Annotated in this window: 46 protein-coding genes and 1 tRNA gene; 26 read left to right on the top strand and 21 right to left on the bottom strand. The window is 38.8% G+C overall.

Annotated features, from left to right (window positions below; genetic code table 11):
- Positions 1-478 precede the first annotated feature (478 nt).
- The 4 genes from thrS to rplT all read left to right on the top strand — a co-directional run bounded on the left by thrS (position 479) and on the right by rplT (position 3,804).
- Positions 479-2,422, top strand: coding sequence for a threonine--tRNA ligase (gene thrS / locus J4051_RS16520; protein ID WP_208234981.1), 1,944 nt, complete (start codon positions 479-481; stop codon positions 2,420-2,422).
- 32 nt (positions 2,423-2,454) lie between these two features.
- The gene (gene infC, locus J4051_RS16515) at positions 2,455-3,006 is read left to right on the top strand and encodes a translation initiation factor IF-3 (protein WP_208234984.1); all 552 of its coding nucleotides are present in this window, start codon (positions 2,455-2,457) and stop codon (positions 3,004-3,006) included.
- Positions 3,007-3,120: 114 nt separating this feature from the next.
- The gene (rpmI, locus tag J4051_RS16510; RefSeq protein ID WP_208234980.1) at positions 3,121-3,318 is read left to right on the top strand and encodes a 50S ribosomal protein L35; all 198 of its coding nucleotides are present in this window, start codon (positions 3,121-3,123) and stop codon (positions 3,316-3,318) included.
- 138 nt (positions 3,319-3,456) lie between these two features.
- Positions 3,457-3,804: a 50S ribosomal protein L20 gene (gene rplT / locus J4051_RS16505; RefSeq protein WP_208234979.1), complete on the top strand. Its 348-nt coding sequence runs from the start codon at positions 3,457-3,459 to the stop codon at positions 3,802-3,804.
- 383 nt (positions 3,805-4,187) lie between these two features.
- Here rplT and J4051_RS16500 read toward each other — a convergent pair whose 3' ends face one another.
- The 10 genes from J4051_RS16500 to tgt all read right to left on the bottom strand — a co-directional run bounded on the left by J4051_RS16500 (position 4,188) and on the right by tgt (position 14,889).
- Positions 4,188-4,709: a GNAT family N-acetyltransferase gene (locus tag J4051_RS16500; protein WP_208234978.1), complete on the bottom strand. Its 522-nt coding sequence runs from the start codon at positions 4,707-4,709 to the stop codon at positions 4,188-4,190.
- A gap of 33 nt (positions 4,710-4,742) precedes the next feature.
- Positions 4,743-5,819 (bottom strand): adenylate/guanylate cyclase domain-containing protein, encoded by a 1,077-nt coding sequence (locus J4051_RS16495; RefSeq protein WP_208234977.1) that lies wholly within the window; start codon positions 5,817-5,819, stop codon positions 4,743-4,745.
- 18 nt (positions 5,820-5,837) lie between these two features.
- Positions 5,838-6,107, bottom strand: coding sequence for an EF-hand domain-containing protein (locus J4051_RS16490; RefSeq protein WP_208234976.1), 270 nt, complete (start codon positions 6,105-6,107; stop codon positions 5,838-5,840).
- Positions 6,108-6,346: 239 nt separating this feature from the next.
- Positions 6,347-7,531: an asparagine synthetase B gene (locus J4051_RS16485; protein ID WP_317192734.1), complete on the bottom strand. Its 1,185-nt coding sequence runs from the start codon at positions 7,529-7,531 to the stop codon at positions 6,347-6,349.
- A gap of 224 nt (positions 7,532-7,755) precedes the next feature.
- Positions 7,756-8,784, bottom strand: a complete 1,029-nt coding sequence (locus J4051_RS16480; RefSeq protein ID WP_208234974.1) for an AI-2E family transporter — start codon at positions 8,782-8,784, stop codon at positions 7,756-7,758.
- A gap of 72 nt (positions 8,785-8,856) precedes the next feature.
- Entirely contained in the window at positions 8,857-10,404 is a 1,548-nt protein-coding gene (gene dnaB, locus J4051_RS16475; protein WP_208234973.1) for a replicative DNA helicase, read from the bottom strand.
- Between the two features lie 171 nt (positions 10,405-10,575).
- Positions 10,576-11,526 carry an acetyl-CoA carboxylase carboxyltransferase subunit alpha gene (locus J4051_RS16470; RefSeq protein WP_208234972.1) on the bottom strand — a complete coding sequence of 317 codons (951 nt, stop codon included), beginning with the start codon at positions 11,524-11,526 and terminating at the stop codon, positions 10,576-10,578.
- Positions 11,527-11,664: 138 nt separating this feature from the next.
- Positions 11,665-12,579, bottom strand: coding sequence for a DMT family transporter (locus J4051_RS16465; RefSeq protein ID WP_208234971.1), 915 nt, complete (start codon positions 12,577-12,579; stop codon positions 11,665-11,667).
- Positions 12,566-13,642, bottom strand: coding sequence for an LptF/LptG family permease (locus J4051_RS16460; protein WP_208234970.1), 1,077 nt, complete (start codon positions 13,640-13,642; stop codon positions 12,566-12,568). The genes J4051_RS16465 and J4051_RS16460 overlap by 14 nt, the downstream gene beginning before the upstream one ends.
- Positions 13,643-13,758: 116 nt before the next feature.
- Entirely contained in the window at positions 13,759-14,889 is a 1,131-nt protein-coding gene (gene tgt, locus J4051_RS16455) for a tRNA guanosine(34) transglycosylase Tgt (protein WP_208234983.1), read from the bottom strand.
- Positions 14,890-15,281: 392 nt separating this feature from the next.
- Between tgt and J4051_RS16450 the strand changes: the two genes are divergently transcribed.
- The 3 genes from J4051_RS16450 (at position 15,282) to J4051_RS16440 (ending at position 18,506) form a co-directional block, all read left to right on the top strand.
- Complete coding sequence (locus tag J4051_RS16450) at positions 15,282-16,127, top strand: transketolase (RefSeq protein ID WP_208234969.1); 846 nt, start codon at positions 15,282-15,284, stop codon at positions 16,125-16,127.
- 165 nt (positions 16,128-16,292) lie between these two features.
- Positions 16,293-17,249: a transketolase family protein gene (locus tag J4051_RS16445; protein ID WP_208234968.1), complete on the top strand. Its 957-nt coding sequence runs from the start codon at positions 16,293-16,295 to the stop codon at positions 17,247-17,249.
- A 681-nt stretch (positions 17,250-17,930) separates the two neighbouring features.
- Positions 17,931-18,506, top strand: a complete 576-nt coding sequence (locus J4051_RS16440) for an outer membrane beta-barrel protein (RefSeq protein WP_208234982.1) — start codon at positions 17,931-17,933, stop codon at positions 18,504-18,506.
- A gap of 74 nt (positions 18,507-18,580) precedes the next feature.
- Here J4051_RS16440 and J4051_RS16435 read toward each other — a convergent pair whose 3' ends face one another.
- A complete protein-coding gene (locus J4051_RS16435; RefSeq protein ID WP_208234967.1) occupies positions 18,581-19,627 on the bottom strand; it encodes an FKBP-type peptidyl-prolyl cis-trans isomerase in 1,047 nt (348 codons plus the stop codon).
- A gap of 174 nt (positions 19,628-19,801) precedes the next feature.
- On the opposite strand from J4051_RS16435, the gene J4051_RS16430 reads away from it, so the two are divergent.
- Positions 19,802-20,179 carry an RNA-binding S4 domain-containing protein gene (locus tag J4051_RS16430; RefSeq protein WP_208234966.1) on the top strand — a complete coding sequence of 126 codons (378 nt, stop codon included), beginning with the start codon at positions 19,802-19,804 and terminating at the stop codon, positions 20,177-20,179.
- A 41-nt stretch (positions 20,180-20,220) separates the two neighbouring features.
- Entirely contained in the window at positions 20,221-20,724 is a 504-nt protein-coding gene (locus tag J4051_RS16425) for a phosphoribosyltransferase family protein (protein WP_208234965.1), read from the top strand.
- On the opposite strand, the gene J4051_RS16420 is transcribed toward J4051_RS16425, so the two are convergent.
- Positions 20,716-21,234, bottom strand: coding sequence for a shikimate kinase (locus J4051_RS16420; RefSeq protein WP_208234964.1), 519 nt, complete (start codon positions 21,232-21,234; stop codon positions 20,716-20,718). The genes J4051_RS16425 and J4051_RS16420 overlap by 9 nt on opposite strands.
- 125 nt (positions 21,235-21,359) lie before the next feature.
- Between J4051_RS16420 and J4051_RS16415 the strand changes: the two genes are divergently transcribed.
- From J4051_RS16415 to J4051_RS16405, 3 genes are all read left to right on the top strand, one after another.
- Positions 21,360-21,432: transfer RNA gene (locus J4051_RS16415), tRNA-Lys, on the top strand.
- Positions 21,433-21,725: 293 nt separating this feature from the next.
- Positions 21,726-22,061 (top strand): hypothetical protein, encoded by a 336-nt coding sequence (locus J4051_RS16410; protein ID WP_208234963.1) that lies wholly within the window; start codon positions 21,726-21,728, stop codon positions 22,059-22,061.
- A 20-nt stretch (positions 22,062-22,081) separates the two neighbouring features.
- Positions 22,082-23,575 (top strand): M28 family peptidase, encoded by a 1,494-nt coding sequence (locus tag J4051_RS16405; protein ID WP_208234962.1) that lies wholly within the window; start codon positions 22,082-22,084, stop codon positions 23,573-23,575.
- Positions 23,576-23,746: 171 nt separating this feature from the next.
- Here the strand turns inward: J4051_RS16405 and J4051_RS16400 are convergent, their stop codons facing one another.
- A complete protein-coding gene (locus tag J4051_RS16400; RefSeq protein ID WP_208234961.1) occupies positions 23,747-24,133 on the bottom strand; it encodes an arsenate reductase family protein in 387 nt (128 codons plus the stop codon).
- 466 nt (positions 24,134-24,599) lie between these two features.
- Here J4051_RS16400 and J4051_RS16395 point away from each other — a divergent pair, with 466 nt between their 5' ends.
- From J4051_RS16395 to J4051_RS16355, 9 genes are all read left to right on the top strand, one after another.
- Positions 24,600-26,114, top strand: a complete 1,515-nt coding sequence (locus J4051_RS16395) for a catalase (RefSeq protein WP_208234960.1) — start codon at positions 24,600-24,602, stop codon at positions 26,112-26,114.
- A gap of 144 nt (positions 26,115-26,258) precedes the next feature.
- Positions 26,259-26,732 carry a DIP1984 family protein gene (locus tag J4051_RS16390; protein ID WP_208234959.1) on the top strand — a complete coding sequence of 158 codons (474 nt, stop codon included), beginning with the start codon at positions 26,259-26,261 and terminating at the stop codon, positions 26,730-26,732.
- 363 nt (positions 26,733-27,095) lie between these two features.
- Positions 27,096-29,069, top strand: coding sequence for a monovalent cation:proton antiporter family protein (locus J4051_RS16385; RefSeq protein ID WP_208234958.1), 1,974 nt, complete (start codon positions 27,096-27,098; stop codon positions 29,067-29,069).
- A 92-nt stretch (positions 29,070-29,161) separates the two neighbouring features.
- A complete protein-coding gene (locus tag J4051_RS16380) occupies positions 29,162-29,980 on the top strand; it encodes a universal stress protein (protein ID WP_208234957.1) in 819 nt (272 codons plus the stop codon).
- Between the two features lie 449 nt (positions 29,981-30,429).
- Positions 30,430-30,987, top strand: a complete 558-nt coding sequence (locus tag J4051_RS16375; protein ID WP_208234956.1) for an NADPH-dependent FMN reductase — start codon at positions 30,430-30,432, stop codon at positions 30,985-30,987.
- Between the two features lie 181 nt (positions 30,988-31,168).
- Entirely contained in the window at positions 31,169-31,738 is a 570-nt protein-coding gene (locus tag J4051_RS16370) for a YceI family protein (protein ID WP_208234955.1), read from the top strand.
- A gap of 17 nt (positions 31,739-31,755) precedes the next feature.
- Positions 31,756-32,151: a nuclear transport factor 2 family protein gene (locus J4051_RS16365; protein ID WP_208234954.1), complete on the top strand. Its 396-nt coding sequence runs from the start codon at positions 31,756-31,758 to the stop codon at positions 32,149-32,151.
- Complete coding sequence (locus J4051_RS16360; protein WP_208234953.1) at positions 32,148-32,897, top strand: SDR family NAD(P)-dependent oxidoreductase; 750 nt, start codon at positions 32,148-32,150, stop codon at positions 32,895-32,897. Before J4051_RS16365 ends, J4051_RS16360 begins: the two co-directional genes overlap by 4 nt.
- Positions 32,898-33,078: 181 nt before the next feature.
- Positions 33,079-33,828 carry a hypothetical protein gene (locus J4051_RS16355; RefSeq protein ID WP_208234952.1) on the top strand — a complete coding sequence of 250 codons (750 nt, stop codon included), beginning with the start codon at positions 33,079-33,081 and terminating at the stop codon, positions 33,826-33,828.
- 184 nt (positions 33,829-34,012) lie between these two features.
- On the opposite strand, the gene J4051_RS16350 is transcribed toward J4051_RS16355, so the two are convergent.
- Positions 34,013-34,405 carry a winged helix-turn-helix transcriptional regulator gene (locus J4051_RS16350; RefSeq protein ID WP_208234951.1) on the bottom strand — a complete coding sequence of 131 codons (393 nt, stop codon included), beginning with the start codon at positions 34,403-34,405 and terminating at the stop codon, positions 34,013-34,015.
- A 189-nt stretch (positions 34,406-34,594) separates the two neighbouring features.
- Between J4051_RS16350 and J4051_RS16345 the strand changes: the two genes are divergently transcribed.
- From J4051_RS16345 to J4051_RS16325, 5 genes are all read left to right on the top strand, one after another.
- On the top strand, positions 34,595-35,530 hold the full coding sequence (locus J4051_RS16345) for a DsbA family protein (RefSeq protein WP_208234950.1): 936 nt from the start codon (positions 34,595-34,597) through the stop codon (positions 35,528-35,530).
- Positions 35,531-35,599: 69 nt separating this feature from the next.
- Positions 35,600-36,661 (top strand): 2,3-butanediol dehydrogenase, encoded by a 1,062-nt coding sequence (locus J4051_RS16340; protein WP_208234949.1) that lies wholly within the window; start codon positions 35,600-35,602, stop codon positions 36,659-36,661.
- Between the two features lie 36 nt (positions 36,662-36,697).
- A complete protein-coding gene (locus J4051_RS16335; RefSeq protein ID WP_208234948.1) occupies positions 36,698-37,171 on the top strand; it encodes a Dps family protein in 474 nt (157 codons plus the stop codon).
- Between the two features lie 142 nt (positions 37,172-37,313).
- Positions 37,314-38,060 (top strand): MFS transporter, encoded by a 747-nt coding sequence (locus J4051_RS16330; protein ID WP_236027560.1) that lies wholly within the window; start codon positions 37,314-37,316, stop codon positions 38,058-38,060.
- Between the two features lie 122 nt (positions 38,061-38,182).
- A complete protein-coding gene (locus J4051_RS16325) occupies positions 38,183-38,914 on the top strand; it encodes an MgtC/SapB family protein (protein ID WP_208234947.1) in 732 nt (243 codons plus the stop codon).
- Between the two features lie 94 nt (positions 38,915-39,008).
- Here J4051_RS16325 and J4051_RS16320 read toward each other — a convergent pair whose 3' ends face one another.
- The 7 genes from J4051_RS16320 to J4051_RS16290 all read right to left on the bottom strand — a co-directional run bounded on the left by J4051_RS16320 (position 39,009) and on the right by J4051_RS16290 (position 55,621).
- The gene (locus J4051_RS16320) at positions 39,009-41,348 is read right to left on the bottom strand and encodes a patatin-like phospholipase family protein (protein ID WP_208234946.1); all 2,340 of its coding nucleotides are present in this window, start codon (positions 41,346-41,348) and stop codon (positions 39,009-39,011) included.
- Positions 41,349-41,502: 154 nt separating this feature from the next.
- A complete protein-coding gene (locus J4051_RS16315) occupies positions 41,503-43,725 on the bottom strand; it encodes an FUSC family protein (RefSeq protein ID WP_208234945.1) in 2,223 nt (740 codons plus the stop codon).
- A gap of 449 nt (positions 43,726-44,174) precedes the next feature.
- Positions 44,175-46,115 (bottom strand): OmpA family protein, encoded by a 1,941-nt coding sequence (locus J4051_RS16310; RefSeq protein ID WP_208234944.1) that lies wholly within the window; start codon positions 46,113-46,115, stop codon positions 44,175-44,177.
- 20 nt (positions 46,116-46,135) lie between these two features.
- Complete coding sequence (locus tag J4051_RS16305) at positions 46,136-47,065, bottom strand: PorP/SprF family type IX secretion system membrane protein (protein ID WP_208234943.1); 930 nt, start codon at positions 47,063-47,065, stop codon at positions 46,136-46,138.
- Between the two features lie 16 nt (positions 47,066-47,081).
- Positions 47,082-48,326 (bottom strand): gliding motility-associated C-terminal domain-containing protein, encoded by a 1,245-nt coding sequence (locus J4051_RS16300; RefSeq protein ID WP_208234942.1) that lies wholly within the window; start codon positions 48,324-48,326, stop codon positions 47,082-47,084.
- Positions 48,327-48,328: 2 nt separating this feature from the next.
- Positions 48,329-49,816: a CshA/CshB family fibrillar adhesin-related protein gene (locus tag J4051_RS16295; protein WP_208234941.1), complete on the bottom strand. Its 1,488-nt coding sequence runs from the start codon at positions 49,814-49,816 to the stop codon at positions 48,329-48,331.
- A gap of 6 nt (positions 49,817-49,822) precedes the next feature.
- Positions 49,823-55,621, bottom strand: coding sequence for a hypothetical protein (locus tag J4051_RS16290; protein WP_208234940.1), 5,799 nt, complete (start codon positions 55,619-55,621; stop codon positions 49,823-49,825).
- Positions 55,622-56,709 lie beyond the last annotated feature (1,088 nt).

Below are 56,709 nucleotides of genomic sequence, written 5' to 3'. Positions count from 1 at the left end.
TTTGCGGGGTGCAAATATACAACCCTTTTTCCTTTACCGGCAAAATAAAATAAGACTTTTTTTGAACTATTTTTCTTCCCGCTGGAAATGAACCCCTTAGGCGGCCGAAAACACAGTGGTTTATGGTCAGGGCGGCGTGGACAGGCCCCGCGTTAGCGATGGAGCCCTTGCCCGGACTCTTTTGCGGACGCCACAGCGGCCGGAAAAAGTGAGGGGCGAGAGCGCGGTGGGCTGCCCCTTCGGCAGAACAAACGCCCAAATCGAAACAAATCAGCACTCCTATATATAGGAGAGCATACTTGATATTATAAAATTCCTCAACACACTCCTATATATAATGAGGAAACAAATCAACAATGGCATCAAACACTCCTACTCTACCACCGTTTTATTACCGATATTATTTATACCTATATATATATTGTATGAAAGTATTTAACATGTTATCTTTGTCATCCTAAATTAGTAAGAGAGATATATGATTGATATAACGCTACCAGACGGAACTGTTAAGTCGTTTGAGAATAATGCAACACCAATGGATGTTGCCAAAAGTATAAGTGAAGGGTTCGCAAGAAATGTTATTTCTGCAAGTTTCAATGGGACTACTGTAGAAACACACACCCCATTAACCACAGATGGCGCATTGGTATTGTATACCTGGAATGACAAAGAAGGAAAAAAAGCCTTTTGGCATTCATCCGCCCACATTTTGGCTCAGGCACTTGAAGAGTTATATCCTGGCGTCAAGCTTTCTATTGGTCCAGCTATAGAGAATGGCTTTTACTATGATGTGGATTTAGGAGATCAAACAATTTCTGACAAAGACTTTAAGACTATCGAAGATAAGATGCTGGAAATTGCCAGAGGGAAATACGACTTTAGTCTCCGATCTGTCTCAAAAGCTGATGCCTTATCCTTATATAAGTCTCAAGACAATGAATACAAAGTAGAACTGATTGAAAATCTGGAAGATGGCACAATTACATTTTGCGATCATTCAACCTTTACCGATTTATGTAGAGGTGGACACATTCCGAATACATCCATTATCAAAGCGGTCAAAGTTATGTCAGTGGCTGGTGCTTATTGGAGAGGTGATGAGAAAAACAAGCAATTAACGCGAGTTTACGGGATTTCATTTCCAAAACAAAAGGATCTGACCGAATACCTTCATTTACTTGAGGAAGCAAAAAAACGCGATCACAGAAAATTGGGCAGGGAGCTAGAATTGTTTACCTTCTCAGCTAAAGTGGGCCAAGGTTTACCTTTGTGGTTGCCAAAAGGCGCGGCTTTACGTGAGCGCCTTGAGGATTTTTTAAAGAAAGCACAGAAGAAAGCGGGGTATCAAATGGTGGTCACTCCTCATATTGGACAGAAAGAACTGTATGTCACTTCTGGACATTATGAAAAATATGGCGCTGATAGCTTTCAGCCCATCCTCACCCCCAACGAAGGTGAAGAGTTTTTATTGAAACCAATGAATTGCCCTCACCACTGTGAGATTTATAATGCCAAACCATTTTCGTACAAAGAGCTTCCGATTCGTTATGCGGAGTTCGGAACTGTATATCGTTATGAGCAGAGCGGCGAACTTCACGGTTTGACTCGTGTAAGAGGCTTTACACAAGATGATGCGCATATTTTCTGTACACCTGATCAATTGGATAAAGAGTTTAAGGATGTTATTGACCTGGTGCTTTATGTGTTTGGCTCTTTAGGATTTGAAAATTTTAAGGCGCAAGTATCATTAAGAGACCCTAATACTCCAGAAAAATATATAGGGAGTGACGAAAACTGGGAGAAAGCTGAAGCTGCCATCCTTAACGCTGCCATCGATAAAGGCTTGGACTATGTGGTAGAAACTGGCGAAGCCGCTTTTTACGGTCCTAAGTTAGATTTTATGGTGAAAGATGCTTTGGGAAGAAACTGGCAATTAGGTACGATTCAAGTCGACTATAATTTACCGGAACGATTTGACCTTACTTATAAAGGCAGTGACAATGAGTTGCACAGGCCTGTTATGATCCATCGTGCACCCTTTGGAAGCATGGAGCGTTTTGTAGCCATTTTATTAGAGCACACTGGCGGAAATTTCCCTCTTTGGTTAATGCCAACTCAGGCAATAGTGTTATCAATTAGTGAAAAATATGAAAAATACGCTGAAAAAGTTTTAAATGTGCTAGAAAATAACGAAATTCGCGCCCTCGCAGATAATAGAAACGAGACAATTGGCAAGAAGATCCGTGAAGCGGAAATGGCCAAAATCCCATACATGATTATCGTTGGTGAGCAAGAAGAGAGTAAAAACATGATTTCGGTACGACAACATGGCGGAGAAGATTTAGGCATGATTAGTGCAGTAGACTTCGCGGAGGTTGTTGAAAAAGAAGTAAAAAAGACTTTAAAAACCTTTAAATAGAAAAATTAAGTTTAACTAAAAATATATAAGCCATAGCAATTCGTAGAAACAGAGGTAGCTTCAGAAGAACTGAAAAAGAGGAGCAACATAAAATTAACAGAAGCATTAGAGCCGAAAACGTAAGACTTGTAGGAGATAATGTTGAAACCGGGGTATACACCACTAAACAAGCTTTAGCCATTGCTGAAGAACAGGGTGTAGATTTGGTTGAGATATCGCCAAAAGCTGATCCGCCCGTTTGTAAGGTGATGGATTACAAAAAGTTTCTTTATGAACAAAAGAAACGCGACAAGTCACTGAAGTCAAAAGCGACCAAGGTTATTGTTAAAGAAATCCGTTTTGGTCCTCAAACAGATGATCACGATTACGAATTCAAAAAGAAACACGCAGAAAAATTCCTGAAGGAAGGTGCAAAGCTAAAAGCATTTGTATTTTTTAAAGGACGTTCGATCGTGTTTAAAGAACAGGGACAAATTTTATTATTGAAATTAGCCCAAGATCTTGAAGAATATGGTAAGGTTGAACAAATGCCAAGACTGGAAGGAAAGCGTATGACAATGTTCATCGCACCTAAAAAGAAATAGCTTCGGCGGACTAAGTTACCAAGCTTAGCTACCGAAATATAATTAATAAACACTACGCCTTTAAGAAGGTGTATGAAGATAATAAGCGAATAGTAAATTAAAATTTAGGAGAAAATGCCGAAAATGAAAACAGTATCTAGTGCTAAGAAACGTTTTAAAGTAACGGGCACTGGGAAGATTAAAAGAAAGCACGCTTTTAAGAGTCATATCTTGACAAAAAAATCTAAAAAGCGTAAGAAAGCCTTGACTAAAATGACTTTAGTTCACGAGGCCGATATGAACAATGTTAAAATCATGTTACGTTTAAAGTAATACGATTTTAATCGGTTAACACAAATTATAAACCCTGGAGTTAGGCTCAATGATTAACGATTGCAGATTTTCGATTTGCGAAGTTAACAAGACAAAGTGTCAGTAATAGACCGCCTACTACAAAAAAACAATTAAGAAATGCCAAGATCAGTAAATTCAGTAGCAAAAAGAGCCAGAAGAAAAAAGGTTCTTAAACAAGCAAAAGGATACTTTGGAAGACGTAAAAACGTTTGGACAGTAGCCAAAAATGCGGTTGACAAAGCGATGTTATATTCGTACAGAGACCGTAGGGTAAAGAAAAGAAATTTCCGTTCATTATGGATTACGCGTATTAACGCAGCAGCCAGATTACACGGAATGTCTTATTCAAAATTTATGGGTGCAATCAAAGCTAACAATATCGAATTGAACCGTAAGGTCCTTGCAGATTTAGCGATGAACCATCCAGATGCTTTTGAAGCCATTGCCAAAAAAATCAAAAAATAGGCGTTTCGCCAAAATAACAAACACATTTCGCTTATAAAAAATCCGATTCTTAATTGAATCGGATTTTTTTTTTTGACTTTGCAGAAAATCCGTGCTAGTATGTCTAAAAGGATATCTGTGCAATCATCGATGATATGGGATGACGAAGAGCCAAGACATAAATAAAGTCCTTGTCATGGTTTAGGGGTTCTTCTTCATCGGTATTGTGAATGATCATAAGAGGACAAAGCTAAAAGCTACCGATTATATACATCCAATAACTACTACACTGTTTAAAACGACTAGTTCTATAGCAAATAAAGATTGAAATTGCCATGAGTACACACTCCTTATTTCTTTCTGGATTGTCAATTTGGAACATTACAAACCAAAGATTACCGACTCTATTGTACCCAATCGTTTTTTTCAATGATATATCGTCTCACCTTACAATTACGTTCATGGTTAAAGAACTCCTTCACAGGTTTCATAAACTTTTCCAAGATTTTTGACGAACCAATATTTTCTATATTGACATCGGCTGCGACCTTTTCGGCATTCAACGTATTAAAATAATGATCTATCATTCCTAAAGTCACTTCTGTTCCGTATCCTTTTCCCCAATAATTTGATCTAAAACGATAGCCTAACTCTTTATCATTTTCATCATTGGTTAAAAACAGACAGAGCCCAATCATTTCAGGATTTTCTTTTTCAAAAATCCCACAAGTGTATCGCTCTCTATGCAAATCACTCAGTTTTAAATTCAGATTCTCAGAAAACTTATCTAATATCTGAGTTTCAGAAAATCTTGATTGTGGAATGGGGTCTATGATTTTGGGGTCAGAAAGTAATTCAATAAAGTTCTTTTTGTCTCTACTTTTTAAACTCCTTACCAATAGCCTTTTGGTTTCAAATATTTGCATTTTTCTGATTGTCTTTCTTTAAATTCTCAAAAACTATCGTTTATGGATAGCATAAATCTTAAGTTCTTCTGTTTTACCCTCCAACAATTCATCTCCCATGGATATGGCTTCATACCGATTGGTCAGTTTAAGCTTTTGTAATAAATCATCTGAGATGAGCAAGGATTCATTGTACTCGTTGCATTTTTCCTGTATGCGAGATGTAGAATTAATGACATCACCATGATAGGCCAGTTCCTTTTTCACGGTTCCAACTTCAGCAATAATGATTTTACCTGTATGCAGTCCAGCTTTAAACTCTGGTTGCACCCCATATTTTTTTTGGTAATACTTGGAGTGTCTTTTCAACTTTCTTTCAAAATCAAAAAACAGATTGATACAATTTAATCTTCTAATTCCCCTCTTAGGGATCCAACTCAATACTGCTTCATCACCCACATATTGATAGACATTAGCATCATATTTATTGATTATCTTATTGAGATAAAAGAAACAATCCTGAATAAGTTGGCTGTATTTTAAATGCCCCAACTCCTCGGCGTGGGCTGTGGAAGATTTTAAATCTAAAAACATAAATATCCGGTCCACTTCTCGCGGATTTCTATACCTACCTATTAGCATTTTAAAGATGATGCCCTTTCCAAACTTATCATTGGCCAATCTTATAAATGAAAATAGCAGAGAACAAATGATGAAATAAGCGGTGACCATCCAAAATATTTTATTGGAAATCCACCATCCCCTGTGGTTTGGAAAATTGATATTTAGATAATCTTCTGCTAAAAAGGCCATAATACTCAAAGAGAAGATCAGAAATATCAGATAAATAATCGATTTGATAAGAAGGATCAAGCCAAGATTTAAAGCTTTAGATAGAAATTTATCGAAAACATATTCTACAATCGTATAAACAATGGCCACCATGACACCTAAAACGACCCCAAATAAAAGATATTCAGAAACCGGATATACCTTACTGGCTTGTATAGCATCTACCTGCTCCTGCTCTCTGCCCAAATATCTAATGAGGATAAAAAAACAAAATGCAAATGACCAATATAAAACGGCTGAGAAAAATAGTTTGAAAAATTGTTTAATGTAATATAGCATTCATCGAGGTGTTTATAACTATTCCTTAATTTCATCAATGGCTGCTTTAAATTCTTTCCAATCAACCAATCCATCGCCATCCTTATCATAACCTTCAATAAGTTTGCTGGTCACCAAACCTCTTATCAGTCCACTAATTTCTGCTTTCTTAAGGAGCTCGGCGATTTCCTTTTTAGAGAGTTTACCGTCTTTATCGTTATCAAAAAACGCAAAAGCTTCTTCGGGTGTCTTGAAACTGTTGGAAATGAGGATTTGAATTTTAGTAAGAATAGTCGCTTTAGTGGACATAATTTAAATTTTTATTTAAAAGTAAGAAATATTACGGTTCTATAAGCGCTCATTTGACAACAATAGGCGCTGCAAATGTGAGAATTATTGCAGTGAAATCCATAAGAAATGGTTTTAATCAGACAATATCGAAGTAAAACCGTAAGAAGGTAGGTTTCATTTTACATTTCTGGATACAAAAATAAAAAAACAGGAGCTTTAGATTCATGCCTTCGCAGGAATTTCAGTATTACTTAAGATTAGGTTTTCTGTTTCTTCTTTTTAGCCGCGGGAAACAAGACATTATTTAAAATCAAACGGTATCCTGGAGATGTAGGATGCAGTTCCAGTTCTGTCTTTGGGTCACCAACTTTATGGGTATAATCTTCAGGGTCGTGACCACCATAAAATGTAAAAAAGCCTTTCCCTTTAATGCCATGGATGTATTTTGCTTCGCCATTAGTTTTGTTTTCACCCATAATAAGGACGTTGGATTTGATTTCTTCTCTCGTAAATGATGTGGTCTGCCCCATAAATCCTTTTACCAAAGCTGTATGGTTTTGGCAAAGCATGGTAGGAATAGGATCCCATTTAGCAGAAAAATCCATGAGAGTAAAGTAATCCGTCAACATAGGAATCTGGCGTTTAGAGGTCATATCAATGGACGAAAACTCATAGATATTAGGATTTCTTTCCAAAATAAAATCCTTAAATGCGAAGGTCTTACTATAATCAATTTTACTTTGATAGTTCGGTTCACTAGGATCACCATCAAACATTGGCTCACAAATATCAACACCTTCTGCTGCCAATGCGATGTCAAAACTATCGGTAGCACTACACATGGCGAACATAAATCCACCACCAACTACATAATCGCGGATTTTTAAGGCAACCGCCAATTTTTGTTCGGATACTTTGTCGTATCCCAATTTGGCCGCCAATGCTTCAGCTTGCTTTTTTTCTTCAATATACCAGGCTGCCGATTTATAGGTCCTATAAAACTTGCCGTACTGCCCTGTAAAATCTTCATGGTGGAGATGCAACCAATCGTACAGCACAAGTCCATCGTTTAATACTTCTTCGTCATAAATAGTTTCATAAGGAATTTCAGCATAGGTCAATACCAAAGTGACTGCATCGTCCCATGGCGGATTACCTTTTGGGGAGTAAACGGCAATTTTAGGCGCTTTTTCAAGAACCACAGATTCCATGTTTTGTGAAGGACTACTAATGAACTCCAAGATTTCTTCGGTCTTTGCATCTGACATCACCTCAAAAGAAATGCCTCTAATCTGACATTCTCTTTGAATTTCTGGTATGTCGGGCAACAAAAAAGAACCGCCTCTATAATTGAGCAACCATTTTACCTTCAATTGCTTTTCGAGTGTCCAATAGGTCATTCCGTAAGCTTTAAGATGGTTCTTTTGACCTTCAGCATCCATAGGTATAAGTATATACGACGCAAAAGATTGCACACTTGTAAGAACAAAAAATAGAATAAGAGCTGCTTTTTTCAAAATAACTGTAGGTTACAATTCGATGTGAACTAGTGATTAGTGATGATTTATGTACTTCCATTTAATTGGGAGCAAACTCATCAATGGAAAGATAAACAAAAATTAAGCGTCCCTAAAATGCTTTAAGAAAATATTGGATAATTCCATTCTTATAAATCTTGGTTCTTGCCAGAAAGTAGGCTTGCAACAATTTTCGTGCTCGGGAATTGTTCAAGGATAATTTTTAAGAATACGGTAATTGGGATAGACATAATCATGCCCGCAATCCCCCAGATGTAACCCCAGAACATAAGCATGACCAGGACAGCTATGATGTTTATGGAAAAGGATTTTCCCATAAAAATCGGCTCTAAGATCGATCCAAAAATAACCTGCACCAAAGAGATCGCCAAAATAAAGAAAAACAATGTGCTTGATGGATCCAACTCCACAAAGGCAAAAATAGACAAACTGATCACAGCTATAAACGATCCAATCATCTGTACAAAATTGATCACAAACGCAAAAAGACCCCAGAAAATTGGAAAGCTCACATCAAAATACAAACATGCGAGACCAGTAAAGATTCCCGTTCCTAAACTCACCAAAAATTTCACCTTTATAAACGTGATCAAATCATTTTCAATTTTAAGGAAGGTTTTGACCGCGGTATGTTTGCGTTTCAATAAGGTAACGTGCAACAATTTCTGAACATTGATGGACTCTGCAAGCCAAAGCACCGTAAAGAACGCTGTTGTTAGCGCCATACTAATAAAACTGCCCAAGAAGCCCACAACAGATCCAATATTTTTAGTCTCGGCCAATTGTGCTATAATGCTACCGTTCTTTCCCAATTGGACACCAAAAAACCCTTCCAAAGAGTCTTTTAAGCCTCTAATCTTGATTTCTGCTTCGGCAAAAAAGGTGCTGTCAGAAGACATGATCTGTTTACTGGAGAGATGGATCAGTTCTGCCGTAATTGCCATTCCCGACAAAATAAGGAGGATCACGATGATAATACTGAGAAATTTTGGAACCCCCTTTTTACCCAACCAACGCATCAGGGGCAAAAATAAGAGCGCTATAAACATGGAGAAAACCAATGGAATAAAGATAAACGACAAGATTTTTAACAAGTAAAAAACCAGTGGCACAACAATGACCAGCAATAATAAATTTGTTGTACGTCTTTTATCCATGGGTATACTCTAATTAACAGCTTGCAAAGATAATCTTAAACTGCATAAGAAATTAAAGAAAAAGTTAAGATTTTAGAATGGCACGTCATTATCCTCATCATCGTCGATTGAAGGAGGATCAAAAGCATCCGATGCCGACGGGAAATTACCGGATTTAAACGTATTGTCATTGGCAGCAGCATTCATTTTGGAATGGAATTCGCCAAAAGGTGTATCAAAATCGTCAAGATTGTCGAACTTACCAAGATGTCCAATAAATTTCAATCGGATATTCTCCAAGCCCCCATTTCTATGTTTTGCAACAATAAATTCCGCTTGACCTTCTGTAGGAGAACGCTCTTCATCATCCCACTCGTCAATTTTATAATATTCTGGTCTGTAAATAAACGATACAATATCCGCATCCTGCTCAATCGCACCAGATTCACGCAAATCAGATAAAAGAGGTCTTTTACTGCCACCACGGGTTTCTACCGCACGGGATAATTGCGACAAGGCGATTACGGGAAGGCTCAATTCTTTTGCCAGAGCCTTTAGGTTACGTGAAATAGTAGAAATCTCCTGTTCCCTGTTTCCTCCTTTCTGGCTTCCACCAGCGGTCATCAACTGCAAATAATCGATAATGATCATTTTAATACCGTATTGTGACGCTAGACGACGTGCTTTTGCACGCAAATCAAAAATAGAAAGCGAAGGCGTATCATCAATAAACAAAGGTGCTTTTTCCAAAGCTTTTACCTTGACATTTAATTGTTCCCATTCATGTTTCTCAAGTTTGCCTGTTCTCAGTTTTTCTGAGGACAAACCTGTTTCACTAGAAATCAAACGTGTAATCAACTGTACTGAAGCCATCTCTAAAGAGAAAAATGCTACTGGAATATTATGGTTGACCGCAATATTTCGTGCCATAGACAAGGTCAGGGCGGTTTTACCCATCCCTGGACGTGCTGCCACAATGATCAAATCACTTTCTTGCCATCCTGAGGTCAATTTATCCAACTTATCAAAACCAGAGGGAATTCCACTCAAGCCTTCCTTATTGGAGATATCTTCAATTTTCTTTTTCGCTTGAATAACCAAACTTTGGGCAGTTTCGGTAGATTTCTTGATATTACCTTGGGTCACTTCGTAAAGCTTAGCCTCCGCTTGATCCAACAAATCAAAAACATCCTTAGTTTCATCGTAAGCTTCTTCAATAATTTCATTTGAAATTTTGATCAGACTACGTTGTATAAATTTCTGAAGAATAATACGTGCATGAAACTCAATATGCGCCGAAGAAGACACCCGTTGAGTCAAAGAAATGAGATAAAAATCGCCACCCACCAATTCCAACTTTGCATCCTTCTTGAGTTGGCTAGAAACGGTTAATAAATCGACAGGTTCACTATTTTCAAATAATTTGAAAATGGCCTCAAAGATGTGTTTATGGGCGTCCTTATAGAAGGCATCAGGACTCAGAATATCGATAACTTCATCCACCCCTTTTTTGTCAATCATCATTGCCCCGAGAACAACTTCCTCTAAATCAAGAGCTTGTGGCGGAATCTTTCCTTTTTCTAAGCTAATAATCGTGCTTTTGTCCACTTTATAGCCTTGTATTTGGTTTGGTTGTTTCATGAATGCGAAAGTAAATAAATTGTAAAGAATGAAGCCATTTTATCGCACTTCAATCTTAACAGGTCATCAACAATCTAACTGTTGATAACTTAATAATATTGTTAATAAGGCCAAAAAAAACCGAAGCCATTAACTTCAGTTTTAATTTTTGTTAAGGGTATTAAGGGATGGTTATTTGTACACCCCCATATCAGCATATTTATCCATACGCTTTTGTACCAATTCTTTTGGTGATAAGTTTTTAAGCTCATCAAAAGATTTTTCGATTGCTTTCCTAACTGCTAAAAAAGCTTCTTCGCGGTTGGTATGTGCTCCACCCAATGGTTCTTTGATGATATCATCAACCAATTTCATTTTTTTCATATCAGGAGCGGTAAGTTTTAATGCTTCTGCCGCTTGTTCCTTATATTCCCAACTGCGCCATAATATTGACGAGCAAGATTCTGGAGATATCACGGAATACCAAGTGTTTTCCATCATCAGCACGCGGTCTCCAACACCAATGCCCAAAGCACCACCTGAGGCTCCTTCGCCAATTATCACACAGATAATAGGCACTTTTAAACGGGTCATTTCTAAAATGTTCCTTGCAATAGCTTCTCCCTGTCCTCGTTCTTCAGCTTCCAATCCAGGATATGCACCGGGAGTGTCAATCAAAGTTACTACTGGTAGCTTAAACTTCTCAGCAGATTTCATCAATCGCAAGGCTTTACGATAGCCTTCAGGATTTGACATCCCAAAATTACGATACTGTCTGGTTTTGGTATTGTAACCTTTTTGTTGCCCAATAAACATATAGGACTGATCGCCAATCTTGCCTAAACCGCCAATCATGGCTTTATCATCTTTCACATTTCTATCACCGTGCAACTCCAAAAAAGAATCGCCACACAAGGCTCGGATATGATCTAAGGTATAAGGTCTATTTGGATGGCGCGATAACTGAACACGTTGCCACGCGGTTAGATTTTTATAGATATCTTTCTTTGTAGCGATGAGCTTCTTCTCAATTTGTTCACAAGTTTGAGTCACGTCAACATCGCTCTCTTCACCAATCACTCGGCATTTTGACAACTGATCCTCTAGTTCTTTTATGGGAAGCTCAAATTCTAAATACTCCATAGAAATTTAAGTTTTAATTATTAGTTAGCCTACAAACCTACGTAATTTTTTCCGTTAAGATAAAACTACAATATGAAAAAATAGGTATTTATTTGATGGTCTTGCAAAGGTACGGATAATCAAAGCAACTCTTATAAATTAATCGATTTTGTATTTGCTTCGTTTTTTTGCCCTATGGGATTTTACATTCTTAAGCACGGCATCCATTACGACAGACAGCAACACCAAACCAGCCCCGTAATAAAATTGAGGTCCCATAGTTTCTGTTTCGGGAAATAATATTAAGGCCAAAGCAATACCATATACAGGTTCCAGATTATAAGAAAGCACCACAGTGTATGGACTGATAAATTTCATGACTTTAACCGCCCCAATAAAGGCATAGGCCGTACAAACAGACGCCAAGATGAAAAGGAAAATCCAGTCGGCAGCAGAAAGCGTGAAAAATCTTGCATCAAATCCGCCTTTAAATAGTAGTATAAAAAGTGTTAAGAATACGACACCACTAGCAAACTCATAAAACGAGATGACCGTTGCCGAATGTTTCTGTATAAAGGTACCATTAATGACTGCAAACAGGCTAGACAATAAAGCTGATACAACACCAAGAATGATCCCATTGATATATCTTAATTCGCCGTGAGTGATGAGAAATACGCCAATAACGACAATCACTCCAAAAATAATTTCATACCAAATTATGCGTCTTTTATAAAACAGAGGTTCAATAAAAGAAGCAAAAAAGGCACCTGTAGAAAACATGGCAAGGGTGATGGAAATATTGGATTGCTTAATGGCTTCAAAGAACGTGATCCAATGCAAAGCGACGATGACGCCCGCTGCAAGAAACTTGAGCATCGTGCGCTTATCGATCTTTAATTTCACTTTGGTGAGCTTGATATATAGAAACATAAGCAATCCCGCCATCAACATCCGATACCACACCAGTGGAATAGATCCAATAGTAATCAATTGACCCAAAATAGCAGTAAAGCCAGCAATAAAAACTAAAAAATGAAGATGCAGATAATTTTTGAGCTTAGCGTTTTGCATTATAGAGGAGAAAGATAGCTAAGATACCAAAAACCAAATTGGGAAGCCATGCGGCTATTATTGGCGAAAAATCAGATTGTTCAGCAAGCACACCAAAAACCTTATCAAAAAACACATAAACCATGGCGGTTGTAATACCAAATGCCAAATTGAAACCCATACCTCCTCTTCTCTTAATGGAAGATACGGATACAGCAATAATGGTCAGAATAAAAACGGACACAGGTAAACTCCACTTCTTATATTTCACGATTTCGTAACGTCCAATATTCGAAGAGCCCCGAGCCTTCTCCTTATCAATAAAATCGACCAATTCGGAATAGGGTTTTGTTTCTGCAATGTAATTGACAGGCATTAAATCTTCCAAATCAAAAGGAAGTACTGTATCGAGTCGTCGTTCTGTTTCAATGATATCGCCATTATCCGTTATGGTCCGTTTGAAATAGTTGAACAATTTATACGTGCTATCCACCTCAGAATAGCGAATGGAATTTGCAAAAATCTTATAGGTCAACTCATTATTTTCAATATGCTCCAATGTAAAGTTGTAGCCCGTTTTTTGAACTTTATCAAAACTACTCACATAAATAAACTCTGTATCGTTAATCTGTCTGAAAATATTTTGTCCTGGCTCCTGGTGCCTGGCACTTTTCAGATATTTATAAGAAAATTCGTTAAAACCTTGACTTGCGATAGGTGCTAAATAAAACCCTAAGATCATGGCAAATATAGAAATGATGGTTGCTCCAATAATATAAGGTCTAAGAAAACGCGAAAAAGATACTCCTGAGCTTAAAAAAGCCACAATTTCTGTGTTGTTGGCCAGTTTGGAGGTAAACCAAATAACGGATAGAAATAAAAATATGGGAAATAATAAATTGGCAAAGTAAATCGTAAAATTGAGATAATATAAGGCTACTTCTCCAAACGGTACTTTATTCTCTAAAATCTTACCGATTTTTTCCGCAAGATTCACCGTAATTCCGATAGGAATAAATAGCAGTAACATCATCAAAAATGTGAAGAGATAACGTTTTAATATGTACCAATCAAGGATTTTCAAAGTCTGTTACTATTGGTTATTGTTGTTATTTATTTTTTATTCTTATTCTTTATTCCTAAAGACATTTTTTTATGTGTTAAATTGCTATCCCTGATTTTGAACTCTGAACTCTGAACTTACAACCGTTTATCCATCTGCTTCACCATCATATCCTTCCAGACTCTAAAATCTCCTGCTAAGATATGTTTTCTGGCTTCCCTGACCAACCACATATAAAATCCGAGGTTGTGAATTGTTGCAATCTGCATGGCTAAACGCTCATTGACACTAAATAAATGACGTAAATACGCTTTGGAATATTCTGTATCAACATAGGTCATGGCCATCTCATCCAAAGGAGAAAAATCATCTTCCCATTTTTTATTCTTGATATTAATGGAGCCGTGCGCCGTAAACAGCATGCCGTTTCTGGCATTACGGGTTGGCATGACACAATCAAACATATCAACACCTAACGCAATGTTTTCAAGAATATTGATTGGAGTACCCACGCCCATTAAATAGCGCGGCTTGTCCTCTGGAAGGATCTCGCAAACCACTTCGGTCATCGCATACATTTCATCTGCAGGCTCACCTACTGACAGTCCGCCAATAGCGTTTCCTACCGCTCCGGCATTGGCAATGTATTCGGCAGATTGCTTACGTAAATCTTTATAGGTGCTTCCTTGAACGATAGGAAAAAAACTTTGCTCGTAACCATATTTGAACGGAAGTTTCTCCAAATGGTTGATGCATCGGTCCAACCAACGGTGGGTCATGTGCATGGACCTTTTGGCATAATTATAATCGCAAGGATACGGGGTGCATTCATCAAATGCCATAATAATGTCGGCACCGATAATGCGTTGGATTTCCATCACATTTTCTGGCGTAAACGTATGGTAACTGCCATCTATATGCGATTTAAACTTGACGCCCTCTTCCTTGATTTTTCTATTTGCAGATAAGGAATAGACTTGATAGCCACCGGAATCCGTCAAAATATTACGGTCCCAATTGATGAACTTATGCAAGCCTCCCGCCTGTTCCAAAATTTTCGTTTGGGGGCGTAAATACAAATGATAGGTATTGCCTAAGATGACATCTGCATTGATATCATTTTTAAGTTCTCTTTGGTGAACCCCTTTTACGGAGCCTACCGTACCTACTGGCATAAAAATAGGGGTTTCAATAACCCCGTGGTCTGTAGTAAGTTTTCCTGCCCTCGCCTTACTTTGAGGGTCTTTTCCTTTTAATTCAAATTTCATACGTGGCAAACCTACATCTTTTTTAATTCAAATTGAAAATTTTCAAGTTGAAGGAAGATGTCATTATATTTAAAAATTGTAATCAACAAGCTCGGCCAATCCCGAGATGTAGCATATCTAAGCCCCTTAAAAAGGGGAAATAGTTGGCAAAGATAAACAATGCCGCACTTAAGATACGGACCTCTTAAGAAAACTTTAAAAAATCTGTTGCATATTAATAATTCCCACCGTGTTCATAAATTTTGACTTAAAGGCAAACCAAAAAAGCCCTATTAAAATCAGATGCGTAATTGTTAGCAAAACAGGAACATTCGTTAATAAGTGCGCCAATTTGAACTTTGTTTCGGGGGTTAAAAAGACTACTTTTGCAGCATAAAACTAACTTTTAGAAAATGTCAAACACACAACAATTAGAAGATTTAACAACACAGGTACGTAGAGATATTCTCCGTATGGTACACAAGGTGAATTCTGGACACCCAGGAGGCTCATTAGGTTGCGCAGAGTTTTTTGTAGCGCTTTATAATGAGATCATGGACAGAAAGGACACTTTTGATATGGACGGCATGGGCGAAGACCTGTTCTTTCTTTCAAACGGACACATCTCTCCTGTATTTTACAGCGTATTGGCAAGAGCAGGTTATTTTCCTGTAGAGGAATTAAACACGTTCCGATTGATTGATTCCCGCTTACAAGGACACCCAACCACGCATGAAGGCTTACCTGGTATTCGTGTGGCTTCAGGTTCTTTGGGCCAAGGTATGTCTGTAGCCATCGGTGCTGCACAAGCAAAAAAACTGAACAACGACTCTCATTTGATCTACAGCTTGCATGGTGATGGTGAACTTCAAGAAGGACAAAATTGGGAAGCGATCATGTATGCCGCAGGAAATAAGGTGGATAACCTCATTTCTACGATTGATCTTAACGGACAGCAGATTGATGGATCAACAGATGACGTATTGCCAATGGGCAGTATAAAAGAAAAATTCGAAGCCTTTGGATGGACGGTTGTAGAAATCGAAAAAGGCAACAATATAGAAGCCATCTTAAAAGGAATTGCGATTGCCAAATCAAAAACAGGAAAAGGAAAACCTGTCTGTGTTCTTTTAAAAACGGTTATGGGCAATGGTGTTGATTTTATGATGCATACCCACGCTTGGCATGGAAAAGCACCAAACGATGAGCAATTGGCCATCGGATTGGAGCAGAATGCGGAGACATTGGGGGATTATTAAAGGCCCCACCTAACCTCCCCAAAGAGGGAGGAATTGGTCAGTTAAAAACTTATAAATAATATTAAAACATAAAAATCCCTTTCGATTGTGCTCAGTACAAAACGGGAAGGATTATTAAAAATCAAAGAATTAATTAAACAGATACCCATTTTCGTGGGCATTACTATGAAAACATACACAAATACAGGAAATAAAGACACACGTTCAGGATTTGGAGCTGGATTGACAGAATTGGGACAGACCAACGAAAAAGTTGTTGCGCTTTGTGCCGATTTAATTGGCTCGTTGAAAATGGACGATTTTAAAAAGAACCATCCAGAACGATTCTTTCAAGTAGGCATCGCCGAAGCCAATATGATTGGAATGGCTGCGGGCTTAACCATTGGTGGAAAAATTCCATTTACGGGAACTTTCGCTAACTTTTCAACCGGTCGTGTTTACGATCAAATCAGACAGAGTGTAGCCTATTCTGACAAAAATGTCAAAATCTGTGCCTCGCATGCAGGTTTGACACTTGGTGAAGATGGCGCCACCCACCAAATTTTAGAAGATATCGGCTTGATGAAGATGTTACCGGGAATGACGGTCATCAATACCTGCGATTATAACCAAACAAAAGCAGCCACGATCGCCATTGCTGAGCATCAAGGTCCAGTTTATTTGCGTTTTGGACGTCCTTCAGTACCTAATTTCACTGATGAAGACCAAAAATTCGAAATTGGAAAAGCAGTACAATTAACTGAAGGCACAGATGTGACCATCGTTGCTACTGGGCATTTGGTTTGGGAAGCTCTTGAAGCTGCAAAAACATTGAATGAACAAGGCATTTCTGCAGAAGTCATCAACATCCATACGATCAAACCATTGGACGATGCGGCTATTATAAAATCAGTCAAAAAAACCGGATGTGTGGTTACGGCTGAAGAACACAATTTTCTTGGAGGTTTGGGAGAGAGCGTCGCTCGTGTTTTAGCGTTGAACCATCCAGCACCTCAAGAGTTTGTAGCTACGCAAGACACTTTTGGAGAATCTGGTACGCCAGCGCAGTTAATGGAAAAATATGGCTTAAACAGCGCTTCTATTATTAATGCAGCTCAAAAAGTGGCTAAAAGAAAAAAGTAAATTAATTATAATTTAGAAGTTCTATATTTTAACTTTTCCCTTTAATAAAATTTCAATATCAGAATTGGGCTTTCTTTTTTATAAAGAAAGCCTTTTTTTATGCTCCTTCCTTTTTAAACAAGTCAGGATCAAGTAATTCCTTCCCTTTTTAAGGGAAGGTGGATTTAAGCTCAGCATAGAGCTTAAAGACGGAAGGGTTTTTAAAACTATAAAAGTCTATAATAAAGCGAATGAAATCAGAAAATCAGGAATGTAGAATTGAATTTGGTTTCTGTAATTTTTAACCACATCGACTCCTGCTTCTCTACGGAAGCAGAAGCCACTCCTCCTTTGAAAGGAGGAGAATTTAAATTTATCTTTAAATTTAAACAGGTTCGAACTAAAGAATTCTTTAATTCTCGATAGCTTTCATTAAAGCCATCAATACTTAAGGCGCTTCGCTTTTAAGTTTTGCCTGCCTGTCGGCAGACAGGGGCTTGGATCCCGCAGAAATGCGGGATTAGTTCAGCCATCAAAACTTAATGCGCTTCGCTTTTAAGTTTTGGGCTTCACTAAAAAAAGGGTCAGCTCAAAATAATTTGTGTTTGGCAGCGTTTTTGATTATATCGAACATCAAACTTAAAAACGATAATTATGAAAATCTTAAAAAAATTTCAAGAACAGTTCAAAAGTAAAAATGGCATGAGGAAGAATTTGGTATTGGCAGGTTTCGCCTTAGCTGCATTTACATTTTCCACCACTGCCCAGAATGGCGACGGATTTGGAATCAAAGCGGGTTTAAACTATAATGGGAATGGCAAATATTTTGAATCTATAGAAGCCAATGCGAAAAACCCTGACAGAAACGTCGGATTTCATGTAGGTCTATACGGCAAAATTGGTGACCGTTTTTATTTTAAGCCAGAAGTGGTCTATACTCAAACCAAAAGCGACTACAACAACAATGCTTTTAAAATGAAAAAAATTGATGCACCGATGTTAGTTGGCGTGAAGATTTTAGGTCCAGTAAGTGTTTTTGCAGGCCCATCGTTACAATACATCATAGATTCTGAATTTGAGGGCATCACGATTAAGGATATTGAGAATGACTTTACCGTCGGTCTTAATTTTGGTATCGGACTTAATTTCAACGGATTTGGTGTTGATTTAAGATACGAGAAAGGATTGAGCAAGAACCAAGCGAACTTCGGTATTCCACCAAGCAGGATTGATACAAGACCTGAACAATTGATCTTAGGCATATCGTTTGCTCTATAAAAACAAAAAAGGCTATCGTATAAAATGATAGCCTTTTTTTGTATCTATTCCTGAGATGTCAGGACTCCAGTTGTTTAATTATCAATACTGTAATCTATTTTAACATCTTCCTGTAAATGGTCTAAAACACCGTTATTATCAGAATCTACAACTTTAAGCGTCTTAATAGTAAGCACTCCCCCATTATTCGTTCTACTTCTTAAAAACTCACCTTCTGACAGAATTGGTTCTTCTTCTCCGTTATTGGTATCAACTGTATAAGTCTGTCTGGTCATTTCATTTATAGTCAAGATACGGTCGCCATCATCATCAGGATCCAAAAAGTTTGGAATGCCATCACCGTCGGTATCGTCATCGTAAAGATTCTTATTGCCATTCAAATCTTCCATATAAGAAGGAATGCCATCACCATCATGATCATTGATTTCTGATTGGTACAATTCAAACTTAAAGATCAAATTCGAATAGGCAGGAACACTCCCTTTTGGATCACCATAATAACCCAGTCCAGAAGGCAAGAACATGACACCAAGTCCGTAATTATTATAGGTTACGGTACCATCACTATTTTCAACAAATCCTTCAGAGGTCTTAAACTCAGGAATTACCTCTCTCCATCCAGGAATTAGGGTCATAAGATCAAGTTCTATTGGTGTTACGGTGCCGTCGAAAGATGTTCCATTTGGAAAAAATCCATTATAATTCATTCTCACATTATCTGAGAAATTTGGATTTACACCACCTCCTTCATTAAGTTCTAAAATATAAAATTGGTATTCTACTTCTTGATATGTTGTTGTTTTTGGATTGTCAATATCCACCGCCACACTTAACATTTGATTGTTATCAGGATCCGGCATATCTAAATAATTACCACTCTCATCTTTTGGCAATTCCTTAATAATGATCTCAGAAATACTATGGTCTCCAGTTTCTAAAAAAGTGGCACGGTTGTAATAGTGGGTTTTCAAATACTTTTGCAAGGAGTCAAAATCTGACACTTGTTGCTCGGTACGGTCACGTTCTGGAATTAGATCTATAGAATTGTCATCATCTTTATTACAAGAGGACAATAGGGCTAAAAAACATAAAGTTGAGAGGACGTAGGTTTTTAATTTCATCAATTTAATTTTATTCATTTTCAAAAGCAAAACACAATACACTTAAAAATCATTACATTGAGCAAACAAAATGGGCTGTCAAAGAATGATTCAATATTGCTTATTTTTGCCGGCAAGATACGATAATATAATATGTTTGCACAACAACATTAACGTAGTTTTAAAAATTTAAATATGCGAATCGATAAATTTCTCTGGTGTGTCCGATACTATAAAACACGCACCATTGCCACCGAAGCATGCAAAAAAGGGCATATCAAAATTAACGGACAGGCCGTCAAACCCAGCCGGGAAGTTTATGCTACTGACAAGGTGGAATTGCGAAAAAATCAGATTAATTATCAACTTATCGTCAACGATATTCCTCCAAGCCGTGTTGGCGCAAAACTTGTTGACATTTACATAAAGGATACCACACCAAAAGAAGCCTTTGAAGCCCAGGAGCTATTAAAGTTTTCCAAAGATTATTATCGGAAAAAAGGCGTGGGCAGGCCAACAAAAAAAGACCGACGGGATATAGATGATTTTTATGAGACCAATGATGACGATTAAAAAGAACGCTTTATTTATCTTTGAAAAAACAAGAACCAAAAATGACAACGTCCAAACAAACCATACTAAGCCATCAGGAAATCAAGCATAAAATAAGGCGCATTGCCTATCAAATTTATGAAAGCAATGTGGATGGCACTGAAGTAATCTTAGCAGGAATTGATGCCAATGGGTATATTCTGGCAGAAAAACTGAAATCCAATCTGGATAAAATTTCCGATTTAAAATCGGTGTTGTGCAGGGTGACCATTGATAAAAAGAATCCCCTCACCCCTATTACCACATCTGTTGCTGCGTCAGATTATCAAAACAAATCCATCGTTCTTATTGACGATGTTCTGAACTCAGGGAGCACACTAATTTATGGCGTAAAACATTTTTTGGATGTCCCCTTACAACAATTCAAAACGGCGGTACTTGTCAATAGGAACCATAAGAAATTCCCAGTAAAAGCAGATTTTAAAGGCATTTCCCTCTCCACTTCGCTGCATGAGCATGTAGAAGTCGTTTTAACAGGGAAGGTCTATGAAGCTTACTTAAAATAGGCTCGCCACAATTTCTTCAGCGATAGCAGAAATACTTTTGCCATCCGTCACGATGGTTTGATTGCTCTGGCTGTAATAATAAGAACGCTCAAAAAGATGTTTCCCAATAAACTCAGTCAATTCTTCATCTGACTTGAGATGTGCAATCAAGGGTCTTTGTGTTTTTTCAGGAGTTAACCTCCTAACAAGAATCGGAATTGAACTCTTCAAATAAATACTATGCGTGTTCTCAGCATTCAAAATGGTATCCATATTGTTCCCATAACAAGGTGTTCCACCTCCAAGTGACAGAATTATATTGTTCAACTGTAAAACCTCCTTTAAATACAAATGTTCCCTTTTCCTAAAATAGATTTCACCTTTGGCTTCAAAAATCTGCGGAATGCTCAAATTCTCCTTTTTTTGAATGTAATCATCCAAGTCGATAAATTCGAAATTGATAATTTCTGACAGCTTTTTCCCAATTGTAGACTTTCCAGACCCCATATATCCAATTAAAACAATACTCATAAAACAGCTTATAAATTGATTATTAAAAACATAGCCAATGGCTTGACAAAAAAACAAAAAATATTTCAAAGAAAGGGTTTGAATATTAATAAAACCTTTTATATTTGCACCCTCATTGAAGAAATGACTCGATAGCTCAGTTGGTAGAGCATAACACTTTTAATGTTAGGGTCCTGGGTTCGAGCCCCAGTCGGGTCACACGGTGGAAGCACCAAAACTACAAAACCTTGCTAATTTATTTTAGCAAGGTTTTTTGTTTTCTATTGATTTAGTTGATTTGACTTTATCTCCATCAATTGGCTCTCGTATACTTCAAAAACCCTATGGAGTCTCAATTCAATTTTTTTTACTAAATTTCCTCTTTAATCAGACACCTGAACCTATATCATCAACTTAGCGCTTATCTGACACCACTCCTAAATAAGAACCTCGGAGTATTTAAACCCACTGGTGGAAATAAAGTGGTTTTTACCTGTAAAAAACGTATGATCATGAAACAATTCACTTTACTTCTATTATTTATAGGGTTAACATTTTTGGGCTGCTCAAAAGATGATGATGCAACAGATACTATTTTTGTTTTATATAATCAAACCTATTGTAGCGATCCATGGGAGTTCGCCGAAAACAACAACGAATTAATAGACAGCATAAAGAATTATTTTGAGTCGGTTAATATTGCAATATCCAATGTAAAAATCGATGATAAAGGAACTCCTCAGTTTTGCAACGCTTGTCATTGTCTAAGTGGCAATAGGATTATCGCAACCGTGAGTACGGATGATCTAGACGCTATTAAAGCATACGGGTTTCAAGAATATAAGTGAAAAACATTTAAACTATCAAAATGAAAAAATTAGCATTATTACTCGCACTTGGATGCGTATTTACATTAACTGCACAAACTGAAATTGAAAAGGTAACTGAAACTACCAGCAAATCAGATATTGAAGGTCATATTTACTTTTTGGCTGACGACCTTTTAAAAGGACGAGATACAGGTTCTCCTGAACTCAAAATAGCCGCTTCCTATTTAGCCAATAGCTTTCGACGCTATGGTGTAAAACCAAACCCAAAAACAGGAACTTATTATCAAGAGGTTAAACTTAAGCGAACGTCTCCTCCAAAGGATGCGTCCATCGCCATAAACGACCAAGTAATTACGGATTTCGTGATTATTAGTGCCGTTACAATGACTGCAAACCAAGACGCTGTTTTTTTAAATTATGGTTTAGCAGATGATTATCAAGGAAAGGATGTAAAAGGCAAAGTTGCCATAATAAAGGCGGGCAGTCCTCAAACTAACGATCCAAGGGCTGCATTTCGATTACGTCGTACAAAAGAAAAATTAGCTATAGACAATGGGGTAACTGCTATTATCGAATTATTAAACGCAGACGACGACACTTGGAGTTTTGTAGATCACAATTTTAATGGACCAAGCCTAACTGTCGACTTAGGTGACAACGATAAAAGTGAGCGTAAAGAAACAGCCTATGTTTTGGTTTTAGATAAAGACGGGAATATGGCGAAACAATTTAGTGCTGCCAAAACGATAAGTTCTAAAATAGCTATTGGCGAAAAACAAGAAGACGCTGTGATTTCCCAAAATGTTATTGGTGTTGTTGAAGGCACAGATGCAACGCTTAAAAATGAATATATTATTTATTCTGCACATTATGACCATGTTGGTATTGGTAAGCCTGACGAAACCGGAGACACTATTTATAATGGAGCAAGAGACAATGCAGTTGGCACAACCACAGTGTTGAGTATGGCTAAAAACCTCGCGAAATATCCAACAAAACGCTCAGCATTATTTATTCTCTTTACTGGAGAAGAAAAAGGCCTTTTGGGAAGCCGCTATTATGTTGAAAATCCTGTATTGCCATTGCACCAAATGGTGTATTGTTTTAATAGCGATAATGCAGGCTATAATGATACTTCCGTGATATCAGTTATAGGACTGACCAGGACTACTGCTGAAAACAATATTCTTAGTGCAGCTGAAGCATTTGGACTAAAAGCAATTGAGGATCCTGCCAAAGAACAAGGTTTATTTGATAGAAGCGATAACGTGAATTTCGCTAAAAAAGGAATTCCTGCTCCTACATTCTCTTTGGGCTTTACCTCGTTTGATGGTGACGTTACCAAATATTACCACCAGCCAGGAGACGAAGCAGATACTTTGGATTATGATTATTTACTGAAATTCTTTAAAGCTTACGTATTAGCAGGCCGAAATATTGGTAATGATCAACAAACACCAAGATGGAATGAAGGTGATAAATATGAAGAAGCATCCAAAGCGCTATATAAAGTAGAAGCTATTAAAAACTGAGTTAGATGTTGAATATATTGAGGGACGCGAGTATTTAAAAACCGCTTCCTGTAGATGAAATTCTTGAGATTTATATGAGATCTAAAAACAAGGTTCATCTTTATCCATAAACATTAAGTAAGTAGTTTCTTTCTATGAAGTTTCGATCGACACACTACACGAATCATCGATTCATATACGAATGATATCCGTTGGTGTTTCCACGAGAATAGTTTTGTTGCCGCGCAATGCTATAGGCTGTTTCATGATTTCAGGGTGGTTCTGTATCACGGTAATCCAATCTTCAGAATCGAAACATTGGGCAGTAAATTTTCTTCTGTATTTGTAATGGCCCTGATTGACCATGTCGGGGACGGTAATGCCTAAGCGCTTTGCCAATTCAGTAATTTGAGTCCCAGTCAATGGGGTTTTTAAGATATCAACTTTTTCTAAAGGAAGACCATGTGTCTTGGCATAGGCCAAAGTCTGTTTGCCCTTTTGAGATGTAGAATTATAGAACAGAGTAATCTGTCCGTCTGAAGTGGATATGACGCCCTTATTGCTTTTCGATCCTTGCATTTGTTATTGTATTTGTGAGGTTAAAATTATTAGGTTAAAAACGACCTTTTCAAAGTTGTAAAATTCTACCGTATTTTTAGGAATTGAATTATTTTAGTCAGTTTACGGCTAAAGTAATGAAATATTCTTAATCCCAAACCGGCCAGTATCATTACATTTGACAAGCCGATGCTTGCTTCAAATCTTATTGTCATGCAAAACATCAGATAACCCAAGAACATCTTCCCCACAATCAATCTTGGCAAATTTGTTTCCACTCACTGACCAAGGTCATTTCATTTGACTTCTGAATCTATTATCTTTAAATGAAGAATAGAGGTGGTAAGTGTCATTGTTTATATAACGAAACTCACCACTGGCAATTGCTTACGGTTAAACTGCTGTTAAAAACTTTTAAAGTCTTCGGACAAGTAGCGGAAATATTGTAACTTGATTCGCTAAATAACTAATTTAAAACCGAAAACCAATGGAAGATAAAAAACCAAAACTGACAAGACAAACCGGAGCCCCTGTTGGTGACAATCAAAATGTTCAAACTGCTGGCCCACGCGGACCGATGTTAATGCAGGATGCTTGGTTTCTTGAGAAAATGGCAAACTTTGACCGCGAGGTCATTCCTGAAAGAAGAATGCACGCCAAAGGATCAGGTGCTTTTGGCACATTTACAGTTACCCACGATATTTCAAAATACACAAAAGCACATATTTTTAGTGAAGTAGGCAAAAAGACCGATATGTTTAGCCGATTTTCAACCGTTGCCGGTGAAAGAGGCGCTGCAGATACCGAACGAGACATTAGAGGTTTTGCACTGAAATTTTATACTGATGAAGGCATCTGGGATTTAGTGGGAAATAATACACCCGTATTTTTCTTTCGTGATCCGATGAAATTTCCAGACTTAAACCGTGCTGTTAAACGCGATCCAAAAACTAATTTAAGAAGTGCCAACAACAACTGGGATTTTTGGACCTTACTGCCTGAATCTTTACACCAAGTTACCATAACAATGAGTGATCGTGGCATTCCAAAAGGCTATAGAAATATGCACGGTTTTGGAAGTCATACCTTCAGTTTTATCAACAAAGAGAATGTAAGACATTGGGTGAAGTTTCATTTTGTAAGTCAACAAGGAATTGAAAATCTATCTGATGAAGAAGCTATGAAAGTAGTTGGAATGGATAGAGAGTTTTCTCAAAGAGATCTATTTGACGCTATTGAACGAAAGGATTTCCCGAAATGGAAAATGTTTGTTCAGATTATGACAGAAGAACAGGCGAAAACATACCGCTTCCACCCTTTCGACCTAACTAAGGTTTGGTCTAAAAAAGATTTTCCACTTATTCCTGTGGGTGAATTTGAATTGAACAGAAACCCGGAAAACTATTTTCAGGATGTGGAGCAGGCCGCTTTCAATCCACTAAATGTTGTTCCTGGAATTGGATTCTCACCGGACAAAATGCTTCAAGGACGATTATTCTCTTATGGCGATGCACAACGTTATAGATTGGGAGTCAATCACTACCAAATCCCTGTAAATAAACCAACGTGTCCTTATCATTCCAATCATAGAGATGGAACCATGCGGGTAGATGGTAACCACGGCGGCACATTGCACTACAATCCCAACAGTTATGGAGAATGGCAAGAACAACCTGAGGCAAAAGAACCACCTTTAGAGTTGGAAGGCTCGGCTTATGCTCATAATTTCAGGGATGATGATGAAGATTACTTCACTCAGCCCGGCGATTTGTTCCGCATTATTAAAGCAGATGGAAAAGAAAACTTATTATTCAACAATACAGCGGCACAAGTGGGTGGTGCAGAAAAATTTATTCAAATCCGTCATATCAGAAACTGTTTTAAAGCTGACCCAGAATACGGCGAAGGCGTAGCAAAAGCGCTTGGTCTGACCATGGACGAAGTCAACAGCTTCGACATGACACCTTATGATAAATGGGCTCCAAGACCTACCAACGGATAGGTTTCTTAAAATTTAAAAGTAATGCACAACACATTGCCATAAATAGTAAAACAACATATATTTATGGCGATGGGGAGTGTGCTATTGGTAGTGCCATAAAAAATCATGTCACTTTACTTTATGCAAAATTGAAAAATATATAAAATGTCAAAACAATCCACAGATAAAAACATCAAACTAGCTGAAGGCTTATTGCTAAGAGCGGATCTTATGAAGAAAATAGAACATCTTCAAAACAGGATAAGGCCGGTGTTAATTGTATCGGATGATAAGCTACCTCAAGAAGACCCGGACAAATTATTGGCGCAATTGAGAAAAGCAATTCAAGATTTAGAATCGGTAATCATTCGAATAAATAAAACCAATAATGAAACCCAGGTTGAAGGGGAAGGTTCTCTTATGGAAGCACTTGCTAAAAGAGATTCCTTAAAAATGCTTTCTGAAAAACTTAGAAATATTAGGTATGCCGCGCAAGTCAATAATAGTGGCGATAATAATCTGAAGACAACCATTGACATTAAAAAATTACAAAGTGAAATGGATCAAGCAGGAAGAGCTTTCAGAGAAATTGACAGTAAGATTCAAGAAATTAATTGGCTCACAGAGCTAAAGGATTAAGCCGAAAGGCGGAATGATCGGGGCGAGTACCAGCCCCTTTTTTTGGTGTGGGTTTTCGGGGCAAACTGAAAACCCTACCGCATAGAGCTGCTTGGGTTGCGGCAAGAACGTATTGTTTAGGACCCATTACTGCTTACATAGTACAATTGTATCGCGTAAAATTTACTACCAGGTACTGACCGATCATTTTTTTAATCAACCAAAAAAACATAAATATCTTAACGCTGAGGACATATTAAGCATCAAATCGATCCAAAATTAATTGTCATTAGTTTATCTTTAGCATCTCCTGATTTTATTGGCAAAAGTAGATTTAATGAAAAATCAGGCCAACCAAATTAAATACAAGAATAGCTAAAGCGTATGCCATTATTACAAGATATACTTATCCTTCTAGCCTTTTCAGTCGTCATCGTTTTTGTGCTGCAACGGTTAAAACTTCCCTCTATAATTGGTTTTCTGTTGACAGGCGTCATTATAGGTCCCTATGGATTAAGTCTTATTAAAGCCGTAGAGCAAGTAGAAATTCTATCGGAGGTTGGTGTCATTCTGTTGCTCTTTGTTATTGGAATGGAATTATCCATTAAACAACTGGTCTCCATTAAAAAAACTGTTTTTATAGGTGGCTTTTTACAGGTGGGACTTACGGTAGGTGTTGCTGGGCTTGTTTACTATTTTTTAGGAAATTCTTGGAACGAGTCGGTGTTTGTTGGCTTTCTTTTTTCTTTGTCAAGTACTGCAATCGTATTAAAAACATTACAAGATCGTCAAGAAATTTCGGCTCCGCATGCGAGAAATGCTTTAGCAATTCTAATTTTTCAAGACATCATAGTAGTACCTATGATGCTGGTTACGCCGATGATTGCTGGAGAATCCAGTAATGTAATCATGGATATTTTGATGCTATTGCTTAAATCGGCCATTGTCGTTGTGCTCACTTATGTCAGTGCACGATATGTTGTACCAAGACTAATGCATGCTGTAGCAAAAACCAATAGTAAAGAACTTTTTCTTTTGGTCACGATCACGCTTTGTTTCGCTATTGCTTTTCTAACGGCAGAAATAGGATTATCGCTGGCTTTAGGTGCTTTTATTGCAGGCCTTATTATTTCAGAATCGGAATATAGCCATCAGGCCACCAGTATAATCCTTCCTTTTCGTGAGCTTTTTACCAGTTTCTTTTTCGTATCCGTTGGTATGTTGCTCGATTTAAGTTTTTTTCTAAGCAATATTCCTATCATCCTACTTTTGGTATTTATTGTACTTATATTAAAATCATCGGTTGCGGCCATTGCCGTCGCTATTCTTAAATATCCAACTAAAACCGCAATCTTAACCGGCCTGGCGCTTTTTCAAGTTGGGGAATTCGCTTTTATCCTTTCTAAGATAGGTATTAGGTACAATCTTTTAACGCCACAAACCAACCAATACTTTTTATCCGTGTCGATTGTGTCTATGATATTAACGCCATTTGTCATCATGTTTTCAGAGACTATTTCTGACAAAGTTCTGGGTGTTAAAAAAAGATTGGGACTCAAAAGAGAACTGGATTCAAGTGGTATCGAAGAAATTGTAGAACCCAATTTAGAAAATCACTTGGTGATCATCGGGTACGGAATAAATGGAAGCAATTTAGCTAAGGCGGCTACGGCCAGTAACATTCCTTTTATCGTCATAGAGACGAATGCTGAAATAGTCAAGCGGGAAAAAGCAAAAGGTTTGCCTATCATTTTTGGTGATGCAACAAATGACCATATTCTTGAAACAGTCAATCTTTCGCGCGCTAGAGCAGCCGTAATTGCCATTTCTGGAAATACGGACACTCAAAACATCATTAAAAATATACGTTCAATCTCAGATTCATTATATTTAGTTGTAAGGACGAGATATGTCAAAGAGACTTCTGAGTTATTAGCCCTTGGTGCTGATGAGGTAATTCCCGAGGAATTTGAAACTTCCATACAAATATTTGAACACATCCTACACAATTTCCTTGTACCTGAAGGCGATATTGTTCAGCTTATCCATAAAGTTAGGGCTGACAATTACCAATTATTTAAAGGAGAATTAAAAGGGCCGAAAAGCTATAGATCCAGTGAGTTGGCAGATTTCAACATCAGAAGCTTGCGCATGAGATCAGATAGTAATAAGTTTATAGGTAAACCTTTGAAAGAATTGAACCTAAGAGCACTTTATGGCATAAATATACTGGCCATTAAAAGAAAGGATAAATTATTGGAAAGTGTACAGCCAGACGAAATAATTAAACAAGGAGACATCATTTATATTCAAGGTGATCAGGGTAAAGTAGAAGAGTTTCATAAACTAATAAACTAAAAACAACAAATGAGCGGGCTCATCAGTGCGGCAATACCTTTTTCAGCTACTATGATCCATAAAAACTGAACAACGCAATAAAACCTTAAAAAATGAACAAACGGTTTATAGTACTCATAGACTTTTCAGAGTATTCGAGTCATCTGATAAAGTATGCTTGTGATTGGAGCCAAGAAGCTAATGCGAAAATTCTTTTGCTTCATCAAACCCATCCGTTCTTACCGGCATTTGCAGAGAATGAAGCTAGAGAACATCTTGTTCAGCAAGCTAATGACCAAGCACGTGAGAAATTAAAAACGCTTGCAAAGGCTCTCATTCCGGATACTATTGAAGTTGCTTATTATGTTTCTGAAATCGATTATCATGTTACATTACCCGAACTATTGGCCGAACCTTTTGAAAATTTAATTTTTATCGGTCTAAAAGGCACGGGAATTCTAAAGAAATTATTTCTTGGGAGCGTCGCCCTTCGGATCATTGCAAATACAGAAAACACGGTGGTTGCAATGCCTAAGGGAATCGATTCTTTTTCGCACGAAAAAATATTTGTGGCAGTAGGCGAAAAAAAACTCTTGAATGTACAGCAACTGGACAACTTTCTTAAATTCATGGACCACGAGAACACGAGTATAACGTTTTTTCATTTGGCGAAACCCAAAGAAGACACTACTCTTATAAAAGAACAGTTGCGGAATCTATCAGAGACTTATGCGGACAGGTTTACTACAAATTTTGCTATATACGAAGCCAATAATCGATTAGACGGTATAAAGGGAGTCATCAACAACAAAATTGACGAAATCCTGATTGTTCAAAAAGGTTCACGCATTTTGACCGACCAACTTTTTAGTCGATTTTTAATTAACGAATTAGTTTACGAAGGTCAAACCCCATTAATTATATTACCATAAAATTCGAAAACGTCGAAGTTGGGAAGGAAATATAGCTTTTGATCAAGATTATGACTTTCATTTGGACGACCATTATATAGGTAAAGCCTTACGGCTTGGTGAATAACACACAGACAGCCTCCAAACGATGCTTTACAATTGGTAGGCGCCCAGCTTTTCCAAAATATATTTTTTTTGAAGAATCAAGCCAAATGATGTAGGTCATTGTCATTGCGGGAGAAAGACCCTATATTAGAGGTATTATCTTTTGATTCTCAAACTTTAGTAGTGTTTGAAATGGGGCAGGAACCTCGGGGTATAAGAATACACACTGGTGGAAATTGTACGAAAACCTCAAATGTTAAACTACTTATAAACTATAATAAAATTAATTTAGTGGGTATTGAAATTCTTATCTTAGTGAGATAAGTGAAATCAATTATATCAACATTAAAAATAATATCAAATTTATGAAAAAACACAACATCGCAGTTATCGTAGGAAGTCTTCGTAAGGAGTCTTTCAATTTAAAAACAGCCAAAACATTGATGGCAATGGCACCAGAATCATTTAATATGGAACTTTTGGACATAACAGGTCTTCCAATGTTCAATGAAGACTTAGAAGCAAATCCACCAAAAGAATGGGTAGCCTTGCGTGAAAAAATTAGAGCTGCAGATGGACTCCTCTTCGCTACACCCGAATACAACCGGTCGGTTCCAGGTGTTCTAAAAAATGCAATTGATGTAGGTTCACGTCCTTATGGCAAAAATTCGTGGGACGGAAAACCGGCGGCTATTGTGAGTGTTTCTATTGGTGCCATTAGTGGTTTTGGAGCCAATCATCATTTGAGACAGTCGTTAACTTTTGTCAATGTACCCGCCATGGCACAGCCAGAAGCCTACATTGGAGGCGCCGCAGATCTTTTTGACGATAATGGAAAGCTGACAAACGACTCCACCAAAGACTTCTTGAAGGATTTCATGGGAGCCTTCGAGGAATGGGTGAATACACATACCAAACACTAACAGGGTTTCAAAAATTTAGATAATAGAGTTGTTAGTTCATTAAAAAATTACAACTCTTGAAAGACTAATATTGGTTGAATTCTGAAATTAAATTTTTTTAAATTGATGGTGACTGTCATCAACAAATTCTCTTGAATAAAGAAAAATTAAATCAATACTTAACATTTAAAAATTAAACACAATGAAAAATTTTATGTCATTAGTTGCAGTACTATTCTTTACAATAAGTTCATTTGCACAAACACAATGGAAAGTGGACCCTTACCATTCTTCTTTAAACTTCAATATTTCACATTCTGGAATTAGTATTGTGAATGGGAAATTTCAGGAATATACAGGTAATCTAACTACCGATGGAGAAGCACTTACCGATGCCAATTTTGATTTTAATGTCAAAGTAAATAGTATCGACACCAGTGTAGAAAACAGGGACAATCATTTGAGAAGTACCGATTTTTTTGATGTCGAAAAATTTCCAAACATGACTTTTAAAGGCAGCAAGATTTTAGCCACAGGCAAACCGAACGAGTATTTATTATACGGAAAGTTGACCATAAAGGATGTTACGAAAGACGTAATCTTTGATGTGCATTATGGTGGTACGGTTACAAGTGACAAAGGTCAGAAATTAGGTTTAAAGGCCACAACGACCATTAATCGATTTGACTATAATATCAATTACGACCCAGCTGCTGCCGGTGTTGGAAAAGATGTCAACATTGTAGCTCACCTACAGTTTGCTAAACAGTAATACGGAAACCGTTAAAAATGAAAAATTCAGCAAAAACAGTAGTAGAAAATATGTTCTCTGCTTTCAGCAGTGGTGATGTGGAAAAATTCGTGGCCACAGTTTCCGACGACACCGTCTGGATTTACCACGGCACCCATATTATTCCGGCAGGATCCTTTGAAAAAAAGGAAGGTGTGAGAACGTTTTTTACCAATATTATGGAGAGAACCGAAATCATCAACTTTGAACCTCTACAATATATTGTTGAAGGAAATATGGTGGTTGTCAGAGGTAGAGAGCATCAAAGAGTAAAACGATCAGGCAGGGAATTGAAACAGAATTGGGTTCAGATCTATACCGTCGAAAATGATTTGATCACAAAAATGGAAGAATTTGCAGCCTCGGAAGAAGTAAAAGGAAAAAATACAAAATGAAAAATTTAGAAAATAAAATCGCCATTATCACCGGGGCAGGTTCTGGAATCGGACGCGCAACAGCACTCTTGTTAGCAAAAGAGGGCGCCAAAGTGGTCGTTTCAGACATCGATGAAAAAAATGGCAAATCGGTTGTAAGTGAAATAATAAATGCGGGAGGTGAAGGATTCTTTATTCAATCCGATTCTTCCAAGCCCGAAGGTCATGAATCACTGGTTGAAGGCACTTTGAAGAAATATGGTGGCTTGGACATAGCGGTAAACAATGCCGGTATAGGAGGGCCCATCGCTCCTACTGGAGAATATCCGTTGGATGGATGGCAAAAGGTAATTGACATCAACTTATCAGGAGTGTTTTATGGACTCCGTTACCAGATTCCGGCAATGCGTCAGAAAGGCGGATCTATCATAAACGTAGCCTCTATTTTAGGGCAGGCAGGTACTAAAGGTTCACCAGCCTATGTTGCCGCAAAACATGGTGTTGTAGGTTTAACAAAAGCAGCGGCTTTGGATTATGCTGACCAAAATATTCGAATAAATTCCATTGGCCCTGGTTATGTTAAAACTCCGTTGGTAACCAATGCTCTTGATGACGAAACCATGGATGGGCTCGTAAGTTTGCACCCCATGGGAAGGCTAGGCGAATCAGAAGAAATAGCAGAATTGATCCTTTGGCTTGCATCTTCTAAAGCATCCTTTGTCACGGGTGCATATTATCCCGTTGATGGCGGCTATTTAGCGCAGTAAAATCAAAAACCTCGTGGGCTCATCCGCCCGACATGGACGGATAGGCCCACGAGATATCAATAAGAAATTATCTTTTTAATCGAGGTAAGCCTCGAAATTAAAACCCAATCGTGGGAATAAATAACAGATATGATCTTCCACAGGACGATGGAAAACTAAGTCTAACTCTAATTCAAAATAAATGAAGAAATTTTTCACATCCCTGTTAATACTTAATCTACTGTTTCTTGTAAGCTGCAAAAATAAGACTGAAAATCAATCCGTAGAACCCGAACTTCAAAACGATTCGGTTTCCAATGAAGTAATCAATACTTATGCGGTGATTCCTTCCCTTATCACTGAAAATGCGCAAAAATTTAATGACAATATTAGTCAGCAAGCATCCCAATTAAATAAACTCTGGGAAGAAGGAATCGTTGAAAATCTATACTATAATGTTGACGGACAGACAGTCGGTGACCAGATCATACCCACTATAGCTTATTTTATTCGTGCAACAGATATAGACAAGGCCAAAAATGTACTCGACCAAACTGTTTTTAGGAGCAACAATATTGGGACATTTGAATTAATACCTGTTGGTAATTTTTTGTTTGGTCAAAGTGAAAAAGCCGAGGATGTCTTGCTTAAAAAGCAAAACGCCTATGTAGTCGTTTGGGATTTATTGAAACCCTACAACGACATAGATCCTCAAGATATTAAAAAACAATTTGATGCAGATTTTAAGCTTTATGAAGAAGGTGTTCTTGAAAATGCTTACAAGAATGCTCCATACGACGAATCGATAAAAAACTTTACAGTTTATTTTATGAATGCCGAAAGTGAGGAAGAAGCTATTGAAATTTTAAATGAAATGCCATTCGTAAAATCCAACATCGCGAGTTTTAAAATTAGAGATGTAGGTCATTTTATGAGAGGAAGAGTGAATTAGACGATTATTGTCAAAACCGGAAAGCATATCGAAGTGCTATAATTAACTCAATCCGTAATTTTTTTTTTGACACTATCCTTCAAAGGAATTTAAAAAAAATACGCGGTGGGAATTTTATCGATAATATTATCGAAAGAAGTAAAACCATTAACGTTGAACCTCAAAAATATAGTCTTGACCGAAGTCATACGTCTTTTAGTCCTTTGTTAATTTCACTGGTTGATCCGTGAATTGATTGTCTATAGGCAATCCCCCATTTTGTTAACTCATTGATAAGTGGAGAGAGCGTTGCACCGTATTCAGTAACGGCATATTCAACAGTTATTGGCTTTGTATTCATGACTGTTCGACTAACCAAGTGGTTCAGCTCCAGGTCTTGAAGTTCTTTGGAAAGCATCTTACTGCCAATGCCGTCAATTTCTCTCAACAAGTCCATAAATCCAAGTTTATGGCCTTCTATGAGCGTGCCTAAAATATGGAATTTCCATTTTCCGGATAAAATGCCCATCGTATCGCTGATGGCTTGCATTCTAATTTGGCAGACTGGATTATCATTTATGAACGATTTCTTTTTCATTGTTCTATTTTTTTTGAAAGTATTAGATTAAATGTAAAATCCTCAGCGGTAGTATCCTTATGGAAAGTACTTTCTAAAAGAAATTACATATCAAATATACACTTATTTTCCGTATATTTGTAATAATCAGTCAACAGCGAAGAAAAAAGAAGAAATGTTGAATGATATAAACAATTAAAACTTAATATTATGAACAACGAGACCTTAAAAAATAATCCGCTTATATGCGACATAGAAACCGGAATGTGTGAAACCACAGATAGCATATCCGAAAGCACTTCTGGAAACAAAGTTTCTTCAGACAAAAAATCCATCCGAATCATTTATTATACGGATCCAATTTGTTCGTCTTGTTGGGGCATTGAACCTCAACTACGTAAGCTTAAGTTAGAGTATGGCGATGCCGTTGAAATCGATTACAGAATGGGTGGTTTATTGCCAGATTGGAATTATAATAGCGGTGGCATAAGTTCTCCTTCAGATGTTGCTAGCCATTGGGATGAAGTGAGTATACATTACGATATGCCTATAGATGGAGATCTTTGGCTAGAAGATCCAATGGATTCTTCTTACCCTTCATCTATTGCATTCAAAGCTGCACAATTACAAGATAACCAAAAGGCCATTTCATTCATGCGTGAAATGCGCGAAATGATGTTTTTAAAAAAGAAAAACATGGCTAAATGGGAAAACTTGGCCATAGCAGCTAATAAGGTTGGATTAAATGTAGAACAATTAAAAACGGATTTTGAAGGTAAAGCCAAGGGCTTATTCCAGGAAGATTTAAAGTTAGGACAAGAATTGGGGGTAAGAGGATTTCCAACCATGTTTTTTGTTGATGATGCTGGCAATCAAGAAACCGTTTATGGCACCAGACCTTATGCTTTTTATGAAATGGCCATTCTAAAATTGAATCCTAACGCAACGAAAAGTGAATATAGTAAAAATTGGGAAAATCTTTTCTCAATATACCCTACCCTTACCGCAAAAGAGTTTTCCGAACTTTCAGGAACTCCAAGGAGCGATAGTGAAAAACAATTAAATGAGCTTGTTGAGAAAGGCAAATTAGAGAAGCATACGACAAAAAATGGTTCTATGTGGACCATAAAAAATCTGAACCACTAAATTACAAATTACTCATAAAGTTTAACTTGGGCAATTGGGTGGTATTTAAAATATAAAAAAGATAGAATTATGAAGATGATGAAAGCCGCACGCTGGCATAAAGCGAAAGATATAAGAGTAGAAGAAACTAAAGTTCCTTCACCAAAAGAAAATCAAGTAAAGATTGCAGTAAAATTTGCCGGAATATGCGGATCAGATTTGCATGAGTACAACGACGGTCCTCAACTAATCCCGGTTGATGAACCCTACGCTCTTAACGGGCACCAGGGAACCACAACCCTTGGACACGAGTTTTCGGGCGTCGTTGAAGAAATAGGCAACAACGTAAAAAACATAAAAAAAGGCGACCGAGTAACGGTAGAACCTATTTTTAGGAATCCAGAAAGTCCTTTTATAGTCACCGGAGAATATAACCTTTCGGAGCCACTCGGCTTTGTCGGATTGACCTCCAATGGTGCCTTTGCAAAACATGTCGTGGTAGAAGACTATATGGTACACAAAATGCCCGATTCCATGACTTTTGAACAAGGCGCGATTGTAGAGCCTGCGGCGGTGGCAGCATACGCAGTACAACGCAGTGGCATGAAATTGGGAGATACTGTATTCATCATAGGGGCAGGTCCCATTGGTTTATTAACCGTTCAAGTGGCTTTGGCAACTGGTGCTTCTCAAATTTTCGTTTCAGACCTTTCTGAAAACAGATTGAAAAAGGCTAAAGAAATTGGGGCTACCCATACTTTTAACGCAAAAGACAAGGACATTACTCAAAAAATCAAAGAAATAACGGGTCATGGCGTTGATGTTTTTATCGATGCTGCAGGTGTACAGGCAACGTTTGACACGGGCATCAATAGCTTACGAAATGGCGGTACGGCTGTCCTTGTCGCCCTCTTTGGTAAAAATGTGACCCATGACGCCTTAAATCAAACCTTAAGAGAGTTGACCATCATTGGAACAGCTGCCTATCGCAACATCTTTCCAGAGACTATTGCTTTGATCAGCAGCGGTAGATTACCCGTTGAAAAATTAATTACCAGCGTGATTTCATTGGATGAAATCGTAGAAAAAGGTTTTGAGGCACTTACCAAAGACCCGTCTGAAGTAAAAATATTGGTTGATATCAACCGTTAATTAATTAATTATATTATAAATTTAAAACTAAAAAAAATGGCAAAATTAAATTCGATTGGATTAGACATAGAAAAATCCAAAGCACTCGCAGAAAAACTCAATGAACTTTTAGCAGATTATTCCATCTTTTATCAAAACGTCAGAGGCTACCATTGGAATATTAAAGGCGATAAATTCTTCGAATTACACGACAAGTTCCAAGAACTTTACGAAGATTTATTTATCAAAATTGATGAGGTAGCAGAACGAATTCGAACGCTTGGTCACACACCAAACCACAAATTCTCTATCTATCAGAAAGAAGCAAAAATCAAAGAAAGCTCTGAAGTAGCTGATGGGATCCAGGATATGAAAGATACTCTTGAATCATTTAAAATCATTATCATCCTGCAACGAGAAATTCTGGAATTGTCAGCAGACGCAGAAGACGAAGGAACCAATGCATTGATGAGCGATTACATTAGTGAACAAGAAAAATTAGTTTGGATGTATTCTGCCTATCTGAAATAATTCAAATAATCACCAGTCTTAAAGAAGCTGAAAAAGAACTTACGACTGTAAGGCGTAGGATAAAACAATATTGAAATATAACTGTTTTTGACAGAAAAATTAATGTTGTCTTAATCCCTATGTCTTACAGTCCTATTTCCCTATGAAACAGTCAAGTGCAGGAACAACATTAGGCATTAGTATTGGAATGCCAATAATGACCTCTATCGGAAATGATTATGGTTGGCGAACCGAATTTATTGGACTTGGAGCTTTTATCATTGTAATTGCGTTAATTAGTTTCTTTGCATTGCCATCAATTCCAGGAGAGAAATTAACTAAAAGCTCATCGCCATTTGCACTGTTAAAAATACCGGAAGTTTTAATTGTTTTACTGCTTACGCTACTTGGCGTTATAGCACACTATGGTGTTTATGTGTATATCACAAGTCTTGTTGATGAAATTCAGTTGGCAGGTGGTGTTGAGAGTGCCTTATTGTTTTTTGGTATAGGCTCCTTGATTTCTGTACTGTTGGCCATAAAATATACCGACAAATATTTGAGACTGTTAACCATAGCCATGTTTGGCTTGCTGATCATTTCTATGGTTATTTTCCTAATGTTCGGAAGAACAACCGGCATGGGTCATTTTGCTTTCTTTTTATGGGGGCTATCGTTTGGGCCACTAGTTACCTTATTGCAAGCTGCCGTAAGCAGACAGGTAGAAACGGCAAAAGACGTGGCCACATCCGTTCAGTCTTCAGTCTTCAACTTATCCATTATGATCGCATCTTCTGCTGCAGGACTATTGCTCGGGATTTACTCTCCAATGAGTTTAATTTACCTTGCTATTGCTTTGTCCATACCGGGAATGATCATTTCATTTTTTGCTAAAAAGTCATTGAGTTGATATTTGAGTTATGATAGCTTATGATTATGTTTGTAATTGGTTTTTCGCGTTTTGAATTTTAATGGAGGATATCTTCAAATTCTATTCATCCTAACGGTTTTGAACAATAAATAAGTAATTATATGGACGGATCTGTAGAGATAGCCGAATACATTTTTCGCATTGGCGCTGCATTTTTGTTGGGCGGAATTATCGGATTTGAGCGACAGTGGCAGCAAAAAGATGCTGGATTAAGAACCAATACCTTGGTAGCAATCGGTGCGGCATCGTATGTGCTATTATCTTTAGATCTTCATAGTCTTGCAGGGGGCGATCCAGGCAGAGTTACGGCTCAGATAGTCACGGGCATCGGATTTATTGGCGCCGGCGTTATAATGAAAGATGGATTTGGAGTTAAAGGGCTGAACACCGCAGCTACTATTTGGTGTTCGGCAGCGGTTGGAACTTTAGCAGGAATGGGGTTTTTCGCTGGAGCAATGGTGACTACCACTGCCGTGGTTTTAACACATTTAATTCTGCGACCAATAAGCATTCGATTATCAAAAATCTCAGCATATCGTAAAACTAAAGTTAAAGAAACCTACTATCAGGTCTCTATTCAGTGTTCTTTGAGTATAGAATCGAACGTCCGACTTTGGTTAATCAGCCACATTGAAACTAACGATCAATTACTTCTGCGCTCAATTAATAGGGATGCTATAGAATCAAATCCTGAAGAAATCATCATTCAAGTAGAAGTAGCAACCATCGGCAATCAAGAAAATTTATTAGAAACTTTGGTGACCAGTCTGATTATGAAATTGGAAGTTACTCGGGCTGGTTGGAAGTTGGTTGGCCAAGAAACTGAGTTTTAGGACATAGACTATATTCAGATTGAAAACTTTTACTTCGAAGTCAAAATATTCGACACCAATCTAATCCTTTTGTAAGAAGGCCAAAACGTCCCTATCAGTTAGAGCGATTTAGAGGGAAACCTATGCCGATAAAAAATCTAACATTATTGGTACTATTGACCCATGATATATCAAAATTCACAGGGCCAAGAATTGATTTATAAGAAACCATGGTTCCAACCGAAGCCAAGAAACTGGGTTCCCCATAATTCTCCCACTTCCCTTTACCAGAAAAAGCATTGGGAATATAATCATCAAAGGTTCCATAACCTACAGAAGCCATTTCTATATGGGGCGTAAAAAATAAATTACGGATCGATTTTATTTGAAGCCCAAGACCAACCTTTATAAATTGACTGACTGCCAACTCGCTTTCCGTTAAGCCAGAAAATGTATAATTGTCACTTCTTGGATCTATAATATTTCCTCCCAAAAAGTATTTTGCGCCATAACCAAAAGTAGAAAAGAGAAAATCGTCATCTTGGGTATGATCTTCAAATAGAAAACCAGAATTTAGGCTTATAATTCCAGTGAAGTTAGGCGTAATAGGAACCCGTTCTTCAAAGCCCACACTCAACTTGGTGTAGTTATTGCCAGTCACATCAACCTTCACAACACTCGGATTTATATAATTGACTTGGATATTATTATACAACGCCCTTGATAAAACAGCTTGAATTTGACTGCCTTTGGTAGGGTACAGCACATCGTTCAAATTGCTATATTTAAAATGCGCATACAACTCATAAGTTGAAAAACTATACTTTTTTAGACTTAGAATATTATTTTTAACCTCTGGATCGATGGTCGGTTTTAATTGTGTGTATTCATGTTTGATTCCAAATCCAGCATAGCTTTTTAATGAACTTAAGTTTCTATTGATTTGATTGTCAAATTCAAAATAATTTAATTTGACCTCATCGACATTTTTACCTTCAATAAATATTTTTTGCTCAAGAAGTTGACCAAAAACTTCCGTTCGCCACCACCAGTCCCTATCACTTCCAAAATTCTTCTGATATTGTACTCTTGCTTTTGGTTGCTTGGCTATATCCAAAGTAATGATAGAACGAGACGCTTCGCCTATAATATTTCTACCTGTATAATTGGCAATCAGTCCAGCACCACGATAACCGTCAAAATGCAACGAGCCTTTGATTTGGTGCTTTGATTTTTCAACACCTTTTAAAACGAGACCAAATTGACCATCATCTCTTAAGCGTGCAAATTCAATGTCTTTAAAAATAGTAGTGCCCATAGCTCTACCTAAACCATCTTCAATATCTTGTGTCGTATATTCTTCATTAGGTTCAATGGCAGTTCTGGCTTTAACAAGTGCCAAATTAGATTTACTAATATCTTGATAGACTATGGTATCAAATACAAATTCGGTTTTAGTGACTGGAAGTTCATGCTTCCTCTGTTCAAAATTTTTCAATCTATTTGATAAAGCAGTCAAAGCATCAATTTGTTGATTCGCAGCCACCTTACCCTCTTCATAAATGGCGTTCGCCTTGAAAAAGTCTGACGTTGAATGCGTTAAATAAGGGGCATGATCAATGAGTATATCACAAAGTTCACGGTTTGCCGGCCGTTTTTTATTACTATTCATCATCGTCCCTTGAAAAAGTAAGGTACTAATACTATTTAGGCTTTCTATCGTTTTAGGATCGTCGCCTACATCACTCCCGATGATGATATCTGCACCTAAATTTTTAGCAATATCCGCAGGGAAATTATTTAGCAATCCTCCATCGACCAAAAGCGTATTCTTATATCGGACCGGCGAAAAGACTCCCGGAATTGACATACTAGCACGCATTGCAACTGCAAGAGAACCTTGGTCTAAAATAACCTCCTCTCCATTTATGATATCAGTTGCAACCGCCCTAAAAGGTATGGGCAAATCATCAAACTGTTCAATCTCGTAACTTGGAACAGCAAGGAAAGCAATAAACTCTCTTAAATTTTGATCGTTAAGAATATAGAGGCCTGTATTGATATTACCATTTTTAAAATCCAATTCAATTAAATACTTATTATACTCGCTCTTTTCTTCAGCGCCAACCTTATTCAGTGACACTCTTCCTCCCAATAACTTTTCCCAATTTGCATTTTTTGTAAGGTTGGCAATACTATCGCCTGAATATCCCATTGAATAAAGTCCACCAACAATACTTCCCATACTATTGCCGACTATTAAGTCTGGAACAATATGCAAAGAATCCAATAATTGAAGCGTGCGGATATGCGCAATCCCCTTTGCTCCTCCTCCACTTAAAACCAACGCCACTTTCGGTTTCTTTTCTTGAGCAAAAACCACTTGTGAGAATGCAATACAAAAAAATAATAGAAATAGATTCAGATTGTTTTTTGAGTGTGAAATTCGGATCATGCAACGTGTTATTATTTGAAAAATAAAAGCTTCCAACAATGATGTAAGCAAAAGTAATTCAAAATTACTCCATTACTCAACTAAACCTAGATTCAGACCTGTAATATTTGTGTTTATGGTATTAAATATAAAAACGAACCAACTTCAATGAACATCAATCCAGCTCCACTGATTCGGCCAATTTGAGCATTTTACAGCTGATTGAAAACAGCCATTCCAATTGCTCCCAAACCAGATGGGCCTCTTGAAGTCCACGTACGGTTTCTTTATTCTGAGATCCCAAATTGCTAATTTCTAAAGAATTGATGGTTGGCAACTGTGTCTCAAAAAGATGATCGTTATCAGAAAATACCGTTGGGCCGTCACAGGTCTTATTTTGCAGGCATTGAACGACACGCTCTAAGTTATTCTCTATCTTTTCTGTGGCAGTTATGAAACGTTCGGAGGCCTCAGTAGTATCGTAGTGCTTTATGTAGGTGCTTAAGGAAGCCAACGAAGCTAAAAAATTATGGTTCAAGACGACCAGTTCGTAAACTTTATCCATTTCCCTTTGTTTCGACTTGGGTTCCTGTGTCATACGCTGAAAAGCAGAGCTCAGATTGGAGGTTTCCAAAAAGGCTTGTTTACGGGCTATATTGTAGGAAGTTGGGATGTTTCCTTTCAGTCGATAATATTCAGTAATTTTATGGAGGAAATCCTTGTTGGCATTCACACTTTTTTCGATACTCTCCTTCATTTCAACGAATTCCCAAGAAGGCCAAAGCCACAGCAGCGCTGCATAAGACAGTCCTGCTCCAACAAGCGTGTCCAAGATGCGGAATTTTATTAAGTCCAAGACATCAGGGATAAGAATGGCATAAATAAAGACCACACTCAACGTGATGAAAGTCGCTGAAGCCTTATAGTTTTTTTGAACCAAGGAGATGGCAAATACCAATGAAATGATGCCCATAATGGCGTATACATACGGATTCTGAATGAGAAAAACCACGCCAAAGGCAATCGCTCCGCCAATAAGTGTCCCAATCATACGATCCTTAGCTCGGTTTCTTGTGAGTCCGTAGCTGGGGCGCATGATGACAATAATGATCAACAAAATAGAGTATGGATTCTGAAAGGCAAAGATCGAACCCAGCGCATAACCAATCATTACTGTAACCGCCAACCGTACCGAATGTCTAAAAATGGTAGACTTAAAACTAAAACTCCTAAAGTACAGCGTAGGATCATAATCTTGGGGTGCGATAAAGCGCCTGGCTTTTTTACTATCTATAAAATCGGTTTCGGCAATAGTATGGTCTCCCAAAAGCTTTTTTATTCTTTTAAGCTTTTCGGACTGTTTTTCTTGATATTCAAGCAGATTTTGAAGCATAAGGTATTCCTCGTAATACTCGGTTTCACGAAGTAAGGCCACCTCATGTCTTACGTTTTCAAAACATTCGCTCATAGCAGCGTTCTTTGGCAATTTCCTATGGTCATTTCCCGCTTCTGAAATCATCCGTAATTGAGAAGACATCTCAAAAATCAGATCCTGAAATCTTTTAACGTATTGCGGATGGGCGGTAAAGAGCGCATCCATCCGATCATAATTCACCGGATTTGCAATGGCTGTTTCCAGCATTTCTATCAATTGGGCAAATATCAACAGGCGTTTATTCTGATAATTCGACCAACCGGAAGCCTTTCTTGAAAGTATCAAGATCTCCCTGAGAGTTTCATGGTTCGTGGTAAGATCACTTTGTAGTTTCAGTAATTGAGACTGCAATTTTACGTGGTCCTCATTAGGGTCCATTAACTTCCCTCGTGTTTCTATAAATTCTGCGGTAAGCAAATAAGTCACGGACAAATACTCTTCGGTTTCCGCCTTTGGGTTGATGCGATACCAAAGCTTGGACAGGAGCAGATACCAAAGTCCGCCCGCTCCCAACAACAGAGCATACTGATAGATTTCCAGCTCGGATTCGAGTGAAAAACTCAATACAAAGGCCAAAAGACCGGTAAAACTAATGAGCGAAGCACGAAAACCATAAACCGAAATTAAAGCGATGGCAAAAGTGATCAGCCCCAATACCGGAAGTAACAGCCAGAGTTCGAAATGTAGATAGCCCTTTATGAAACTGACAATCATAACCAATGTCGCGGAAATAAGAATGCCTAACTTTTTATGACGGAAACTGCCGATAACATCGCTGGGCGAACTCCAAAATGCACCAAAGCTCAGGGCCAATCCAATTTCAAGATATCCAAGCTCTATGCCTATAAGTACAGGTAAAGTAACCGCAATACCCACACGGATGGCCTTTGAAAAACTAATACTTTTTATAAACTGGAGCAGTTCCTTAAAATTCTCGGAGATAAAAAGTTTTACAGTACTCAAGGTAAATTGGTTTATATGCTAATATAGGGTTTTATGCAAAAGCGAATCTACCTCAAAAATAAATTACAGATTAATGCACAATTGATACGACGCATCGGTTTTCTAGTTCTCGCCCAAAGACAATAATCCAAATTGAATCTTAAGTTTCAGTTTTAAACTCTTTTTCGTATTGATCCTTCTATTGGTTTAATTGGTTTGGAATAATTAATATTCGAGTTGTCGTTAGTCTTACCAATTTTATAGGATAATAGAATACGTTCAATCTACAATTTAAACACACATCCTTTTGGGTTTCGGGGTTTTAAAAAAACTTAAAAAACCGAAGACAATGCTTCGGTTTTTTAAACGTTTTCGAAAAATTTTAATTTGTTTTCAATAATAATGAAACACTCTAATTTTTGAATGATCCCATCAGGTTTCTCATCTCTGCGAAAACTGCGGGACTATTTCTAATCTATAATGATAAACTCTGAGCGTCTATTTTCCTGATGCTCATCCGCAGAACATGGGACACCATTGCTACATTTGTTCACCAACCTGCTTTCTCCGAATCCAACGGCTTGCAATCTCGATTCCGGGATGCCATTATCAACCAAGTATTTAAGCGTAGAGGTCGCACGGCGCTGGGAAAGTTTTTGATTATAGGCATCATTTCCTCTACTGTCGGTATGCGAACGAATCTCCAATCTCAGGTTGGGATATTCATTAAGAACAGCTAATACTTTTTCCAATTCTACTTGGGCATCCTGTCGAATATCGGATTTATCAAAATCAAAGTAAATGATCGGGATGTTCAGCACCTTAGCAAGGTCGGTTCCTGTAACTAAAGGAACTTCGTTGGTCTGCAATTGGAAATCGATCCGCTGATGTTCCAGATTTGCCTTGGACAGATACTCATCAGAATCATATCTTTCTTTAGTAGCTTTTACAAAATAGGAATCAAATTTATCGGTTTCGACCGTATAAAAGCCTTCAGCGTTGGAGCGAACCTGCTTATAGATTTTATTGCTGGAATCGGTCAACACAATAATAGCGTCTTCAATTGGCAATCCGGTCTGTTTGTCAGTAACCAAACCTTGGATCTGTGCAAAATAAACATCGATGATTGGCGCTGTCTCGAGAAACGTATAAATATTATCGTAAACAAACGTACCGTCAGCTTCTGAACGGTTGGAACTTATAAAGCCCCTGCGCGTGGACTGATCGATACCAAACGCAAAATCATCGGCATAGGTGTTGATTGGAGCGCCAACATTCAACAGGTTGCCGAAGCCATCGTTTTTAATTTTCACATAGAACACATCCAAACCTCCCAATCCAAAATGGCCATCGGATGAGAAATAAAGTTCATGGTCAGCAGAAATAAACGGGAAGGTCTCTTTACCTCTCGTATTAATTTCAGGACCCAAATTAACGGGTTCGCCTATGCTTCCATCGGTATTGATAGTGGCTACATAAAGATCTGACTCTCCAAATCCTCCAGGTCGGTCCGATGAAAAATAAAGTTTTGTCCCATTTGGGCTCAATGCTGGGTGTGCGGTAGAAAAATGGTCGCTATTAATGGATAGTTCCTCAGCTGTCTGCCATTTGTTGTTTATCTTTTCTGATCTATAAATCTTTAATTTTTGATCGTCTTTTCTATTCTTGGCTGTGATATTGCTTCGTGTAAAATACATCGTATTGTTATCCGCTGTAAATACAGGTGACGATTCGTGAAACTTACTGTTTAGGCTCCCGGTAAGTTTTTCGGAATGGCCAAGGGCCTGGTTCAGGGAATCGAGTTCGATGCTGTAAAGTGACAAAAAGCTAAGTCCGTCCCAAGCACTCCTCTTATTTAAAAATGTTTTAGTGTCGCTAGTTGAAGCGTAATAAAGGATATTCCCCGATTTAAAATAGCCAAAGGAGATCTTCTCTTCATCGTAGACCTTTGAAAGGGCTTCCATATCATATCTTCCTGAGTTCTGTTGAATGAGATCTGCGTAGTTTCGAGCGTTTTTTGCAGTTTTTAGGCCGCTTTTAGAAGTGAAAACATCAAAATAATCTGAAGCCTTATTAGCATCCCCCGTAGCCTTTAAAGCTTGGGAATAACGGAGATAGACAATGTCGTTTTCAGGTTCTGGGTTCAGTTCGAATAGGCTTCCGTACCATTTTACCGCCTGATCGTATTGGGCGTTAAAATAATAACTATTGGCCAATTTTGTAAAAAGTTCTTCGGAGCGATGACCTTTTTCTGCAACGGCCAGATAGATCTTTTGGGCATTGACATAATCCAATTGCTCATAGTTCTCGGCAGCTTTTTCCATTTTTTTATCCTGTCCCAGGACCAAGGTCAAACTCGAAAAACCGAGAAAAAACAGAAAGAAACTATATATGGTAATACTATTTTTCATGACATCTTTTTTAAATACAATTAAAAGAATCTTGGATTCACTTTCGCCCTCATTCTGGTGCCAAGTTCGAAACGCAGAAATATCTCGTGAGAACCATCATTATAATTCCCCAGCGCCGTGGTATCATAATCATAGGAATAGCCTATCATAATATGTTCTGAGATCTGGAACCCTGCCAAAGCACTTACTGCAGCATCCAAGCGATATGCCAGTCCTAACGTAAAGCTATCGTTCAATAGGGCATTGGCCGAAAAATCAAGGGCCAGGGGTGCACCTACGACTGCTTTGGCTAAAATGGCCGGTTTCAGCTTAAAATTAGGGTTGATATCAAACACATAACCTCCTATTAAATAAACGTGGGTTTTTTCGGTAGCGGTGGACACTTGGACATCGTCGTAATGTTCGGTCTCCAACATATTGGGCGATGACAGCCCTACATACCACTTTTCGGTATGCAGATAAAGTCCGACGCCAACCACGGGCGAACTGTTATTCTGTTGTCTAAGATCATAGTCGTTGGGATCGTAAATATTCAATTTGTTCGGGTCCAGGCTCCATATTGAGACCCCGCCCTTCATCCCAAAGGACAGTTTTAAATCGTTTGCCATAGGTATGGTATAGGAAAAATCTGCAGTGATCAGACTCTCCGAAGAGGGACCGATCTGATCGCTGGTAAATCCAAGTCCCAATCCAACACCTCTCACACCTATGGGCGAGTGCATTGAAAAATTAAGTGTTTTTGGAGCACCATCCAGACCTACCCATTGGTTGCGATAAACCCCAAGCATACTTAAAGAGCCACGTGAACCTGCATAGGCCGGATTGACACTTATGGTATTGTACATATATTGGGTGTACTGGGAGTCCTGTTGCGCCTGGGCAGAAGGCAACATGAACAGCAGGCTTCCAAACAGTACGAGCACAAGAAGATTTGATTTTTTGATAGTCATAAGAATTCGATTCATGTTATTCAGAACTTAGGTATAAAAATCCTGCTTGTTTATGAAAATTTTGTTCCGCGTCTACACCATATTGATATTCAAGAATATAATAGTAGGTACCAAAGGGTAATTTTTCAGAGTTTTTCAAGGTCAAACGTCCAGAAGAAAAGCCATCAAACACATTGCCGTTGACTCCGTAATCATTGGTTTCAAAGACCCTAACTCCCCAGCGGTTGAACACCTGTACCTTTAGGTTTTTGGCGCACTGGTTGCTGTTGGACAGATCGATCAGGAAAAAATCGTTCTTGCCATCGCCATTGGGCGTCACCGAGTTATAGACGACAATGTTGCACGGCAGTACCAGATCAGATTTGACACGAGCAAAGGTAAAGACCCCATAATCGTTGACTGCCGTAGTGACGGTCTGGTTATCGATATCTATCGCACCACCTTCGTCCACCCACATGTTTGTGGCGGCGTTCCAGCGTACAATGGTCAGGTCGCCCAGCTCTGCACCAGCAATCATGGAAGCAGGTGTGGTCACATCTCTCCAAGACAGTGTAATCAGTCCGTTATCGGTATTGCTGCTGTTCTTTTCAATGGTCCAGTATTCCTGGTTGTCAATTTCCTTGATCACCCCAGCCTTGAGTGCATGTGGGTAAAGCGGATCGGAATTCTCAAAAAAGTATTTGCCCTCAAAAAACGCGTCGGTGTTCTCGGGATCGGAAATCCCTGCAAAACGATAGTACCCACCATCACCGATAGGGAAGGTAAATTCTCCATCGCCCAGTTTGTTTACGGGACCGTCCACATGGCTGTCATCTGAAGTGTTGATATGGAAGGCGTTGGTATTGAAAGTGATTTCGCCACCAAAATTGTCGTTGTCCACGATGCCATCATAAAAATCGGATTCGCCACTGATATGCAAATGTCCCAATAACTGGAACGGGACGGCGTGACTGGAATTGTTGAAATAAACATTATAAAGGTAGCTGATATTTGTACCACTGAGCATCTGGTCTGCACTTCCGATAAACCTGGTCAATCCAGTATTTAAATGAAAATCTACGATACCATCGTTATTAAAGTGGTTGTAGATGAACGCATCCCCATCGTTAAAATACGAACCCGTAGCCAGGTTGTCAAAACGCTCGACTGTTGAAAACTGGGTAGCTTCACTGATGTAAAGTATCCCTCCATTGCTGGTCTGAGCCATCATATTGGAAGTAAGGAGCAGGAAAACGCTTATATGTAAAAAAGATTTTTTCATGATTAATTATTAAATTTTCCTCTACTATGAATCATGGGATTGGTTACCGCAGGAATTAAAATATGCAGCTTATGATCTTCTACCTCTCCGGTATTTATCGTTTCGGTAGGACTTATATTGGGCGTTTCTGAAAGTCTCAGTCTTATAAATGTACCATAGGCTATGCGCGACGGCGGAACTGTCCATTCCATGACCACATTTCCTGGATTACCTCCAGTTGAAGGCGCAAAAACCTCTATTTTTTCATCGGGATCGAAAGTACCGCTTCGATCAAAGTCTATCCATCCGGCAATATAACCATCGCTACGACTACTATAAGGTATAGTCGCATTGATTTTGGAGTTTGGAACGTACACCTTATAAGAATATTCTTTGTGTTCGTCTGGCCAAGCATCTTCTTCAAGTGTTCCTGCAGGACCATGGTTATTATCGCCCATCGCATCATTTGAATATAGCGCAATCCGTTCCGTATCAGGAGCCGTGCTGCCCAAATGACTTAGTTCATCATTCGGAATTAATGCACCTGGTTGGTAGGCGTTGGTGTTAATGTTGGTCGCAGCAGTACTTCCTGCTGCTACTGGTGCAATACCATCCCCGCTAAAATTCAATCTTTGAATCAGGTGCATTGGATAGCCATAAGTTTCTGGTGCATCTCCCCCATCCACGTCGGGAGGCAATAAACCCAAGGCGATGGCGGTTAATCCACCTCCTCTAATAGCTGCATCAATGGTCACTGATAGATCTGGATTGCTCACAGTCTTATTATAGGCAGATTCATTGAACTTTAAAAAAGATACCGCCATGGTTTCATGGTCATTTCCTCTAAGAAACTTCATGGTTCTCTTGGTGCTGGGAACTCCTCCTTCATTTACAATCTCTTTTCGAACGTCATACGCCGCTCGACTTGTATTTTTCTTCACCTCCACTAAGGTCCAATCGCCGTCAGCGGTGGCATAGATAAATTCGCCAGAAGCTAAGGACTCAGCATCTGCTACTACCAGTCCTGAAAGCCGTATAGGCACTCCATCAATAGTGGCTTTACAAACAATAGTTATGGAGAGCGTCCGATTAGCAGTTAGGTTTCTAATACCTGACACCAACTTATTGTCACCACCAGTCCCTCCAATATTATACAGGTCATCAAGATAATCTCCACTGTAGTTTCCAGGAGCATATGATCGAATCTGGTCTCCAGTAATTGCCGTGATCTCAGCTTCGATACACAGCCATTGATCAAGTCCCAATGGAATGGAAGCATAGGATTTGGCCCCTACGCCTAATGGTCGATTATGTCTTCCATGAGGGTAGTCAGCTTGGCTCGTAGACCCCCAAGTCAACCACAACACATCATCGATATAAGGGCTTGACCCACCAGTAGCAAAGGAGGCCGTCACTATTTCATCAGGGTAGCACTGTGCTTGCAACTTGCTATAAGTTGCAAGCAATACAAATGCTATACCCAATATGATAGGCTTTGTTTTAAAGTTCATAGTCAATTAAGGTTTTACAGAAAATACAATGTTCATAAAAGAAGCCATCGTGACATCTGCACCAGCTCTGATCGTATAGGTCAATACTCCTGCATTGCTAACCGCTACATTTTCAAATACGCTAGTATCATACCATGTGATAAAATAATCCAACTCACTGGCTGGCAATACTGGTAATGCAGTCGTAGCCCCTGGGTTTGCAGCAACCGGTGAACCAAACTGATCACTGTATTTGTCATAGAGGTCGATAGTTCCAAAAGTGTCACCTGTTGGCACTTGATCTATAGCAGTATAAACAACCACTGATGGCATATAAAAGAACGTAGGCATGGCCGCTTTCAACTGCTTTATTACGCCGGAAGTTCTGTCTATCACCATAATATTATCCTCAAAAGTACCAGTTTGCAATCCAGTCACCGCTAAAGTGGCTGTAGCACTTGTATTGATTGCCGTTGGCTTGATTAGCGTCCCACCCAATTGAACAGCATCTGCTGTAGCATCAACGTTTAATCCGTTATTGGCTTGAACGTCCAAGGCATTGGTTGACGTGTTTTTGACCATCCCGACACCTGCAACATCAGCATGAACTTTTGCAGGGGTAACTGCTAAATCTGCCAACTTAACGCTTGTGATACCAGCGTCTGCAACGCGTATATTGGCATCTACGAGTGTTGCTCCGGTCCCGTCTGTAACAGTAATAGAGGTGTCACCTGGTGTTAGATCTTTAGGATCTACAACACCATAAGGACCTTGTGGGCCTTCTGGACCTGTTGGACCTGTTGGACCCGTTAAATCTGAAGATGTAAACGTTTCATTATTTGTGTAAAGAATTGTGAATGTTCCATCATTATTGTCGGTAATCGATGATACACCAACGCCAGCCGGACCTGTTGCTCCGGTTGCTCCTATAGGTCCAACTGGACCGATTGGGCCTGTTGCTCCTGGGACACCTTGTGGGCCTTGTTGGCCTGCTGGACCCGTAGCTCCATCGGTACCTGCAGGACCTTGTGGACCTGTAGCACCGTCAGCACCTGTTGGACCTACTGGGCCTTGTGGACCCTGGATGCCTTGATCACCTTGATCACCCTTTTCTCCTTGTGGACCTTGATCTCCTTGTGGACCTACTGGACCAGTTGGACCAACTTCACCTTGAATTCCCTGATCTCCTGTATCTCCTTTCGGACCTGGCGCTCCATCTGCACCCGCTGGACCTGTCTCGCCTTGAGGACCTGTAGCACCCGTTGGGCCTGTTAAACCGATCGGGCCTTGAATTCCCTGGATGCCTTGATCACCTTGATCTCCCTTTTCACCATCTGCACCATCAGTACCATCCGCGCCTGCAGGACCTTGTGGACCTGTCAATCCAGTTGCGCCTTGTGGGCCTGATGGACCTTCTGGACCAATAGCACCGTCAGCACCTGCTGGACCTACTGGGCCTTGTTCACCCTGTGGACCTTGTACTCCGGCTGGACCTTGTGGACCTGCTGGACCTGTAGCACCATTATTCCCATCTGCACCATTTGTTCCGTCAACACCAGGTATTCCCTGTGGACCTGCTGGACCCGCTACGCCTTGTTCGCCTTGTGGACCTTGATCGCCTATATCACCTTTCGGGCCTTGTGCTCCGGCTGGACCTGCTGGACCCTGTTCGCCTTGTGGGCCTTGTGGGCCTGCTGGACCAACTTCTCCTTGAGGACCTTGATCACCTTGTGGGCCTTGCGGACCTTCTGGACCCGTAGCTCCATCAGTACCATCCGCGCCTGCAGGACCTGTTAATCCTATTGGGCCTTGCTCACCCTGTGGACCTTGTACTCCGGCTGGACCAACTTCTCCTTGAATACCTTGATCTCCTTGTGCGCCGTCAGTACCATCTGTACCAGCAATTCCTTGTGGACCAGTAAAATCAGCCGTTGTAAAAGTAGTTCCATCTGTATAGGTAATAGTAAATGTGCCATCTCCATTGTTGACAGTGGAAGCAATGCCGTTGCCAGCTGCGCCATCAATTCCTGCTGGACCTTGTGGTCCCCTCAAATCTGAAGTAGTGAAACTTCCTCCATCGGTATAATTAATTGTATAAGTTCCATCTCCATTATTTATGATTGTATCAATACCATTTCCGTCAACACCATCAATACCATCTTGTCCGTCTATCCCATCTACTCCCTTAGATATCGTTACACTGTTTGTACCATCACTAATTGTGACGGTATCGTCACCATTATCTGTTACGGTAACAGAAGCACCATCGGCACCATCATCACCTTTATCTCCTTTTAAAGAATTAATGAAATCCAACTCATTTCCAGAATTCCCTAAATCTATCCATTCTTGATAAGCAGATTTCCCATCAGCGCCGTCAGTCCCATCTGCTCCTATTAAAGAATCTAAGAATTCTTGTTCTGTACCTGTATTTCCAGCGGCGATCCACGTCTCGTAGGCAGAAGCACCGTCAACACCATTCGTTCCATCAGCACCGTCAGTCCCATCTGAGCCTATAAGGGAATCCAAGAATTCTTGTTCCGTTCCTGTGTTACCAACTGCAATCCACTCTTCATAAGCAGAAATACCATTGGTACCATTTGTTCCATCAGCTCCGATTAGAGAATCTAAGAAATCTTGTTCTGTTCCCGTGTTACCATCTGCAATCCACGTCTCGTAGGCAGAAGCACCGTCAACACCATTCGTTCCGTCAGCACCGTCAGTCCCATCTGATCCTATAAGAGAATCCAAGAATTCTTGTTCCGTTCCTGTGTTACCAGCTGCAATCCACGTCTCGTAGGCAGAAGCACCATCTACTCCCTTAGATATTGTTACACTGTTTGTACCATCACTAATTGTGACTGTATCGTCACCATTATCTGTTACGGTAACAGAAGCACCATCTTGTCCGTTAGCTCCATCAGTACCATCTTCTCCTTTTAGAGAATCGATAAAAGCCTGTTCAGTTCCTGTATTTCCCGCATCTATCCAAACTTGGTAGGCAGATTTCCCATCAGCGCCGTCATTCCCATCGGCTCCTATTAAAGAATCCAAGAAATCTTGTTCCGTACCTGAATTGCCAGCTGCAATCCACTCTTCATAAGCAGAAATACCATTGGTACCATCAGTTCCATCGACACCATCAATTCCATCAGCACCATCAGCACCATTAGTTCCATCTGCTCCTATTAAAGAATCTAAGAAATCTTGTTCTGTTCCTGTGTTGCCAGCTGCAATCCACTCTTCATAAGCAGAAGTACCGTTAACACCATCAGCACCATTAGTTCCATCAATTCCATCAATACCATCAATTCCATCTGTTCCAGCAGCACCAATTAAAGAGTCCAAAAAGTCTTGTTCGGTTCCTGTGTTACCAGCTGCGATCCATATATCAAACGCAGAATCTCCGTCGACACCATCAACACCATCTGCTCCCTTAGATATAATGACATCATTGGTACCATCACTAACCGTCACAGTTCCGTCACCATTATCAGTTACTGTAACAGAATTACCATCTTGCCCATCTTGTCCATCAACGCCATCAGATACAATGACACTGTTTGTACCATCACTAACTGTTATAGTTCCATCACCATTATCAGTTACGGTAACAGAAGTACCATCATCACCTTTGTCTCCTTTTAAGGAATTTAGGAAGTCTTGAACAGAACCTGTATTACCATCGGCTATCCACTCGTCATAAGCAGAATCCCCACCAGCTCCTCTTAAAGAAGCAATAAACGCAGCTTCATCTCCAGTATTACCTAAATCTAACCATTCTTGATAAGCAGATTTTCCATCGTCACCTTTTGGACCTGTTAAATCGGAAGTCGTGAAATCCGTACCATCAGTAAATGTAATGGTGTAGGTTCCATCGCCATTATTATCAATAGAATCAATGCCATTGCCGTCAGCACCAATTAATGAGTTCAAAAAGTCTTGTTCTGTTCCTGTATTGCCCGCAGCGATCCACACTTCATAAGCAGAAAGACCGTCCACGCCATCAACTCCATCAGTACCATCAGCGCCATCATCACCTTTTTCACCTTTTAAAGAATCAATAAAATCCTGTTCCGTTCCGGTGTTTCCTAAATCCAACCAAACTTGGTAAGCAGAATCTCCATCGTCACCTTTTGGACCATTGGCCAAATTGATGATGGTTTCAACATTGTCCTCATCGGTATAAGTCATTGTCCCGTCACCATTATCCACAAGAGTTGTTGTGGTTTCAAGGTTTTTGATATCAATAACTGTAGGATTTCCAGCCTCATCCATGAAGGTGAATGTCCCATCGGTATTTTCAGCTACGGTTGTCAAGGTTTCTAAATTTCTAACAAGCTGAGTGAAATCCAATTGGGTAACCACACCGTTTTCATCCGTATAATCGATGTTGGTGTTATCTGGATTGAGAGCAATCGATGTTAAGGTTTCAAGACTGCTGACATTTATTATGGTTTCGAGCCCAGCCTCATCTGTAAATGTAAAAGTTCCATCGGCGTTGGCTACAATTGTGGTCAGGGTTTCTAAGTTCTTGACAACTTGAGTCAGATCCAATTGGGTAACTACGCCGTTTTCATCCGTATAATCGATGTTGGTGTTATCTGGATTGAGAGCAATCGATGTTAAGGTTTCAAGACTGCTGACATTTATTATGGTTTCGACCCCAGCTTCATCTGTAAATGTAAAAGTTCCATCGGCGTTGGCTACAATAGTCGTCAGTGTTTCTAAATTCTTAACGATCTGGGTGAAATCCAATTGGGTAACCACACCGTTTTCATCTGTATAATCGATGTTGGTGTTATCTGGATTGAGAGCAATGGAGGTTAAGGTTTCAAGACTGCTGACATTTATTATGGTTTCAAGCCCAGCCTCATCTGTAAATGTAAAAGTTCCATCAGCGTTGGCTACAATAGTCGTCAGGGTTTCTAAATTCTTGACAACCTGAGTCAGATCCAATTGTGTAACTACGCCGTTTTCATCCGTATAATCAATGTGGATATTGTCGGTATTTAGTGCAATAGATGTCAATGTTTCAAGATTACTAACATCTATTGTGGTTGCCGCACCACTTTCATCGGTAAAGGTAAACGTACCATCGGCATTGGCTACGATAGTCGTCAGTGTTTCTAAATTCTTAACGATCTGAGTGAAATCCAATTGGGTAACTACGCCACTTTCATCGGTATAGTCAATGTTGATGTTGTCTGGATTAAGTGCGATTGAGGTCACAGTCTCAAGATCGGCGATATCAATACTAGTTGTTACCCCAGCTTCATCGGTGAAGGAAAATGAACCGTCACTGTTCGCGACTATGCTCGTTAAGGTTTCAAAATTCTTAATGACGTCTTCAAGGTCAATACTGTAAGTATCACCATTTTCATCGGTATAATCCAACGTATGCCCATCTGGATTGAGTCTAAGAGCGGTCAATGTCTGAAAATCAGTAGGATCAATACTTTGCACATCACCATTCTGATCAATATAGGTAAACTGATTGTTGGCAATGTCCCACAAAACAATATGTTCCGGCAGATCACTTTCCGTTGTCAACCTATTCCAACTGCCCTGATACCAATAGTAGTATCCAGGAGTAAGGGTGGCATTGGTATTGGTGTTATAGACCAATAGACTTTCCAAATTCCCAGCCGTAATGGTGGCTTGGTCGGTATTGCCAGTCAAGGGCACCTGTGGTATTAAAATACCGCGGTTGGAAGATTTTATTTCCAATTGCGTGGAAGGATTTGGCATATCCGTCCCTATCCCTACTTGTGCAAAAAGGGAATGACCTGTAATTAAGATAAGTAACAGTAATAGTTTTTTCATAGTGATTGGTTATTGTGATGGAAATTTTGAAACTGTATTTATATAAATTTGTATTCTATAATGATAAAAATATGACTCTAAAAAATTTGTGTTTTCAATGAATTTAGTTCTAAAACGCATAATTTTGACTCATCCAAACACTCGATGAAACGCAAATTTCATCGTCAACAAGTGCGAATGTACTATTTTATTTTAATTTTCATCGATGAAGCGCAAATTTTATCGTTGAAAAAACGATTTTATGATTGATTTTAATAAAAATGGTGAGAAACTAATGCACTCGTTATTAGTTGCAAACATAATATTTATTTTAATCTTAACATATTTTTATGATAAGTGTTTCGTCTAATTCCTACATTTTAAAATAGCCCTATCAGTTAACCAATCTAACGCAAGAACCTCGAGAAAAGCCCACGAGGTATGAATAAGGGGTTGTCTTTTAGATTATGGAAAGCCTCGGAAAATTGAAACCCCCTACGAGGAGTAAAACAAGGAATAAATCCAGAGTCTTTAATTTAGTAAGTTATTCATATTAAACTCTTAAGCTTTTCAACATCAAAACCATATTTCAACAAGCAAGATTTCCACAATAGCAGTTTTCGGAGTCAAGGATAAATCCCACTCCGTAATCCTATTCATTTCAATATAATGAGGTTGTAAACGTGTAGTAGAAGATCTTACCAGTTTTATTGAAGAAACAGCTAACCATCGTTCACTATTCTGCAGCTTATCACTCTATTTTTCTTTTTTGAATCATAAACCCCACAAGAGAGCGAGGCTTTGATCATAATTCCAGGCTAATCACTGAATACAGATTGGCTTTTCTTGATGGCTATCGGGACATCAAAATTTAATGTGTTCCGCTTTTAAATCTCGGATCTTGGACCCTGTTAATCTCGATCGATCTGGAGGAGGGGTATTAGTTAACCAACTTAATCTAATGCGCCTTCGGCTTTTGAGTTTTGGGTTTCGGATCCCGCTAATCCCGATAGATCCTAAAATCCGCATGTCTATTTTAAAGGGTATCCTTTTTTAAGGATTTGAGAGTGGAAATGTTCCTGTTCCTTGTTTTCGAGATATTGTTGAAC

Source organism: Gelidibacter pelagius (assembly GCF_017581925.1).
Taxonomy (GTDB): domain Bacteria; phylum Bacteroidota; class Bacteroidia; order Flavobacteriales; family Flavobacteriaceae; genus Gelidibacter; species Gelidibacter pelagius.
The sequence above is the reverse complement of the archived record's forward strand: the minus strand, read 5'-3'. Positions and strand labels throughout refer to the sequence as shown.

What these genes read in the sequence shown, in the direction of transcription:
- J4051_RS16345 (WP_208234950.1), top strand. Translation starts at nt 34,595, where the DNA reads ATGAACAACGAGACCTTAAAAAATAATCCGCTTATATGCGACATAGAA.
- J4051_RS16335 (WP_208234948.1), top strand. Translation starts at nt 36,698, where the DNA reads ATGGCAAAATTAAATTCGATTGGATTAGACATAGAAAAATCCAAAGCA.
- J4051_RS16405 (WP_208234962.1), top strand. Translation starts at nt 22,082, where the DNA reads ATGAAAAAATTAGCATTATTACTCGCACTTGGATGCGTATTTACATTA.
- J4051_RS16485 (WP_317192734.1), bottom strand. Translation starts at nt 7,531, where the DNA reads ATGGATGCTGAAGGTCAAAAGAACCATCTTAAAGCTTACGGAATGACC.
- J4051_RS16340 (WP_208234949.1), top strand. Translation starts at nt 35,600, where the DNA reads ATGAAGATGATGAAAGCCGCACGCTGGCATAAAGCGAAAGATATAAGA.
- J4051_RS16410 (WP_208234963.1), top strand. Translation starts at nt 21,726, where the DNA reads ATGAAACAATTCACTTTACTTCTATTATTTATAGGGTTAACATTTTTG.
- J4051_RS16355 (WP_208234952.1), top strand. Translation starts at nt 33,079, where the DNA reads ATGAAGAAATTTTTCACATCCCTGTTAATACTTAATCTACTGTTTCTT.
- tgt (WP_208234983.1), bottom strand. Translation starts at nt 14,889, where the DNA reads ATGAAATTTGAATTAAAAGGAAAAGACCCTCAAAGTAAGGCGAGGGCA.
- J4051_RS16435 (WP_208234967.1), bottom strand. Translation starts at nt 19,627, where the DNA reads ATGAAATTAAAAACCTACGTCCTCTCAACTTTATGTTTTTTAGCCCTA.
- J4051_RS16420 (WP_208234964.1), bottom strand. Translation starts at nt 21,234, where the DNA reads ATGAGTATTGTTTTAATTGGATATATGGGGTCTGGAAAGTCTACAATT.
- J4051_RS16330 (WP_236027560.1), top strand. Translation starts at nt 37,314, where the DNA reads ATGAAACAGTCAAGTGCAGGAACAACATTAGGCATTAGTATTGGAATG.
- dnaB (WP_208234973.1), bottom strand. Translation starts at nt 10,404, where the DNA reads ATGAAACAACCAAACCAAATACAAGGCTATAAAGTGGACAAAAGCACG.
- J4051_RS16385 (WP_208234958.1), top strand. Translation starts at nt 27,096, where the DNA reads ATGCCATTATTACAAGATATACTTATCCTTCTAGCCTTTTCAGTCGTC.
- J4051_RS16310 (WP_208234944.1), bottom strand. Translation starts at nt 46,115, where the DNA reads ATGAAAAATAGTATTACCATATATAGTTTCTTTCTGTTTTTTCTCGGT.
- rplT (WP_208234979.1), top strand. Translation starts at nt 3,457, where the DNA reads ATGCCAAGATCAGTAAATTCAGTAGCAAAAAGAGCCAGAAGAAAAAAG.
- J4051_RS16450 (WP_208234969.1), top strand. Translation starts at nt 15,282, where the DNA reads ATGTCAAACACACAACAATTAGAAGATTTAACAACACAGGTACGTAGA.
- thrS (WP_208234981.1), top strand. Translation starts at nt 479, where the DNA reads ATGATTGATATAACGCTACCAGACGGAACTGTTAAGTCGTTTGAGAAT.
- J4051_RS16400 (WP_208234961.1), bottom strand. Translation starts at nt 24,133, where the DNA reads ATGCAAGGATCGAAAAGCAATAAGGGCGTCATATCCACTTCAGACGGA.
- J4051_RS16365 (WP_208234954.1), top strand. Translation starts at nt 31,756, where the DNA reads ATGAAAAATTCAGCAAAAACAGTAGTAGAAAATATGTTCTCTGCTTTC.
- J4051_RS16325 (WP_208234947.1), top strand. Translation starts at nt 38,183, where the DNA reads ATGGACGGATCTGTAGAGATAGCCGAATACATTTTTCGCATTGGCGCT.
- J4051_RS16350 (WP_208234951.1), bottom strand. Translation starts at nt 34,405, where the DNA reads ATGAAAAAGAAATCGTTCATAAATGATAATCCAGTCTGCCAAATTAGA.
- J4051_RS16300 (WP_208234942.1), bottom strand. Translation starts at nt 48,326, where the DNA reads ATGAAAAAATCTTTTTTACATATAAGCGTTTTCCTGCTCCTTACTTCC.
- J4051_RS16480 (WP_208234974.1), bottom strand. Translation starts at nt 8,784, where the DNA reads ATGGATAAAAGACGTACAACAAATTTATTATTGCTGGTCATTGTTGTG.
- J4051_RS16375 (WP_208234956.1), top strand. Translation starts at nt 30,430, where the DNA reads ATGAAAAAACACAACATCGCAGTTATCGTAGGAAGTCTTCGTAAGGAG.
- J4051_RS16370 (WP_208234955.1), top strand. Translation starts at nt 31,169, where the DNA reads ATGAAAAATTTTATGTCATTAGTTGCAGTACTATTCTTTACAATAAGT.
- J4051_RS16320 (WP_208234946.1), bottom strand. Translation starts at nt 41,348, where the DNA reads ATGATCCGAATTTCACACTCAAAAAACAATCTGAATCTATTTCTATTA.
- J4051_RS16395 (WP_208234960.1), top strand. Translation starts at nt 24,600, where the DNA reads ATGGAAGATAAAAAACCAAAACTGACAAGACAAACCGGAGCCCCTGTT.
- J4051_RS16390 (WP_208234959.1), top strand. Translation starts at nt 26,259, where the DNA reads ATGTCAAAACAATCCACAGATAAAAACATCAAACTAGCTGAAGGCTTA.
- J4051_RS16440 (WP_208234982.1), top strand. Translation starts at nt 17,931, where the DNA reads ATGAGGAAGAATTTGGTATTGGCAGGTTTCGCCTTAGCTGCATTTACA.
- J4051_RS16470 (WP_208234972.1), bottom strand. Translation starts at nt 11,526, where the DNA reads ATGGAGTATTTAGAATTTGAGCTTCCCATAAAAGAACTAGAGGATCAG.
- J4051_RS16290 (WP_208234940.1), bottom strand. Translation starts at nt 55,621, where the DNA reads ATGAAAAAACTATTACTGTTACTTATCTTAATTACAGGTCATTCCCTT.
- J4051_RS16360 (WP_208234953.1), top strand. Translation starts at nt 32,148, where the DNA reads ATGAAAAATTTAGAAAATAAAATCGCCATTATCACCGGGGCAGGTTCT.
- J4051_RS16305 (WP_208234943.1), bottom strand. Translation starts at nt 47,065, where the DNA reads ATGACTATCAAAAAATCAAATCTTCTTGTGCTCGTACTGTTTGGAAGC.
- J4051_RS16380 (WP_208234957.1), top strand. Translation starts at nt 29,162, where the DNA reads ATGAACAAACGGTTTATAGTACTCATAGACTTTTCAGAGTATTCGAGT.
- rpmI (WP_208234980.1), top strand. Translation starts at nt 3,121, where the DNA reads ATGCCGAAAATGAAAACAGTATCTAGTGCTAAGAAACGTTTTAAAGTA.
- J4051_RS16495 (WP_208234977.1), bottom strand. Translation starts at nt 5,819, where the DNA reads ATGCTATATTACATTAAACAATTTTTCAAACTATTTTTCTCAGCCGTT.
- J4051_RS16490 (WP_208234976.1), bottom strand. Translation starts at nt 6,107, where the DNA reads ATGTCCACTAAAGCGACTATTCTTACTAAAATTCAAATCCTCATTTCC.
- J4051_RS16500 (WP_208234978.1), bottom strand. Translation starts at nt 4,709, where the DNA reads ATGCAAATATTTGAAACCAAAAGGCTATTGGTAAGGAGTTTAAAAAGT.
- J4051_RS16465 (WP_208234971.1), bottom strand. Translation starts at nt 12,579, where the DNA reads ATGCAAAACGCTAAGCTCAAAAATTATCTGCATCTTCATTTTTTAGTT.
- J4051_RS16425 (WP_208234965.1), top strand. Translation starts at nt 20,221, where the DNA reads ATGACAACGTCCAAACAAACCATACTAAGCCATCAGGAAATCAAGCAT.
- J4051_RS16445 (WP_208234968.1), top strand. Translation starts at nt 16,293, where the DNA reads ATGAAAACATACACAAATACAGGAAATAAAGACACACGTTCAGGATTT.
- J4051_RS16295 (WP_208234941.1), bottom strand. Translation starts at nt 49,816, where the DNA reads ATGAACTTTAAAACAAAGCCTATCATATTGGGTATAGCATTTGTATTG.
- J4051_RS16430 (WP_208234966.1), top strand. Translation starts at nt 19,802, where the DNA reads ATGCGAATCGATAAATTTCTCTGGTGTGTCCGATACTATAAAACACGC.